The organism is Pantoea sp. y20, from assembly GCF_054903455.1.
In genome coordinates this window covers 4,024,455-4,081,046 of record NZ_CM142816.1, presented here as the reverse complement: position 1 = coordinate 4,081,046, position 56,592 = coordinate 4,024,455, and the positions used below count along the sequence as shown (strand labels likewise).

The following is a 56,592-nucleotide window of genomic DNA, read 5'->3' as shown; positions in this document are numbered from 1 at the left end:
AGACAATGTCGTAATGAATTGGACTACATGGAAAAGTTCCACTTCACTGACCGGATCTGTTGCAAATGCAAGGGCATTAAATCCTTTATGTCAGACGAAGTGGAATCTACGCAGATTGATAGTGATGAACAAGTGCAACTCTCGGACGCACGGACATCTGAGCTTTATTCTGAATGGCTAAGGTTAAATAAGTTGGCTGAGAAAAAATGGCACTCTGAAAATCAGCCTGATGTATTAATAATGACCCAGCCTAAACATGATAAAAAAGATGCAGAAAGTGTGCCCTCAGAGCGAATTTTTGAAATGATTGAGCAATATGATAACGGCGAATTTGTAGCTATTACCCAAGAAGAGTTAGTTTCGATTTTCTGGGAAATATTACAACGAAGAAAAATTATCGCTTAACCGCTCTACGCAGCACCGGTTAGCGAGCTGTGCGAGTCTGCCGGGCGAGGAAGCGGAAGGGTGCGGGTCATACACTGTGATGCGGATGGAACCAATCCATGCAGATAATTCTTAATTGATATGCTCAGACGCTGACATAAGTTGAACAGGCGCGCTTTCACCGATATACCGTAAGAGAGTTCAACCCGCCCCAAAGCGATAACCGCTATGAAAATCTACGATACGAATTACGGACCTGATACCTTCGGGCGCATACGTATGGGTCTAATTACCGAAATGTTCCTGACTTTCGAAGGCTATCGTAAACCTGAAGTCGGTGATCGTTTGCGTATAGGTTGCCTTTTAAAAGGCATTATTCGAGATAGTTACACGGTTCAGATTATCGACATAGCAGAGTGTGTCGATGAACATAATACTATTTTGATAAAAGTAACTGATCTAAGCTCGAATTTTTTTAATGGCTTTTCTGCGAACTCAATTTTTCATTAGCCCCCATTGGGGGCTGTTTTTTTAGAGAAGTGACAGGTTCTCAAGTGATTTAAAGAAATCTTCAAATGGTTTTTGTCTTCTACCAAAATAGTTATAAGTACTCCCATATAACTGGATGTTCTCTTGAGTTTTAGACTCTTCATCAGATAAGTAAAAGTAGTCAATGGCAAAGTTAAGTATGTCGAATGATTGATTTTCAATGGGGTATTTAGAAGTTATATTTAAAACAAGATAAAGTTCATCTTTGTTGATTTTTTTGCTTATGAATTTATTAAGTAGCTGAGGGTTTGTGACCTTTAAGAATATTATAAATGCAAGAGGTGTCTGATATGTGTCTACGAAGCTAGCAACTTTTTCAGAACCATCCAATACAGCCAGTAAAGAATAACATCTCTCTGCCTCACGTAAGGAGCCTTCATTAATATCAAGTAAAAAACTCAGAACCTTAATGAAATCACCATTTCCCGCTAACAATTTATGTTTATGGTTTAGATGTTTAAGATGTTTAGCAATAGTTGTGTCATTATAATTTTTAGTTGCTTCTTGTGTTCGAACCTTTGGAAGAGTGAACCAGTAATTTACGAATTTATTTAAATAAGTGTGTGAGTCAATTCTTCCATATCTTTGTTCAATACTTCGCTCAAATTGGTTTCGATTCATCACCAATAAAAAAATTACCCCTTCCACGGAAAACAAGTGCTTGATCTTTTCTAATAAATCTAAAGCATAATCGGGTCTCGCTCTATCTAATTCATCAATGATGAAAACTGTTTTTTTATTTGAATCAGTATGGATTTCTTCCAAGAGGTTTTTAAAATAAGTAATATTGGCTTTTTCTTCATCAGCTGATTTTATTTTTTTCTCAACGTAGGCTTCGGCATTGTCTGTTGCCTTGTCAATAACTGCCTTGCTAATTTGACCTGCTGTTCCGCTATCAATCAAACCTGCTGTAGCTGTGCTGATCGCTATCCTCATTCCGCCAGTTAGTATTGTGGCACCCACCTTCTTGGAAGCATTTATGAACTTTTTACCGAACTTTTCTAAAGTACCATCCTCCCTTTCAATCATGGAATATATTTGCGCTGTAAGGGAAATAAATGGATCTGTTAGATAGTCATTTTCAAAGGAGTCAAAGTAAATAACATTTAATGATTCTTTTTCATCAATTTTCAATTGTGAATGCATCATTTGCACAAAAGTCGTCTTACCATTACCCCAGTTGTCGTCAAGGGCTAAAACAGGGTTTGAATCTGGCGATTTTTTTATTATACGCAAAATTTGCGCATAAAAATCCTTACGCCTAAAGATATCATCATTATCCGTAAACCCTTGAGAAAATGGAACTATCTCTTCTTCTGTCATCATTTTTTTCTCCATAAAAATTGATTTTATAAAATGGTTTGTTAATTTTTTCTCTATTACTGTCATAACCATCAAGTTAAATTTAAACATCAAGCCAAATGGTGCAAGAAAAAGTTATTTTTTGCACAAGATTTTTGACAGTCCTATTTCAGCTTCAAGCCAGAACTGATGCGGCTTGCCGATGACCGCAAAAGTGCAAAAAAAAGCACTATTTTTGTGCGCGGGCGAGGCGGGGGAGCAGTCGCGCGCTAAAGGGGGTAGGTGGTCACCTTTATTTTCACGAAAATAGCCCCAAAAATGACGCGCGCTCACGCGCTCTGTGTTTTGGTCTGGTGCTGGCGAGTAAAAACAAAGAGCCCCGCAGCATGGCGCTGAGGGGCTCTGGTGATTAGTGTGATATGAGGGCAGGTTTGGCAGTGTTCAGTCGCCGGCTTTATCTTCTGCAAGAGCGTAAGGGCTGAACTGGAAAACCTCTACGCCCAGCCAGTCGTTTACAGCCTTAAGTGATTCCATAATCGGGTAGAGCTCGTTAATGGCAAACACCCTGGCTGCTTTCACTATGTCGCCGAGCCCGCTGGTATTATTTGGCATGACACCCATCAGTTGCGGAGGCACACGGTGAATGGCCAGCATGTCATCACGCGTTGCGTCTTTAATGCCGGTGAATTCATCTTTAGCCGCAATCTGGCTGAATGGCAGGATTTGCAGGCCGTCTTTCTTCCCGCCAGCGGCGTATACAAATAAATTTTTAAACGCGCCGTTGCCGCGCGCGTCCTTTAGTGACCGTTTAAGTTTTTCCACGTCAGCGGTGTTAGCAACGGGATCGGTAAGATAGACAATTACGCCGGCATGACTGCCGTTGATGTAATAATTGCGGCGGAACAACGTAGCCTCACCGTTAAGCATGATGGATTGCAACGCGGACATATATTCAGGGGCACCGTAAATTTCCTGATGGATACTGGCGTTGCGCAGGTGGAAGACCTTGCCGGGTTCAAATGCGTAATCCTCCTGGTAATAGGTTACGAACCAGTACTGATCGAGATCCACACCACGGCGGGTATATTTGGCGAGCGTATGTTTGAGCTTCAGGGGCTGGCCGAGTCGGTTGTCACGGCGCTCAAGATAGGCGTCACCGAACACCAGATAATCCATGACAAACGCACTCGCATCCTGCCGGGACAGCAGCGGATGAGGTTTGAAACACGACATAATCACATTACGTTTGAAGACCAGCGGTGATTCATGATGAACCGCGCCGGCCAGCAGCCTTGCCAGCCCGTAAGGGCTAATCGGCGGTTCATACCATCGACCGTTGCTGGCGCACTCCATGCAGTCCTGCAAATCGCGCTGATCCATAATCGACGTGGGTTCACCAAAGCTGAATGACTCAATTCCCTGAATGGGCTCAATGGTTTCACCCTCGTGCTGGCCGCTGGCAAGCATGGTTGCTCCGTTACTCATGATCAGAATTCCTCAACAAAGCTATCAGTGCCGCTGCCGGCGTCATTACCCAGCGGTTCATTTTGTAGTGCATGCATCGCAGCCCAGGCTAAATCGCCGTGGCTGCTGCCGCGCGTGCGGTCTGATGCGTAAGAGGTCTGGCCGCTCTGCGTGACGAATTTACGGATCGTCATAAAGCTGCTCACTATGTCCATCATGCCGGCGTCATATTCAAAGCGGCCGGCACGAATAACCATCTGAGCCTTCAATACCAGCTGGCGTTTAACTGCCGGGGTGTACACGTGCATCTGTGCTGCCGGGAAGAATTTCAGTACCAGCTGGTAAACCGCTGCGCCTATGCCCGTGCCATCAATATCGATGTGCTGAACGTTATAGGTGTGCGTAAGCCGCTCGATGTATTTCGCCTGCTCTTCAAACTCCATGCCGCGCAGCTGATGGCGCTCAATGATGCGAAATTTTCCGCCCGGAGCCAGCGGAGGAGCGAGCACGACGAGTCCCGCGCTGTCGCCTTTATCGCTGCTGCCATTGGGGTCGTAGCCTATCCACACGGGGCGATTGCCGAGCGGGCGGGGTGCGTAAGGGTTCCAGTCAGGCCAGATGCCGCTGTAACCATCAACGCCGCAGCCAATCAGGGCGTTGTAGTTAAACGCGCGCTCGCCGGCGACAACGAATTTGCACATGTAGAGGTTATCGAAATCCTCATCACTGTTTTCGCTGTGGATTTCTTCCAGGTCGATTAGCGGGAAGCCCTGATCGATAACGTCCTGCACGGTGACAACCTGACGCCAGATGTTGTCGCCGCACTGTGCCCCGTTCTTCAGCGCCTTATGCGACAGGTCCAGTTCAACCTGCTGACTTTTAGGTTTTCCCCGGTTGTACAGGTCGCCATTCCAGAATTTATAAGCTTCATGCTCTTCGCTGGACGGGGTTGAAAAATATGTGCGTCGCAGCCCTACCTGCGTCGCCATACCGGCAGCCACTTTTCTCAGGTTCAGGAAATTGGCAACCCAGAACGCCTCGTCAAAATAAAGGTCGCCGGTATAAGACTGTGCGGTTGCCGCTGATGTGCCGAGGAAGTAAAGCGTTGCGCCGTTAGACAAAATGATCGCATCGCCACCCTTCAGCTCAACGCCAATGCTGCGGGCCAGAAAGATGATGAATTTTTTAAACTGGAACGCCTGAGCACGGGATGCGGACAGGAAAATCTGGTTGGTTCCTGTTTCCAGCGCGCGCAGCAGAGCTTCGCGGGCAAAGTACCAGCTTGCACCAATCTGACGGCTTTTAAGGATAAAGCGGTTACGCAGATTGCGCTGTTTGTACCAGCGCTTCTGATGCTCGAACAGCGATTCCAGCACCTGTGATCGCAGCTCAGTGATCTGCTCTGCGGAGAAGTGGTTTTTCGGCGTCTTCTTCTGCTGCTCCTTGTCCTGCTCCTTTCTTTCATCACGCGCAAGCCGCGCCAGCTGGCGGCCAAGCAGGTCAATCGTCTTGAAGTCGTGCGCGCTCAAATCCTCTTTTTCGATCATGCGAAGGTAGCGAACGTCAGTTCGCTCGAGCGCACGCTGTATGGGCGTGGATTTATCCCATTCATCCCGGCGGCGCCAGGAATAAAGCGTGTTGGCCTTCACCCCTAATCGCTGCGCGATTTGCGGGATGCTGTATGCCTGCCAGTAAAGGGCTTTGGCTTCTGTGCGGGGATCGAGTGCTGTTTTCATGAATACAGGCTATCGCGCCCGCGCGAGGTCGAATATCGCCGGCGGTTGTCACAGACGTCTCACAATTCCCTTATGTAGCGCGGGTTTGCCCGGTTGCGGAAGATAGGGGCTCAGGGTTAAAGAGCCTAAGTCAACCGGAGCAAACAGAATGCCGAAGTCAAAAAAATTCCGCGTAGCCGTGGAGGGTGCCACCTGCGATGGCCGCGTGCTGGAGCGCCAGCATATTCAGGAAATCGCGGACACTTATAGCCCGCAGGTATACGGTGCACGCATCAACCTTGAACACCTTAAGAGCCTGAGCCCTGACAGCACGTTCCGCATGTATGGCGACGTTGAAGCCGTCACCGCTGAGGAAATTAAAGACGGCCCGCTTGCCGGTAAGCTGGGCCTGTATGCCCTGATTGACGCCACCGATGATCTGGTTGCGCTGAACAAATCCCGCCAGAAAGTCTACAGCAGCATTGAGTTTGACCCGAAATTTGCGGACACCGGCAAAGCCTACCTGATGGGGCTGGCCTTTACGGACAGTCCGGCAAGCCTTGGAACTGAAATGCTGCAGTTCTCTGCCAAAGCGGCGGCAAACCCACTCGCAGCCCGCAAGACCAGTGCTGGCTGCTTCTTTACCGAAGCACTTGAAACAGCCGTCGAATATGAGGAGGCCGCGCCACAGCAGGAAAACGGCAAAAAGTTCTTCTCAAAAATTAAAGACCTGATCACCGGCGGCGAGCGTCGCTTCAGTGCAGAAACGGGTGAAATCCGTCAGGCGGTTGAGCTGGTTGCTGAATCTCAGGGGCAGGTACTGGACAAGGTGGAAGCGCTGAGTCAGCAGCAGAGCGGTATGGCGAAGGCAGGCGATTTGGAAAAGCTAAGTAATGACCTGACCGAGCTGAAAAAACTGCTCGAGACGCAGGACGGTGGTTACAGCCAACGCCCGGCATCACATGGCAGCAACGGCGTGGATAAAACAATGCTGGCTGACTGCTGATCCTACGACCAGTTAAACGATAACCCGATTAAGGAAACGTGAAATGAAATTAGAAACCCGCAAGCTGTGGGATGGTTATAGCCAGCGTCAGGCCGAACTTAACGGCGTGCCGGCGCAGCATGTAACAGCGCACTTTGCAATCGCGCCAAGCGTGTCGCAGAAGCTGGAAGATAAAGTGCAGCAGTCCAGCGAATTTCTACAGAAGGTTAACGTAGTGCCTGTATCTGAACAGGAAGGCGAAAAGCTGGGTCTGGGTATCAGCGGCCCGGTGGCTAGCGCCAATGCCGGCAGCACTGCGCGCCGTGAGCCACGCTCCGTGCATACGCTCGAAAACGATAAGTATCGCTGCGAGCAAACCAACTTTGACACCTTCATCAACTATGCCCAGCTGGATATGTGGTCAAAATTCCCTGACTTCCAGCAGCGCATTAGCAATCAGATCATCAAGCGTCGTGCGCTTGATCGCATCATGATCGGTTTCAACGGCACCAGTCGTGCGGATAAGTCAGACCCGGCTGCTAATCCGCTGTTGCAGGACGTGAATATTGGCTGGCTTCAGAAGTATCGCGCCAATGCCAAGCAGCGCGTGATGTCAGGCGTCACCATTACCAGCCGTGATGAGAGCAACAAAATTATTGCCAGCGGTCAATACGGCAACCTCGATGCGCTGGTTTACGACGCAGTCAGCTCACTGCTTGATGAGTGGTTTAAAAACGACCCCGATCTGGTTGTCGTAACGGGCCGAAACATCATGACGGCGCGTGAGTATCCGCTTATCAACGGTATCAGTGATAACAATCCGAACAGCGAAGCGCTGGCTGGCCAGCTCATTGCATCGCGCAAAACTATCGGCAACCTGCCCGCCATCATCGCGCCGTTTTTCCCGGAAAAAGCGATGTTCATTACCTCGCTCAGCAACCTGTCGATTTACTGGCAGGAGGACAAGCAGCGCCGGATGCTGAAGGATGAGCCGGAATATAACCGCGTCGCAACCTATGAATCGTCCAATGATGCATTCGTTATTGAAGACTACGGCTACGGCTGCCTGATTGAAGATATCAGCTGGGCAACTAAAGCCTGATTGGGCACATAACTCACAGTGACCCGTCGGGCAAGCCCCGGCGGGCAGGGGGAAACATGCTTACACCTGCACGCCGCCATTTTGAATCGGTCATGGCGCAGAACCGCGGAACGGCGGTTAACACGCTGGCAGACCAGACCGCCTATGAGCAGATGCTGCATCGCCTGCGCGTGGATAAAAATCGCCTTCAGGGTATTCAGGCTAACAAAGGCAAGGCGGAGGCCAAGCGCGAACTGTTGCCGAACTATCAGGGCTGGATTGACGGCGTTTTAGCGTCGGACAGCGGCCAGACTGATGCGGTGCTGACAACGGTCATGCTGTGGAATATCGATGCCGGCAACGTGGCGGAAGCGCTGCGTATCGGTGAGTACGTCATCCGTCACAAGCTGGCAATGCATGACAACTTCAACCGCACGCCGGCAGTGGTGCTGGTTGATGAAATCAGCGATCCGGTACTGGCAAAGTTTAAAGCCAGTCAGGCAGAGGTGCCGCTTAGCGTGGATCTCCTAAAGGCGTTGGACGGACTGACGGCTAACGAAGACATGCCCGAACCAGTGCGTGCGAAGCTGTGGAAAGCCATCGGCTACACCCTGCGCATCAGTGCGGACACGCAGCCCGAAGCGCTGGAATACCTGCGTAAAGCCATCGCGGAATACAGCGATATCGGCGTGAAGCGTGACATTGAAATCCTTGAGCGCCTCATCAAAGCGGCGTCGGGCGCCAGCGGAGAGGGTGATATTCCGCGCTCATCGGTCACAGCCATGACAGTCACGGGCGCAGACGCTAGCGGGCCGGAAGCCGCGTTAATTACCGCTGAGTCAGACAGTGAAAAGCCTCTTTCTGAAGGTGGTGCGTCGGAAGCGCCAGCGCCAGCTGCCGAAGTTTCTGAAACAGCGCCAACGGCACCGGCTAAACGTGGCCGTCCTGCAGGAACAAAAACAGCTGCGGGTAAAACGAAAACCAGCGCAGCTGCGGCAAAGAAAACGTCCGGTGCTTCAAAAGCCAGGACAGGAGCGGCAAAAGCCGGCAAGCCGCAGTAAACGAATGTGCCCCCGCGCACCGGGCGGCACGGTTGAGGTGAGCTGCACAGCAGTATCAGTTCAGCCGTCCACCGCCCGAACTTTGAGAGAAGAGCCATGAGCTTCGTAGCCCGTAAAGACATCAACCCGATTGAGAGTGACGCACCGGATATCAATGACGGGGGCGTAACGGTGAAAGCCGGCGCTTTCTGGCCTGAAATCAGCCTGGCAAATCTGCGCCAGTCGATGCGCCTCAACGGTCTGGTGACAACGGACAGGCTTCAGCACAACACCCGTGAAGCGGTACGCAGCGTCACACATCAGCTGGCTGACTGGAAGGCCGGGCAGGAAGCGGGCGGCTTCACTGCACTGGCCCGCGTGCCGGCAGACGAGATAGACGGGCAGTCGGAGCTGGTCTACTGCTATCAGCGCGCCGTGTACTGCACGGCCAAAGCGCTGCTGACTGAAGGGTATCGCGACGTTGACACGACAGGGCAGGGAGAGAAGCACGCGGCGGCGCTGACCTCCCAGATTGATACGCTCTGGCGCGATGCGAACTGGGCAATTCGCGATATTCAGGGCAGCGGGCGCGGACTGGCGGAGCTTGTCTGATGCAGGTGCGGGCGCTACAGGGCGATACGCTGGATTTGGTCTGTCAGCGCTATTACGGCCGCACTCGCGATATCACAGAGGCGGTGCTGAATGCCAATCCGGGTCTGTGCGAATCAGGGCCTTTTCTCTCTGCGGGGCAGGAAATCTATCTGCCGGATATAGATCCGGCGCCACAGGCGGAGACAGTGCAGCTATGGGACTGACCATGGACCGGCTTGTGTCGTTTCTTTCCTACCTTCCTTCGGCGTTTCTGACGTCGCTGGGGCTGCTGTCTCTGACGCAGTGGGCAACGCTGATCGGTGTGGTGCTGGGCATCCTGACTTATCTGCTTAACCGCCGTCATAAACAGCGCATTGAGGCCGAGGAGCAGAAGCGGACAGCCATTTTCAAAGAGATGGCCGAGCGTGCGACACAGCACGATCTGCCCGAAGTGGCCTGCGCGATGCAGGAAATCGCAATGCAGGAAACGAGGCGCAAAGTCGTATGAGCATTAAACGTAAGGCTGTGACCTGCGCCGTGACGGTGATCATCGGTCTCATGGGCGTGAAGTATGCCGGTGAAATCCGTACCAGTGAAAAAGGGCTGGCGCTGATTGGCAATGCCGAGTCATGCCGGCGCGATCCCTACGTCTGCCCGGCAGGCAAGCTGACCGCAGGCATTGGCTCAACCACATCAATCAATCCGCATCACTTTTACAGCGACGATGAGATTGCGCTGATGTGGGCGGAAGACGTTAAGACGGCGGAACGCTGCGTAAACCGTAATTTTAACGGGCGCGAGATGAATCAGAACCAGTTTGATGCCATGACTTCAGCAGCATTCAACATGGGGTGCCTGAATCTCATCTGGTACACGGACAGGGTAAACGGGCAACGGCTGAAAACCACGCTATGGCGCAATGCGCAAACTCGTCAGTGGGGTGCCATGTGCGGACGCCTGCGAGACTTTGTAAACGCCGGCGGCGTAAAGCTGGCAGGTCTTGTGAAGCGCCGCGATGCCGAGGCAAAGCTTTGCCTGACGCCGGAGGGATTATGAATCAGCTGAAGTTAAGTCCGGTTTTGATCCTGCTGATTGTGACCGTGCTGGCCATCGCGGTTGCCGGATGGGGATTTCTGAGCAGCCGCAACGCCAGAACCGAACTTAGCCAGGCACAGAAAGAGATTGAGAGCGCGGCGGCCGTCATTGGAAACGTGCAGCGCACCATGACCATTTTTAATCAGATTTCAGCGGAGCGGGCCCATGAAAAAGAATCAGATCGTCAGCAGGGTGAGCATGACCGCGCCGCGCTGCGTGAGGCCATTGCGGGTGATCGCTGCGCTGCTGAGTCTGTGCCTGCTGATGCTGAGCGCCGGCTGCGTGAAAAAGCAGATCGTATACGTGCCCGCGCAGTGTCCCCGTCTGCCGGCGGAGCTAATGCAGGCAACGGCGGTACCTGAGCCACGCATGGCGGGCTCACGACTGTCATGGGGTGAATCGCTGGAGTGGAATGACGCGCTGCTTGATGCGCTGGATAGCGCCAACAAAGACAAAGCCTCGCTGCTGAAAGCCGACAGCATCAGGGCAGGAGACTGACATGCTGAAAGCGGATTTACTCAGGGCGCTCATCGTGGCGCATCAGCCGTGGTTCAGGGATAACCCTGACCGGCTTGAGGTGTATGCGACCAGCGGTAAGGTAAACGCAGGCGGCACAGCGTCAGCATCATACCGCTATGAATATGAATTGAACGTACTGGCAATGGATTATCCCTATGACCTCGACAGCCTGACGCTGCCGGTGCTGGCATGGGCGCGCCGGCATCAGCCTGCGCTGCTGCTGAATCCGGATCTGCGGCGTGAAGGGATACGGTTTGAAGCTGAAATTCTGGATAACGACACGGCGGACGTGCTTTACACCATCAAGGCCAGTGAAATGGTGATTGTCACCTTCGGCACTGACGGTAAACCGGTAGCTAAGCACCGCGACGAGCCGGTAAACGCCGATGTGTTCCCGCCGGGCGATCAGTGGTCACTGCTGGCGAACGATGAAACGGAGGGCAGTTTAAATGGCTGATGTGCTGCTGTTCCATGAGCTCGACGCCATTATCCGTGACGTGCTGGGGGTGACCAAACCTACCACGCGCCGCAGTATGGCCCGCCGCATTGCAGGTGATATCCGCCGCAGTCAGCAGAAGCGTATAGGCAGGCAAAAGAACCCTGACGGCTCTGCGTATAAAGCGCGTCGTAAAAAGAAAATCGGCACACAGGGCGGCATCCGTTTTATTTACAAAGGTGATACCCGCAGCCTACGGAACTGGCGGCACAGTAAAGGGCGCTATGGTGATCGCATGATCACCGGATTCGATGAGGAGCGGGGCGCAATACGTTCTTTTCTGCGTGATGACATTGAGCACTATCTCAGCATTGATCTGCGCCGCAGTGAAAAAACCAAGACCCGGCCTGACCCGATGTTCCGCCGGTTGCGTCAGGCGCGATTCCTCAAAGCGAATGCTTATCCGGATGCGGCTGTCGTGGGCTTTTCTGGCCGAGCTGCAGCAATTGCCCGCGTGCACCAGGACGGGCTAAGCGACAAAGTTTCACATAACGCTACCGCGCGCTATCCGCAGCGTCAGCTGCTGGGGCTGACTGAAACGGATCTGGATGCGGTGGCAAATGCCATCACTGATGCGCTTAAGGGGGCAAGGTGAATGATTTAACACTGGCTGAGCTTAACCGCCTGCTGATGAGCATGATCCGCGTCGGCATCGTAACGGAGGTGGATTTGCTCATGACCGTGGCGCGCGTGCAGACAGGCGGGCTTCAGACTGACTGGATCCGCTGGGGTGCTGACCGCGCCGGCGATGCCGTTACGTGGTGGGCGCCATCCGTTGGAGAGCAGGTCGTGATTCTGGCTCCCGGTGGCGCGCTGGAAAACGCCTTCATTGCGTTCAGCCTCTACAGCGATTACGCGCTGCCGCCGGATAACGGCAAAAAAACAAATGTGACGCGCTACCCGGACGGGGCGATGAAAAGCTATGACCCGGCAGCCGGGCTTCTGAGCCTGCTGGCGATGAAAGCCGGACTGATTGATATGAGTGGAACGCTGACGCTGAACGTTGGCCGTCTTGTAATCAATGCCGGCGAAACAATCATAAACGGCGAAGTGGTTCAGGGCGGCGGCCAGATGAGCTCAAACGGTGTGATTGCTGATGCGCACGTGCACGACAAGGTTAAGTCTGGCGGCGATATGTCAGGGGGGCCGCGGTGAGTACCGGCTGGAAGGGAATGAACAGCGCTGACGGTGCTGTACTGGATGACGAAGACCATCTGCACCAGTCAGTTAATAACATTCTGCTGACGCCGGCAGGCTCGCGGGTGATGCGTCGCGATTACGGCTCGGCCATCTTCTCGCTGATTGACCAGCCTGACAATGCAGTGACACGCCTGAAGCTGATGTCAGCAGCCTGCATTGCGCTCTGGCGCTGGGAACCACGGCTGACGCCGGTAGCTGTGACGGTGGAAACGACGGCACAGGGGGCGGTACAGATGATGGTCAAATCCCGCCGCAGCGATAGGTCCTCAACCATTACAACCGATATCACTCTGAAGGAGGGCCAATGAGCGGAGTCATCGACTTATCACAGCTGCCGGTGCCGCAGGTTGTCGAGGTGCCGGACTATGAGGCATTACTTGCTGAGCGAAAAGCCTACTACGTTTCGCTTTTCCCGGCATCGCAGCAAGCGGCCATTGCGCGCACGCTTGAGCTGGAGTCTGAGCCGGCGCTGATGCTGTTGCAGGAAGGATGCTATCGCGAAATCCTGCTCTGCCAGCGCATCAACGAGGCGGCGGTAGCCGGCATGGTGGCATTTTCTACCGGCACGGATCTGGACAATCTGGCGGCTAACAACAACGTCACCCGCCTGACCATTACGCCGGCAGAAACCTCTGCGGTGCCGCCGCTGGATGCTGTGATGGAAGATGACAGTGATCTGCGGCTGCGTGTGCCGGCAGCCTTTGAAGGGCTGTCAGTTGCCGGGCCAACCGCCGCCTATGAATCCCACGCGCGCAGCGTGGATGGCCGCGTGCTCGACGTTTCGGCGACGAGCCCAAGCCCGGCGGTAGTTGTGCTGACGGTGCTGGCGCGGGAAGGCGACGGCACACCGCCGGCGGATTTGCTGAATGCAGTGAATGTTGCGCTCAACGGTGAATCTGTTCGCCCCGTGGCTGATCGTTTGTCCGTGCAGCCGGCAGTTATCAGCAGTTATCAGGTTAAAGCAACGCTGCATCTGTATGACAACGTGGCGGGCGCGCCTTGTCTGGCGGCCGCGAGTAAAGCGATGGCGGCTTACATTGCTGAACAGCGAAAGCTGGGCCGTAGCGTGCGCCGCGATTCTTACAGCGCCGTGCTGCGCGTGGCCGGGGTGGACTGGGTAGAACTTCATGAGCCCGCAGCGGATATGATTTTTGACCGCACGCAGGCGGGATACTGCACGGCGGTATCGGTTGAGGTGGCGAGCGATGAGGTGCTTGCATGACGATAAAAAAAAGCCTTCTGCCGCCATCTGCCACAGATACAGAAATCCGTCTGGCTGAAGCGCGTAGCGGATTAAGCACGCTGAACGTGCCGCTGCGAGATATCTGGAATCCTCACACATGCCACGTCTCATTATTGCCCTATTTGGCGTGGTCAAGATCCGTTGATCGCTGGGATGAGAACTGGACGGAGGCGGTAAAACGGCAGGTGGTTATCGATGCGTTTTACATCCATCGTCGCAAGGGAACCATCAGCGCGATCCGCCGCGTGGTTGAGCCGTTCGGTTTTCTGATTCGCGTAATTGAGTGGTGGCAGACCAATGAAGCACCCGGCACCTTTCGCCTGGACATCGGCGTGCAGGAACAGGGCATCACGGAAGAAACCTATCAGGAGCTGGAGCGCCTCATCAGCGATGCGAAGCCGTGCAGTCGTCACCTGCTGGGGATGTCAATCAATCTACAGGTGACAGGCGCACTACCGGTATCAGTCGTGAGTTACAGCGGGGACAGCGTGACGGTTTATCCGTATACCCCGGAATTAATTTCAGTGGGCGGCACTACGTGGCAGGGCGGTGCGGTTCATTTAGTGGATGAGGTGAAGGTGAGCGCATGACAACAAAATATTATGCAATTTTAACGAGCGCGGGTGCCGCGAAACTGGCGAATGCTGCGGCGCTAGGTATGCAGGTGAAAATAACTAAAATGGCTGTTGGTGATGGAAATGGCGTGCTGCCTGTGCCTGACCCAGCCAGAACTGCGCTGGTGAGAGAGGTGCGGCGTGCGGTACTTAACTCGCTCAGCGTTGACCCTGACAACACAAATCAGATTATCGCTGAGCAGGTCATCCCTGAAAGTGAGGGCGGTTGGTTCATTCGTGAAATCGGCCTGTATGATGATACGGACACGCTGATTGCTGTGGCTAATTGCCCAGAAACTTACAAGCCGCTTCTTGCTGAAGGTTCCGGACGTACACAGACTGTGCGCATGATTATCATCGTCAGTAGTACCGAAAGCGTAACGCTGAAAATTGATCCATCTGTGGTGCTGGCGACGCGCATGTATGTGGATAACGCGGTGCTGATCGTGCGTCAGTATGCTGACAGCCTGATGAATAGCCATAATGCAGCCGCAGATCCCCATAAGCAGTACGCGCCTAAAGAAAGCCCGTTATTTAGCGGAATACCAAAAGCGCCAACAGCAGCGGCAGGTAATAACTCAACGCAGCTGGCAAATACTGCTTTTGTTCAGGCCGCACTGGCTGCTCTTGCTGGCACCGCGCCGGAAGCGCTGGATACGCTAAAAGAACTGGCTGATGCTCTGGGTAATGATCCTCATTTTTCAGCAACAGTGATTGATGCTCTGTCAAAGAAGATGGACATTGCTAAGAACGGCGCGGATATAGCTGATGTCGCAGCATTTCTGGCAAATATAGGGATGGGATCTGCGGCTAAACGTGACGCCGGTACAGGTGATAAACAGCTGCCTGATATGTCTGCTTTCGGTTTTTCGCGAAATGGTCAAAACGGCTGGTCAATTCTGCCTAATGGGATGATCCGCCAGTTTGGTACGGTCACCCTCTCTCCAGCTGGAAACTTCAATAAGCAGACGCTTGGTGGAGTTGATTATTATACGCACTACTACCGCATTGCTTTTCCTCGTCAGTATCCGGGGGCGCAGGTTGCCACGCTCGCCACACTCGCGAGCCCGGCTTACACAACGCAGGGATCGATGGCGGGTAGGTCTCTGGCCGTACACCGGGACACCGATACAGGCAGTGATGTTTCAAAGGCGCGCTTTACGCTTGCTTATACGACAACGATATTAGGTGAAGCGCCTACCATTCACTTCGACTCAACAGGATACTGACGTGGATAATAATTATTTTAGTGCTGAGACGCTGGGGTTTTATCCAGGCAGCGAAGAGAAGCCTTCTGATGCAGTTGAGGTTTCACCACAGGTTGAGAGCTTCTTAAGAGAAGTGATTGTGTGGGGAGCGAGCAAATTTAAAGTCTCAAAAGATAGTGTGCAGGTGGAGTATCCAGCAGAGCTCGCTAGTTACGTAATTGAGTATGGCGCACCAAAAGAATTTTCATCGCGATAACCAAGTAAAATAAAGCCCGCAGATAGCGGGCTTTATTATTTACAGATTTACCAGTGACAGCACATCACTCGTTGAAATGCTTCCTAACCCTTCACGAATATCCTCGCTCTGCTTTTTCAGCGTCAGCGTAAACTCAATTTTTTGCGCCTTGCCGTCCTGCATGAACTCTGTACGATTCTCCCGGATACTGGTAATGGCAAACATGCCGTAAATCGTGCCTGTGCCTTCAATCAGGGGCCATGCTTTGCCGCCGTAAGCCATGGTGCGAAGCGCGGCCAGTGACACATCACCACCGGTAATTTCCGGGTACAGCGTGCCGGTAAGCGTGATCGTATCTTCGCCCGCACCTATGTACTGCCACTTTGCCGATTTCCCTACCCGGTCATTTTTAACGTGACGAAATTCTGTCTGCTGCTCCAGCGACTGATATGGCGCTGTCTGGCGCATGAAAACGAACATGCCGTAAATCATCATCATAAAATCACCTATTCTCTGTCGCGCAGCTGTGAGCGGCGGCGGTTATCACGTTCACGCAGGAGCCCGTCAAGCTCGCGGCGCACCGCTGAAGCCAGGCTCTTTTCGTCCATTTTTGCGCTTTCGTAAAAATTGATTGTCAGGTTAATCATGTCGCCGCCCGCAGCCGCGCTGATGGCGGCTGTCGTCAGGCCGTCCGGATTTGACCGTCCTGCAGGTGTGACAGGGACTGGCATAGCGGCTGAGAGTGCCCGTGTTGGCCATGTCGCTATGCCGCGCACCATGTCGCCTACGCGCTGGGTAATTCCGGCCATGCTCGATGCGGGAGTGCTAATCGTTGGCTCCCGCCAGTCACCCACAACCGGCAGCACCTGGGGATGGTCCTTAAACACAATTTCGCCGAGCTTGTCAGGATCGCGTGCGGCGGCGCTGACATCAGTGGCGCTATCAGCGGCTGACTTTTTCTTTTTGCCGGGATTGGTGCCTTTAAGTGCGTCAAAGCCTGAAGCGCTGGCCGGTGATGCGGTAGGCGGTGAGGCCGGCGGCTTGGGTGGTGCATTCTGAACGGCTGCGGCAACGGTTTTTGCCGGCACAGGATTCCATGCCTGCGCGACCATCTTTTTCTGCTTGTCGTCCCATATGTACATGACCGGCGCTTTTGGCTTAGCCGGTGCGGCGGCGTCCATGACGTTTGCGACCTCTTTGGCAGCGTTCGCCGCTTCAGGGATGGCGCCAAGTTTTTTCAGCAGGTAGCCAATACCCTCAGCCACTTTAATGATGACGCTGAGCACGCTGGAAACCGCATTGCCCACAATCACCCCGAATGACTGACCGGCTTCCGTGCACTCCTTCAGGGAGTCAGCAGATGTTTTCACCGGTTCAAAGAGATTTTTAAACCAGTTCCACACGCCAGAAATCGCGTTGCCTATGCCTTCAAACACTGGAATCAGTCCTGAAAACGCGGAGCGAACAGGGGCAAGCCCTGTGATTAAGCCGTCAAAGAATCCACTGAAAAAGGCTTTGATCGGTGACCAGTATTTCCAGATAAGGAGTGCTGCTGCTGCAACGGCGGCAACGAGCAGACCGATAGGGCTCAGCAGAAACCCAACAATGGATGAAACGCCAATCAGCGCGTATCTGACTGCCGCAAGGGGGGATGTGGCGACCCACATCAGGGTTGTTCCTATCTTGCTGGCACCGGCTGTAAAAGTGGCAAAGGTGGTCGCGGCCATTGCTGACATCTGTGCCCGCAGCAATGTCAGCGCCTGAAGGGGATTGCGGAAAGCCGATACCAGCGCCTGTCCGGCATTTTCTGCCTGCTCTTTTATCGCATTTAACGCGCCGCCTCTGAATGAATTAAGGATGCCTCCCTCATCATCATTGTCTCCGCCTTTCAGGGCGCCAAGACCTCCCCTGATCCTCTCAAGCCAGCTAATACCTTCAGCGGCTTCGCTGCCTGAGAACAAACTGATGAAGGATTTAAATGCTTCACCTGCTGAGCCGGATGCCGGGGTGATGTTTTTGAACCGTGCCGCCATACCCGCCAGTGAAGTGAGTGCGCCGCCAAAGCCCCTCCCGCCGCCAAGCAGTGTCAGGCCGAGTCGCATGGCACCCAATGGCACAAGCACCGCACCGATAGCCAGCGCCAGCGATCCCATTATGGCAAGCGCTACGCCAATGACGGCGGCAACCTTCAGGAGGGAAGCGACTACCGCGGGATTGGCTTCTGCCCACGCCCGAAAACGCTGCGTTATCTGTGTAACGTATTTAATGACGCTCATGGCGGGGCCGCGCAGCGTTTCGCCCAGGCTGCTGAAGCTGTTATTCATAGCAGCTTTGGCAATCAGATACTGCGCGGACACAGAGTCTTTGTTGATATCTGACTCGCGGCGCATTGAGCCTTTTGAGGCTTCGCCATTGACCAGCTGTAACTGCCGGTAAAGTTCGGGAAGGTTGTTTGCCAGTTTGGCTGCGTCATCACCGAATTCTTTGCCAAAAATCTGCGTCAAAACGGATGTCTGTTTATCAGGGCTGAGTTTCTTCGCAGCCTCGAGCACGGTAATAATGGTGCCCATTGCATCTGTCGGCATCGCCTTCTGGATTTTTTCAGCGCTAAGGCCAAGCGAATTCAGGCCATCGGTAAAGTTCTGTCCCTGTGTGGTGGCAATAGCGAGCTCACGCACCATCGCATTGGTAGCGCTGGCGGCAATTTCTGGCGCAGCGCCTAACGTCAGGAAAGTCGAGCCCAGCGCGGCCGCTTTACGGTAATCGAGCTTGTCTGCAATACCACCTACACGCTGTAGCACGTCGATAATGTCTGCACCCTTGGACTTTGCATTGTCATCCAAATAGTTAAGTGCATCACCGAGCTGCTCAATATTCTGCGTAGGCACTTTGTACAGGCCGGCGATTTTACCCAGACTTTCAGACAGCTCGCCAGCGGGCAGGTCGAACGAGGTAGCGGCCATTGCTGCAGTATTGGCAAAGCTCATTAAATCGGCTTTTTGCTTTTCCCAGGGATCGTCACCGTTTGACACGCCCATGCGTGCGCCCCCGGCGACCAGCGCGGCATAATCCTGTGCGCCATTTTCCATAGGGAGAGTTTCGCTGGCCGCTTTGATAGACTTTTGCAGGTCGTAATACTGTGCTGTGCGGTTGCCACTGGCGTCGCGCAGGTCATTAACCTGCTTGGCGACGTCTTTCATGGCATCTTCCATGCTGGCGTAGCTGGTTAAAGATTTAACGACAGGCGCAACCGTAGCGGCACCTGCTACAACGGCTTTCATCCCGCCGCCGGTCAGGCTGTCGCGGCGCTCTTTCGCCCTGTCATAATTACCCTGCGCGCGACTGACCGCCGCCAGCCTTCGCTGCTGTTCTGACAGTTGCCGGTTGTATTCGCCTGTCCTACGGCTGATTTGTTCTGTAGCCGTTGAACCATTACGCAGCACAATGCCGTGGCGCAGCATGGAGGAACTCAGCGCGCCAAGTTTCGCGCGTTCCTCATTCTGTGCACGGGTCAGCTGACGGATACTTTCAGATTGTCGTCTTAGCGCGGCAGTCTGCTCTTCGGTGCGCTGACTGGCCGGGCCAAAGCTGTCACGCAGCTCTTTCGCTTTGTTCTTTGCTTCGTTCAGCTGCTGTGCGGTTTTCTGCGAGGCGCGCGTTAGCCGGTCAAAACTGGCGGCGTTGCGCTCCATGCTTTTAAGTGAGGACTGCGTGTCGCGGATTTGGGAGGCCAGCGCGGCGGCGCTTTTCTGCGCGGCGCTGGCAGGACTGGTGAGCTTATTAACCGCGTCGAAGGCGACGCGGATACTGAGATTGCGATCTGTCATTCTTCGCTTCCGCTACGGGCTACCGCGCGCGAATGCCAGTCAATCAGTTCATTCACGGGCATGTCATCAAACGCGGACGGCGGCCAGTGAAAGATAACGGCGATATCTGCGATCAGTTCATCGGTCAGAACCGCCGGGCACGGTATTACGCGTCTTCCGCTTCGGTCGTGCTGGTCACGGAGGATGGCGCCAAAAAATCAGCCACTTCTTTAGAAAGTTCTGCGAAGTCGCGCACGTCCAGCAGTGATACTTCAGCTTCAGTCAGCGCCGGACTGGTGACGCGTGGCAGCAGCTTAATCAGTGAATCGACGTCGCTGGTCATGACGTCATACAGCTTCAGTCCGCGCAGGGAGCCGGTTTGCTGCATGGCTTCGGTGACGGTAACTTCTTTGATCTCGCTGTTTTTACGGATGACCGGTTTTACCAGGGCGATAGGTTTACGCATTTTTTATTCCTTTTGAACCGGCGGATGCCCGCCGGTGAATTGATTATGTAGGGTTAATTACAGGCCAATATTGGCGCGGTGTTTCTCAAGGATGTCCGTACCGTCAACCTTCCAGATCATGTTGAGAAGGTCGATCTCAAACAACTCATCGCCATCTACAGTGATCTTGCAGTAGGTATTTTTCAGCGTGTACTTGTGCTGCGTGTTATCCCCTTGCTTAGCCGAGCCCCAATCCATTTCAGTCACGCGGCCGCGCGTCTGGATTTCACAGGCTATAGCTTCGCCGGAGGCATCGTCGGAATAGGAACCAGCAAAGCGCAGCTGCATACCGTCGATGTTAGCGCCATAGGTTTTAAGCATTTCCACTGACAGGCCGCCCATAGTGAGCTCCATATCCAGCGCACCTGCTTCAAACCCCATGTGAGCGGCTACCGCGCCCACCATGCCCGCGCCCTGATAATCCTCCGTTTTACGGGTGAGCTTTGGCGTGGTGAGTTCTTCCGCCTGACCGAGAAAGCTCGCGCCGTTGAGGAAGGTGTTAAACAGAAACAGCTTTTTAGGTAATGACATTGCTTCCCCCGTTACGCTGAAAGCTGATCGAATACGGCAAAGTATTCGTCGGTGAATTCCTGCGTCAGTCCCAGCTGTTCGAGTGGCGGAACCGGCGTGTATTTGTAGCGGATGCGCAGCTTTCCATCGCGCAAATCGCCCGTGACGTTATCGTTTTTGTCATACCAGCAACTGAAGCCCAGCAGGCGGTTTGATGTAACGAGCGAAGCGCCTTTGCGGTTAATTCCGTCCACGATGTCCTTAACCAGCGACGGCGTAAGCGGCTTGTCGATATACCCGAAGTGCGCCTCAGCAATCATGTCTGCCAGAATCTGAGCGGTGCGGGTATAGCTTTCGAAGGTATAGGTTTCCGCATCGCATGTGCGGGAGCCCCAGAAGCGGAAGCCATCACGCTTAATCAGCGTGGTAATTCCTTTGCTATTGAGCTCATCGGCGTCCGTATCGGTGCCCTGAAGCGACCAGTAAACATCAGCTGAAATGCCCAGCACGTTGCTGACCACAACGTTCGACAGCGTTTTATGCCAGCCCTGATCGGCATCAATTTTCGCACGCAGACCCACGGCGTAAGCGGTGGCAGGGATGGTTTCGTTTTGACCTGATGCCGAGTTGTAGGCGATAAACTCAGGCCAGATGACCATCAGCTCGCGCTGCGCAAAGGTATCGCGATAGGCTTTGGCTTCTGCGATGGTTTTGCAGCCGTATGCGCCGATATAAGCAAACGCGCGCAGCTTTTCCGCAATGACGCCAAGCTGTGCAGCGACAGCAGCAGAGTCAAGGCCCGGAACGGCCAGAACGCGAGGCGTTTCACCGGTGCTGGCCGATGCAGACAGCAGTGCAAACAGACCGGTATAGCGTCCGTCTGCACCAGTGCCGCCGATGACAAGCTGATCCTGCGTGGGTGCGACTTCCCCCTCAGCTTTTTTGTAGGTAGATGCATCCTGCACGCGGATAACAATCACCTTCGGGCTGGCCTGATCGGAAATGGCTTTTAACGTGGTGTAGAGCGTGCCTTTTTTGCCGGCTTTGCCGAGCACGCTGCTTACGCGGGTGATCAGCACCGGCGTATTAAGCGGAAACGCTGCTGCGTCCGCGTCATCCGCGATACAGACAACACCAATCGTTGATGTGTCAATATCACGGATAAGCGTGCTGAGCTGAGTTGTCTCAGTTGTCTTCACGCCGTGATGAAATGTGTCGGTCATGGTCGTATTGCCTCTCGTTGATGAGTGGTTCCATCATCACCAGTTGCCTCATTCAGTTCACGCGCCGGTGGTTGTCAGAAGCGGCTTACAACCGCCTGTGGCTGGCGTAATCCTCGCGCGCGCGTGAGGATGCGACAGGGGGGAAACTATGCTGAACATTCTTGATAACGACTTAACACCGCGCCCGGCTTTCAGGCTGACGATTGACGGCACCGTATCGGCAAATCTGGATGCGCGCCTCATGTCACTGACTCATACCGATAACCGCGGCTTTGAAGCTGACCGCCTTGAGCTGACTATTGATGATTCAGACGGGCAGGTATCAATGCCTGCGCGCGGGGCAAAGGTCAGTGTCGCCATCGGTTGGCAGGGAGAAGCGCTGGTAAGCAAAGGGATATTTGTCGTTGATGAGGTATCTCATCAGGGGCCGCCGGACCGGCTCATCGTGACGGCAAGCAGCGCGGATTTCAGGGATGATTTCAACGTCAAGCGCGAATACAGCTGGCACAACGTGACAGTGGGGGATGTGGTGTCCGCAATAGCCGGGCGCTATAAGCTGAAACCGGCGGTGAGTGTCTCGCTAAAGGATATCGGTATCGATCACGCTGACCAAACCAGCGAGTCAGACATCAGTTTTCTCACGCGCATGGCGCAGATGCTGGGTGCTGTTGCCACTGTGAAAAACGGTTCGCTGCTCTTTATCGTGCCGGGTAAGGGTGTATCCGCAAGCGGTCGGGTGCTGCCGGCTGTGACCATCACCCGCGAAAGTGGTGACAGCCATTCCTTCAGGGTGGCTGATCGTGATGCATACACTGGCGTTCAGGCTTACTGGCTGGATCTTAATTTTGGTAAGAAAAAGCCCACCACGGTAAAACGCCGGCGGAAAAAGAAAAAGGTAAACGTTGAGCCGGCATCAAGCAAAAAGGAGGGCGATTACGTAGAAGGCGCTGAAGGGAATGTATTCGTAATGCGCCAGACGTTTAAGACCGAACGCGCTGCCCGTCGCGCCGCTGCGGCTAAATGGAATCAGCTTCAGCGTGGTGCGGCAGAGTTTAATATCACCCTGGCACGCGGTAGGGCAGATTTGTTTCCCGAACTGCACGCCAACGTGTCAGGCTTCAAGCCCACAATTGACGCGGCGGATTGGGTCATCAAGCAGGTGAATAACACGATTGATGAAAATGGTTTTATAACCGGGCTGGAGCTGGAAGTCAGGATTACGGATTGGGATGCGGAAGAAATAGGTGATGATTCGGAATAGATTATAAATCAGACATCTCTTAAACTAGGCGGCGAGTTTAATCAGAAGTGGTGAGGTCTTATGTTCACCTGCCCAAAGTGTAACGCCGCCGCAAGAACCCGTACCAGCCTGATGCTCAGCAAGGAAACACGTCGCAGCTATCACCAGTGCACGAACATGCTGTGCGGGCAGTCATTCACTACTCTGGAGACCGTAGAGAACTACCTGAACAATGTGACGCCTTCCGCCAAGGTACATGTTATTCCGGTAGGTGTTTTTCCCAAGTCTAATTACGGTGAGGAACAGCTAGAGTTAATAATTTAATAGATTTATTATCTTCATAAGGGATGGTATATGAGTAAATTATTTTATCGCTTTAGAAGCATGGAAAGTTTGTTAGGTGAATATAAAGAATTAGAAAGTCAAACCATTTTCTTTGCTGAGCCTAAAACTTTAAATGACCCAATGGAAGGGCTTCGAGACGTGTTTTGGCTTGGCGATGAAGTAGTTTGGATAAACCTTTTCAAAAATTATATCTTGTGTTTAGAACGAATGTGTTCTTTAGTTAAAATTGGAGGGGAAGAGAGGGATGTGACAGATCTTGATCTCCCAGTTTTTTCTGGAGAAATGGACTTTCCAACCAAAATGTATAAAGAATTATTTTTATTAATAGTTGATGGTTTTTTGAATAATGATTTAATAGGTTCTCTTGCCAAAAAATTATCAAAGAGAACATTCCCAGTTCGTAGGGATGAGCTTTTTTTGTATCTTGAAAAGATGCATATGTTAGCACTTTTTTATATTGATAGTATTTATTCAAAAAATGGATTGGGTAAAATATTTAATGTTCTCCATGATGATTTCAAAAGGACTGCAGAGTTATCCCTTAGCGCCGTTATTGATGATGATTTAATTTCTAAAGTTGAGGACGTAGCCTTAAATGAAGAGGATGGCGTTCGTAAAGTCGAATTATTATTAAAAACCTTAAAATCGAATCAGAGTGACATGGTTCTTAGTAGACAAGCAGAGGGGGCTATTCCTCCAGAAAGTCGAAATATGAGCTTTATGGTTTTTAATTTCCCTGAAAAGTATTTGTCACAGTTAGAGCGGCTCTTATTCCCAGAATGGTATACCGCATGCTTTATGACACAATGTCATAATTCATCTATATGGGGACATTATGGAAAAAACCATACGGGAGCATGCCTAATATTCGAATCTGAAGAGATTGATAGTGCGTTTTATTTGAATCTTAAGGGAATAAATGGTTTTAACGGTTCAGGTTACACATATTCTTTTGTAAAAAATAAGTTTTATGAAATTGATTATATTGAAGGTGTGGGGGAGGTTGACTTCTTTCGCATGCTGGGAAGGTTGCCAATACCTAAGTTGAATTCAGTTTGGTATATGCATGAAGGGAAAAGGAGTTCATGCGCAGATGAAATGAGAGAATCAATAGAATCTTGGCGAAAAAAATATTGGGACTACTTTTATAGAGATATAACTAGAAAAACTGATGATTGGGTGTATGAAAATGAGTATAGGTTAATTCTTTCTGGAATGATGCTTGATTTTAGCGATCCTAAACACAGGGCTTTAAATTATAAATTCTCATCACTAAAAGGGATAATTTTTGGTATTAAAACATCATTAGAAGATAAGCTTAAATTGATTGAAGTAATTAAAATGAAAATCAATGAGAACGAATATGCTGACTTTAAATTTTATCAAGCTTACTATGATTCAGATAAAAAAAGCATTGGTCACATTGAGTTATGGCAGCTAAACCGCAGTCTTAAAAAAACTACGGCTTAGCAGTGGTACATTTTATGCATTAATTATCAAGATAAAGCTTGTGTAAACTCCCCATCCAATTAATGAATTGAATGGGGGTTCCAGATGTGGTCAATTGGTGGACGCTTGTTGAATTAAATCCTTTTAAAACAATTTCTTATCTATAATAAATGGACACCATCCCTGTCTTCCCCCGCATGATGCGGGGGTTTTTTTTGCCTGTCATTTCTCTCTAACATCATTGCCTTAAAATTCAATCACGCAGCACACTTATGCCGATGATAAACTTTAGCCATCTTGAGACCTAAAGGCCGCACCTATGAAGCGTGCGACCCGGCGAGGCATAGCATGGATTCTTCCTATGCAAAGTTAGTGAATCGGGCGGCGCTGGCGGCGACTACGTTGGCGACGTTGCTGTTAATCGTGAAAATTTTCGCCTGGTGGCATACCGGTTCAGTCAGTATGTTGGCGGCGTTAGTGGATTCATTGGTGGATATCGCCGCTTCACTCACCAATTTGCTGGTGGTGCGCTATTCACTGCAGCCGGCCGATGACGATCACACCTTCGGCCACGGTAAAGCCGAATCTCTGGCCGCGCTGGCGCAAAGCATGTTTATCTCCGGCTCGGCGCTGTTTCTGTTTCTCACCGGCATTCAGCATCTGGCCTCGCCCGAAACCTTACATGCGCCGCTGGTGGGCATTGTGGTGACGGTGATTGCGCTGTTTTCAACCCTGACGTTGGTTGCCTTCCAGCGCTGGGTGGTGCGACGCACGCGCAGCCAGGCGATTCGCGCAGACATGCTGCACTATCAATCTGACGTGGTGATGAACGGCGCAATATTGGTCGCCCTCGGTTTGAGCAGCTATGGTTTTGTACGGGCGGATGCGTTGTTCGCGCTCGGCATCGGCGTTTACATTCTCTATAACGCGTTGCGGATGGGTTATGACGCGGTACAGGCGCTGTTGGATCGTGTTTTGCCCGAGCATGAAACGCAGGAGATTATCAACGTGGTGACCAACTGGCCGGGCGTACGCGGCGCGCATGCATTACGCACGCGACAATCGGGCCCCACGCGTTTTATCCAGCTGCATCTGGAGATGGAAGATCAGCTGCCGCTGGTGCAGGCCCATCAGGTGGCCGATCAAATTGAGCAGGCGTTACTCAAGAGGTTTCCCGGCTCAGACGTCATCATTCATCAAGATCCCTGTTCTGTTGTGCCGAGCAATCAACATGGATTTTTTCAAGGTTAGCGACTTAAAATCATGCAATTACACAAAAAAAGTGACGTAACGCTAACAACTCTGTAAAAAATTAGCGAAAACTTGTCTGACCTGAATCAATTCAGCATCAAGCGTTTGATATACTATTTTGCAACTATTAAGCCATGCGATCGCGAGCTGGTCCACGCCGGACACATGGCAGGAATAATCCTTAGTTTTTGAACAATCCAGAGGTTGTCATGATCAAAAAAATCGGAGTACTGACCAGCGGCGGCGACGCCCCAGGCATGAACGCAGCCATTCGCGGAGTTGTACGTTCCGCGCTGAGTGAAGGACTGGAAGTTTTTGGTATTTACGACGGCTATCTGGGATTGTACGAAGATCGCATGATCAACCTTGACCGCTACAGCGTGTCAGACATGATCAACCGCGGCGGCACCTTCCTCGGTTCCGCCCGCTTCCCAGAATTCCGCAACGATGAAGTGCGCCAGACCGCGATTGATAACATGAAAAAGCGTGGTATTGATGCGCTGGTGGTTATCGGCGGTGATGGTTCCTACATGGGTGCTAAGCGCCTGACCGAAATGGGCTTCCCGTGCATCGGCCTGCCTGGCACCATTGATAACGACGTAGCAGGTACTGATTACACCATCGGTTATTTCACTGCGCTGGAAACCGTGGTTGAAGCGATTGACCGCCTGCGTGACACCTCATCTTCCCACCAGCGTATCTCCATCGTGGAAGTGATGGGCCGTTACTGCGGCGATTTAACCCTGGCGGCAGCGATTGCCGGTGGTTGCGAGTTCATCGTGCTGCCTGAAATCCCGTATACCCGTGAAGAGCTGGTTGCTGAAATCAAAGCCGGCATTGCCAAAGGTAAAAAGCACGCCATCGTGGCGATCACCGAGCACATCTGCGATATCGACGATCTGGCGCACTTCATCGAAGCTGAAACTAAACGCGAAACCCGCGCTACCGTTCTCGGTCACATTCAGCGTGGCGGCGCACCTTGTGCCTATGACCGCATTCTGGCCTCGCGCATGGGTTCCTACTCCATCGAGCTGCTACTACAAGGCTACGGCGGCCGCTGCGTCGGTATTCAGAACGAGAAGATGGTGCATCACGACATCATCGATGCGATTGAAAATATGAAGCGTCCATTCAAACGCGACTGGCTGGATACCGCGAAAAAACTCTACTGATTATTCAGCACCAAGGCGCGACGCGATTCGCGCCTTTTTTATGCCTGCTCATATTCCGTGCGGTTATAACAGCTTATTTTTAATTCTTTAATCCGTGGATAAGTTTGTGTCAGTCTTGTTCTATAACGACCTCGGGAGAGCAAGCAATGAATAAGTGGAGTATTGGTGTCACCCTGTTACTGGCTTCAACCAGTGTTCTGGCAAAGGATATTCAGCTGTTAAACGTCTCTTACGATCCAACCCGTGAGCTGTACGAGCAGTACAACAAAGCGTTTAGCGCGCATTACAAGCAGGAAACCGGCGACAACGTGGTGATTCGCCAGTCGCACGGCGGTTCAGGTAAACAAGCAACCTCAGTGATCAATGGCATCCGAGCTGATGTGGTTACGCTGGCGCTGCAATCTGATGTCGATGCTATTGCTGACCGTGGTCGTATCAATAAAGACTGGATTAAACGCCTGCCGGACAACTCCGCACCCTACACCTCAACCATCGTGTTCCTGGTGCGCAAAGGCAACCCGAAAGGCATTCATGATTGGCCAGATCTGATCAAACCGGGCGTTTCCGTCATCACGCCAAACCCGAAAACGTCAGGCGGCGCGCGCTGGAATTATCTGGCTGCATGGGGCTGGGCGCTGGATCAAAACAACGGCGATCAAGCCAAAGCGCTGGCTTACGTGAAATCGCTGTTTAAGAACGTAGAAGTGCAGGATTCCGGCGCACGTGGTGCCACTAACACCTTCGTGGAACGCGGCATTGGCGATGTGCTGATAGCGTGGGAAAACGAAGCCTATCTGGCGGTAAATAAGCTGGGTAAAGACAAGTTTGAGATCGTCACCCCAAGCGAATCGATTCTGGCGGAGCCAACGGTTTCGGTAGTGGATAAAGTGGTCGACGAGCAGGGCACCCGCAAAGTAGCCGAAGATTACCTCAAGTATCTCTACTCGCCGGAAGGTCAGACTATCGCGGCGGAGAATTTCTATCGTCCACGTGATAAAGCCGTTGCGGAGAAATTTGCCAATAAATTCGCCCCGGTAAAACTGTTCACTATCGACAACAAGTTTGGTGGCTGGACGCAAGCCCAGAAAACCCACTTCGCCGATGGCGGCAGCTACGACCAGGTGATGAAGCCATAACGTACATTGTCAGGTCGCCATTTATGGCGACCTTTTTACATACGATTACGCCTCTTGCGTCGCTAACCGCCGACCGGCACGCTGCGCCACCAGCGGCAACAATGCCTGACGTACCAGATAGCCATCTGGATCCAGCCCCCAACCTAAAGCCGCAGCGGCATCGACAATCGCTTTATCCCATTCCAGTTTTTTCCGTCCGTCACCCGCAGTGGTAATCACCACTTCACACGCATGATCGGGTGCCTGATAGCGACGCCAGCTGCCTGCCGGCACGGAAATCACCGAACGCTCCGGCGCTGTCATCGTCACTTCTTCACCATCACGATTGAAGGTCACAGTAAGCGTGCCTTTAAACACCATGATTACTTGCACCTGTGCGCAGCGATGCGTACCCATTTCACCCGCTTTTGGCAAAGCCAGCCACTCTACCGAGAAGCCGTGTGGCGTGTTGATGGGCGGAGCGACCTGACGATCCTGATTGATGCCATAGCCGATGACGGGCGCCATACGCGCACCGTGACCTGGCAACATGGCATCCAGCAGCGCGTGTTCGCTCCAGGCGCGCTGCTCACCGGTGACGGCAAACTGCGCCATCTGCTCGGGCGTAAAATGCTGTAACTGCGCCATCTCCGCCTCGGGCAGCGGCGGCATACGCTCTGCAACCGGCGGGATCGCCGCGCCGGTTGAGGTATCGATCAGCATGTTATTGGGGCTGAGATAGAGTCCATACTCCGCCGCCGCCGACATCACATCGGGATGCCAGATAATGCCGCCGGTGTTATCGCCGCCCAGCACGGTAAATACCCAGCCATCGGTATCGGTAGCCGACACATTGGTGAAGCCACGGAAAATCCATGTTGGCAGGCTGACAATCGCCGGAGCGTCGAGCTCCAGCGACTCTTCGCCTTTATTTCCCCAGCGGAAACGCCAGCGGCCTTCATGGATCAGGAAGACTTCGGCAGTGAAATGCAGATGCAGATTATTGGTCACGCCTTTTGGCATCGCCGCCGCGCCAATATTAAAACCGTGCGCTTCAGGAATATTGATCACCTGCTCAGACGACTGCGTCACGCCCGGCCCGATAAACGAGTAATTCTGCTTGAGATGCGAACCCGGCAGTTTGCAGTCGATAAACGCCAGATTGCACGACACCATATCTTGCGGCGCGATCAGGCGCGCACGTGCTGCTGTAGCGGACAACGTTTGCTGTTTCATCTTCTTCTCCTCAATAACCCGAACCAGAACGAACAGGCAACGCCTCACCGCGCGCGGTGGCGACAGCGTGGCGTGCGGTATGCGTTAGCTGCATCACATCATTGGCGGGGGTCACCAACTGAAAGCCCTGTGCGATGCGCTGTGCGGCGGCTTCTCCGCTGGTACAAAAAATCCCGGCCAGTTTGTGGCGGGCGCGGGTGCGGCTCAGCACCCGTTCAATGGCATTTAACATCTCAGGATGCTGCGATTCGGCGCTGGCCTGGCCGGTGAGCGTAAGGGACAGATCGTTGGGGCCGATAAAGACGCCGTCCAATCCCTCGACCTCGAGAATGGCATCAAGATTGGCCAACCCTGCGCGTGTTTCAATCATCGCCAGCGTCAGAATTTGCTGGTTAGCATGCTGCGGATAATCTTTGCCGCCATACAGCAGCGCACGCGCTGGACCAAACGAGCGCGAACCTTGCGGCGCATAGCGGCAGGCATCGACAAACTGCTGCGCTTCGGCGGCATCGTTGATCATCGGGCAGATAATGCCGTAGGCGCCGGCATCCAGCATGCGCATAATCTGCGCCGGCTCGTTGTGCGAGACGCGCACCAGCGGCGTCGCGGGTGTGGAGGATAGCGCCTGCAACATGCTGAGTGCGGCGGCGAAATCGATCAGGCCATGTTGCAGGTCAACGGTGACGGCATCAAAGCCCTGATGTCCGGCAATCTCGGCGCTGTAGCTGCTGGGGATCGCCAGCCAGCCGTTAATAATCGGTCCGCGGCGTTGTTTTAAAGGGTTGATACGCATAATTCACTCCTCTTAATCCAGGTTTGCAGCGCGCGGGCACAGGCTTGCGGCTGCTCCAGCAGCAGAAAGTGTCCGCACTGTTCAAGCGTGATGTGGCGTGCGGCGGGAGCCGCTTTGACAAGCAGGTGATGGTGTTCGGGGGTGCAGATGGCGTCGCTGTCGCCGTTGAGGATCAACAGCGGTGCCTGCAGCGCCGGTAAGGTATGCCGTAAATCGCGACGTTGTATGGCGATGGCGGTCTGTTGACGAAAGCGCTCAACGCTGCTGCGTTCTGCCATCGTCACCAGCGCGCCAAGCAGCTCGCGATCCGCCAGCCGCGATGCATGCACATAGCGCGGCCAGAGTTGCTCAATCACCGATCGCATACCGTTTTTCGCAGCTCGATCAAGCAAGGCAATACGTCCCGCAGCGTTGACCGGCGCATCCGCCAACGGATTCACCGCCAGCAGCGCGAGGCCCGCGATGCGTTGCGCGGCTTGCGCCTGCATCTCCAGTGCCACCAGCGCACCCAGCGAGAATCCCACCAGTAAAAAGCGCGCCGGCAAGTCAGTCAGCAGTTGCGCCGCGAGCTGTTCGGCGCTGTCAGCACCGCTCATCTCGGGAATGATCATCGGCTGCTGCGGTAGATGGCGGCAAAGCGGTTGCCACAACGCGCCGTCGCACAAGGTACCGCCCAGTAACACCAAAGGCAGTGACATGATTAGCCCTCCGCCACAGGACGGGCATTCACCATCCGCATCACATGGCGCACCAGCAGCAGCGACAGCAATGAAATAATGCCAATCACCATAAAGCCCTGCTGCATCGCGAAGTAGTATTTGATGTAGCCGACCAGCACCGGGCCAAAGAAAATCCCAGCGGAGTAGATGCTTTGATATAGCCCAACGCGAGTGGATTGCTGCCAGGCAGGCGTGCGGGTGACGATCAGCGAATTCAGCACGGTGGAGATCATGCCGAAGGCACAGCCCGCCAGCGCCTGCAAGCCATACAGCAGCCAGATATTGGGCGCGTAAGGCATGGCTATCGCTACGGCCCCTTGCAGCACGCCGCCGATAATTGCCGTGTTGCGTAAGCCCAGCAGGCGATAGAAGAAGGGCGCGCACAGCGCGGTGGCCAGCGCATAGAAGAACAGATGGATGCCGCTTAGCGTCGCCAGCGAAGCGGCCGCCATGCCAAAGCCTTCTGCCAGTAGCGGCGTCAGCGTGTCGCGCGTGGCAAATGGCACCATCATCACCAGTGCACAGAGTCCGCCGAGATACCACACCGAAGGATCACGCAGCTGAGTGCGAACCGCAGAGAGACGTTGCGCCGTGGGCATCGCTTCCGGGCGTTTTTCACGGATAAAGAACGTTAGCAAAAAAGCCAGCAGCGCGGCAGCGGACGCCACCAAAAAGCTCGATTCGGCACCGAAATGACGGGCAATAAATCCCGCCACCGAAATCCCGATAAAAGTGCCTACCGGCGAGGTGACGCTCAGCATGGCGATCGCGGCGGCGGCTTCCAGCGGCGGGAAGTAAGCCACGAACATCACGTTATACACCACCCACGTCGCGCTGGTGACGCCATCGGCGAGCTTGGCGATAAACAGTGTTTCCGGTGTCGGCCAAAGGTAAACCACCGGCCAGGCGATAAGCGTAAACAACAAGCCAATCTGGATAATGCGTTTGCGGCGGCGAAAGCGGTCCGACAGAATGCCGGTCGGAAAACGCAACAGCATCGAGGCCAATCCGGTCGCGCCGATGATGATTCCCATCACGCGCGCCTCGACATTCAGCGACATGATGTAGGGGGCGAGAAACGGATCAAAGGCGTGAATGCTGATAAAAAACAGCAAGCTAATAATGAAAAACAGCAGCACATCACGACGCAATAACGCTTTCATAATGAGTTCCTCAATAAGCCGTCCAGCCGCCATCCACCTTCAGCGCGCTGCCGGTGATCAACGCTGCGGCCGGTGATGCCAGAAACACCACCGGCCCCATCACATCTTCCAGCGTGCCAAGACGACCAATCTGAATGCGGCGCAGCGTCTGCTGGCGAAACGCTTCATCCGCCAGCGAGGCCTGCGACAGTTCGGTTTCGATAAAGGTGGGGCACAAGGTGTTGATGCGAATGCCGTCGCGTCCCAGCTCCAGCGCCATGGCACGCGTCAGCCCTTCCAGCGCCGCTTTTGATGCGCAGTAGACGCTGCGCTGCGGGCCGCCGACGTGCGCCATCTGCGAAGAGAGATGGATAATGCTGCCGCCGTGTCTGGCGGCCTGCATACCGGCTGCGACCTGCTGCGACAGGAAAAACGTGGCGCGCAGGTTGACGTCCATCACCGCATCAAAGTTGGCTTCGCTGACCTCGCTAAACGGCTGATGGCGCGCCAGCCCGGCGCTGTTGACCAGCACATGAAAGCTCGGCAAATCGTGCAGTGTCTGGCGCACCGCGTGCGTGTTGCAGACGTCGAGCGGCAGCGGATGCAATGTCAGGCCGGCGCTCGCCGCCTGCTGCAAGGCGTGCGCCAGGCGATCGGCGTCGCGCGCGGCAATCCACACCTGCGCTCCGGCGTCGGCCAGCGCGATAGCGGCGGCAAAACCGATACCGCGCGAGCCGCCGGTCACCAGCGCGCGCTGTCCATCCAGGCGAAATAAAGGGGTAGTCGGAACCATGCGCGCCTCCTTATTTCACCGTAACCGGCGCGGGTGCGGCGTAGGCCACTTCCTGCTGGCCGTAGCGGCGCACGCGGATGTTGGCCTGTTCGGCATGACCGGCAAAGCCCTCCAGCAGCGCCAGGCGCGAGCAGTAAGCGCCGATTTCTGCCGAAGCCGCATCGCTGGTGACGCGCTGCCAGGTGCAGGTTTTCATAAATTTGCCCACCCACAAGCCGCCGGTATAACGCGATGCACCCAGCGTGGGCAGCGTATGGTTGGTGCCGATCACCTTGTCGCCATAAGCCACATTGGTACGCGGCCCGAGAAACAGCGCGCCGTAATTGCGCATGTTCTGGTGATACCAGTCATCGCGATCGGTCATCACCTGCACGTGTTCAGAAGCGATGCGGTTGGCTTCTGCCAGCATCTCGTCGTGATCGGCACAGAGAATGATTTCGCCATAGTCGTGCCAGGCTTGTTGCGCCACATCGGCGGTAGGCAGTTGCAGCAACAGCTGGTGAATATAGCGCTCGGTCTCCTGCGCCAGCTGGCGCGAGCAGGTCAGCAGAATCGCGGGTGAGGTGGGGCCATGTTCCGCCTGGCCGAGCAGATCGGTTGCGCAGAGTTCACCGTCAACGCTGTCATCGGCGATCACTAGCGTTTCGGTCGGGCCAGCGAACAGGTCGATGCCAACGCGGCCAAATAGCTGGCGTTTGGCTTCGGCCACCCACGCGTTGCCCGGCCCGACTAACATATCGACCGGCGCAATCCGCTCAGTACCAATCGCCATGGCGCCCACCGCCTGAATGCCGCCGAGCGCATAGATCTCGTCGGCGCCGGCCATCGACTGCGCCGCAACAATGGCTGCAGCCGGTTTACCGTGAAACGGCGGGGCGCAGCTCACGATGCGATCGCAGCCTGCGACTTTGGCGGTAATGATCGACATATGCGCCGAAGCCAGCAGCGGGTATTTACCGCCCGGCACGTAACAGCCGACATTGCTGATGGGAATGTTGCGATGGCCAAGTATCACGCCCGGACGCGTTTCAATCGCCAAATCGGTCAGGCAATTTTTTTGCGCCTGAGCGAAGTTATGCACCTGCTCCTGAGCGAATTCGATGTCGCGAATATCTTGTTTGGTCAGCTGTTGCAGGCAGGCATTAATCTCCTGCGGCGTTAAGCGGAAATCATCGCGGGCAAAGCCATCGAACTTAATCGAGAGTTCGCGCACCGCGTCATCGCCGCGCGCTCCAATTTGCGCCAGCACTGCTTCCACATCGCTGCGTACGCGCTGTTGCTGCTGTTGGCGTTCTGCTTTCGCTGCCGCCTGTTTTAACCAGATTGCCATGCTCTTTTCCTCATCATTGATTGCTGTTAATCAGGTTTGCATACGTATGCAAAGAGCGTAAAGAGGCTGAAAGGGGAAAAGATGAAAAGTGAGAATGTGCGCAGTTTTTTCAAATTGCAGGCAGCAGAAAGCCCCGCAGAACGGGGATTAACATGATGAATTTTCTGGTTTTACAGTCGCTCTATCGCCAAAGCGAGCGCCAGCAATGCTTCTTCATCAGGCGCTGGATAGAGCAGTTCAAGCCCCAGCGGCAAACCGTTAGCCAGTTGACCAAACGGCAACGTTACGGCGGGTAAGCCGCTGATGGCCGCCAGCTCCGGCGCCCAGCCCGGCGGCATCTTCTCCAGTGAAATCGGAGTGCGCTGGCTGGTGGGATAAATCAGCGCATCCAGCCGCTGATCCTGCATCTGCTGTTGCAGTTGCTGACGCAAATGGCGTTGAAAACGGCGTTGCTCGCGCCATGCGGCACACACCAGCGCGCTGCGCGTGAGGTGTAATTGCAGCAGTTCATCGAACTCGGCGAGATGTTCGCCTCGTGCCAGCAGATCCGAAAGCGAAGCAGGCGCATGGTCCATTTTGCTTAGCCAGCGGGACATCGCCGGATGGAATTCGCGCAGGCTGAGACAAGGTTCCTGCGCCACGCGCGATGATAGCGGTAACCGCAGCGGAATTAGTGTGGCGCCCGCCCGCCGCAGACGAGAGAAAGCCTGTGCTAATGCCTGACGTTGCGCGTCATCATCGCCTGGCAGATCGCTAACCATGCCCAGCCGCACACCCCGCAAGGTTCGCTGCGCTAGCGGGCGCACCGGCAGCCCATGCGTTACCTGATGCAGCAGCGCCGCATCAGCCACGCACCATGTCATCGGCCCAACGGTGTCTTTGCTGAGCGAAAGCGGCGCGACGCCGCGCAGCTGGCGGCGGCGAAATGCCGGACGCAGTCCCACCAGACCGGTCCATGCCGCGGGAATGCGGATCGATCCGCCAGTATCGCTGCCGAGTGCCGCATCCGCCATACCGGCCACCACCGCCGCTGCGCTGCCGCCGCTTGAGCCACCGGCGGTCAGCTGTGGATTCAGGGGATTGCGCACATCGCCGCCGAGCGAACTGCGCGAACGTACGTCAAAGGCGAACTCAGACAGATTCGCTTTGGCGAGAATCAGCGCACCCGCAGTTCTCAGGCGTGCAATTACGCGCGCATCTTCACGTGGCTGTGCTTCGGCCAGCGCCCGGCAGCCGAGCGTGGTAGCCATGCCGATGCAATCAATATTATCTTTTATCACCAGCGGAATGCCGTGCAGCACGCCAACCGGCGCGCCGCTACGCCATAAGCGATCGCAGCGCTGTGCCTCTTTCATCACCTGGGGATTAATACTGATAATCGCGTTGAGCGCGCGGCCTGCGTTGATAGCGGCTAAGCGGCGTTCAACCTCTTCCGCACTGTTGCGCTGCGGTTGCAGGCGCGCGGCACTCATTTCACCGCATCCTGCGACAGCATGCCGCTCGCTTCACGTGCCGCTGGCGGCAACTGACGCTGCTGCACCCGTTTTGCCGCTAGCGGTGTTAACACGCCAGCGATCAGACACAAGCCACCAATCACCCAATAACCCGCGTAGACATTGACGTGTTGCAACAACACGCCCATCAACACCGGGCCGAAAAACATGCCGCACGAATAGATGGTTTGAAACAGACCCATCCGGGTGGTTTGTTCATGTTCCGAAGTGTTAACCACGCTCAAGGACATAAACACGGCAAACGCCATGCCAAAGGAAAAACCGGCCAGACCTTGCCACAGGTAAATCAGCCACATGTTGCTGGTCAAGGGGACGAAAATTGACGAGATGATTTGTAATCCGATGCCCACCAGCGCGGTGTTAACCAAGCCCAGCCGCTGATAAAACACGGAACTGCACAATGCCACGGCCACACCATAAAACAACAAGTGGATATTACTCAGCACTGCCAGCGTGCCCGCCTTGGCACCTAACTGCTGAGCGTATATGGGCGTGAGCGTGTCGCGAGTGGCAAACGGGACCAAAATCACCACCGTCGCCAGCAGCCCAATAAACCAAATTGAGCGGTCCGCTAACTGGCGTTTAGCGCTGTCGATACAGGCTTTGAGGTGCGGCGCTTTGTGGCTATCTTCCTCTTCACGAACGCGCAGGCTGAGAAGCAGCGCCAGGCAACCGGCAATCGCTGGCACAAAAAACGCCTGCGTACTGCCCAGCCATAGGGCAACGGCACCGCAAATGGCATTGCTAATAAATACGCCAATCGGCCCGGCCAATGCCAACAGCGCCACCGCAGCCGGCGCGTCGTCACGACGAAAATAGCGAATGAAAATGATGTTGTAGAGCACCCAACTCGCGGCAGCGATTCCGCAGGCCAGCTTGGCCAGCCAGAATGTCAGCGCAGCGGGGAACATCCACGCCAGCGGCCAGGCAATCACCGGCAGCAGCAGGGCGAACTGCATAAACACTTTGCGATTTTTCATCACGTCAGAGATGACGCTGAGCGGAAAACGGATACACAGCGACGCCAAACCAGAGGCGCCCATGATCATGCCGATGGTTTGCGGTTCAATGCCTAATCTCACCATGTAAGGCGCCATGAAGGCATCGAAGCCGTGAATGCAGATAAAAAACAGCACGCTCATGGTGAAAAACGTCAACAGCTCGGGACGGCTAAACAGTGCTCGAAACATGTTAAACCTCTTATCAACACAGATAAGTGACTAAAAACGCGGGTTTCATCCTGAGTCCGGGTCGGTTATGTTGCATGCATTGAATACGTATTCAACGGCCGAAGTTACGAAATGATTTCATGTTTGTAAAGTGCGTGCTTGGCAATGTGAAAAAAAAGTTATTGAGTGTTGCATACGCATGCAAAAAAGGTGTAAGAGTAAAAAACACACACCGAAGCAGGTGAGTCCGGTTGATGAAATTGGCTACAATGCCCGGCAGTCACCCGTGCATCAGTGTGCTAAACAGGAAGATAACACCATGAAACGTAAGACCTTCGGTCCAGTGACCTCACAACACGTTGCGCAGCACGCCGGCGTTTCACAGTCTGCGGTATCGCGTACCTTCACGCCGGGCGCCAGTATTTCACCGGCCACGCGTGAAAAGGTGCTGCAGTCCGCCCGTGAGTTGGGTTATCGACCCAACGCGTTGGCGCGATCGCTGAACACCGCACGTTCGCGCATCGTTGGTGTGGTGATCTCCTGTTTCGATAATCCGTTTTATCCCCATGTGCTGGAAGCGCTGGGGCGTGAACTGGATGCGCTTAACTACCATCTGCTGCTGTTCGTCAGCGATCGGGATAGCAATGTTGACCGCATTTTCGATCAGATCATGCAGTACCGCGTGGATGGCATTGTGCTGGCATCCGGCGCGTTATCCGATGCCTTATCCGAAGAGTGCCACGGCGCGGGCATTCCGGTGGTGCTGTTCAACCGCACCGCCGAAAGCGAAATGGCGTCAAGCGTGAATACCGATAACCGTGCCGCCGCACGTCAGATCGCCGAATTTCTGTTGGCAGGCGAACATCAACGCTTTGCCTGCATTACCGGCGCGGACAACGCTTCGGTAAATCAGCTACGGCTGGACGGTTTTCGCGAAGCATTGCGCGCGCGCAACATCGACGTCACGGTGTTAGCGGGTCAAAACGACAGCGAGCAAACCGCACAGGCGGCGCGTCAATTGTTCAGCAGCGGCACGCCGCCCGATGCGGTGTTTGCCGTCAACGATCATATGGCGCTGACGGTTATGGATGTGGCGCGTTACGAGTTTGGTCTGCGCATTCCGCAGGATGTGTCGGTGGTGGGTTATGACGATGTTGGTCCAGCGGGCTGGCCTTCGTATGCGCTGACGTCTATCTGTCAGCCGGTTGAAGTGATGGTGCAACGCACCATTGGCCTGCTAATGCAGCAAATCGACAGCGCGGTGATGGCACCCGAGCAAATTGTTATTCCCGGCACGTTGGTAGTACGCCACTCCGCGCGGCGTCCGCGTCACGGCGTGGTAGAAGAGAACGGCCAGCTGCTATTTCGTTCAGAGGAGGTTGAGTAATGCGATTGCCGGGTTTCAGTCCCCAGTTTGATTCTATTCAGCAGTTTATTCTGACGTTAACCCACGTGGTATGGGAGCAGAAGGATATCGGGCAGCTGGCTGATTTCTACGCCACGCCGGTGGTATTTCACACGCCGGAAAAGCGCCTGACCGAACTCAGCGATTTCATGCGTTTGACGCTGGAAGCGTTACATTGCTTCCCGCAGCGTCAGGTGCTGACCGAAGATATTCTCACCGCGCGTGAAGGCGATACCTGTTGGTACGCCTCGCAGCGCACGCAGGCACGTATTCAGCATCTGGGCGAAGGCTTCTTTGGCGCGCCGAGTGGCAAAACGGTTTGGGTACGTACTTTCGCCGATCGTATTTGTCGTGATGGGCTGGTGGAGCAAGAGTGGCTGCTGCAGGATCGCGCGGGCATTCTTGCGCAGATTGGTACCAACGTGGCGGAGTTTGCCCAGCATCTAACGCAGATGCGCCAGCAACAAGGGCTGGAGATGCCCGCGCCCGAAGAGCTGGAAGCGCGTTGGGCTGGCGGCCCGGATGGCGATGATGCCGAAGGAACCATCGCGGGTTTGATTGAGCGCTATCTCAGCATGTGGGCCGGCGGCAACAGCGGTGTGGTGCCAGGTGTTTATCATCCCGCCGCCACCTTGCACGGACCGGGCCACAGCAGCTTTACCGGCGAGCAGGAGATTGGCAGCTTCCTTTCCGGCTATCGCGCCTCATTCGCTGACAGCGAAACGCAGCTGCATCATTTGGTGGTGCGCCGCGATGCCAACGAACCGGTGCGCATCAGCCTGCGCTGGTCACTGTTGAGCTGGCATGACGGCTACGGAAAGTTTGGTCCGCCGTCGCGCAAGCCAGTGTGTATTTCCGGTATTTCTCATTTGGAATTACGTGATGGCGTCATCATGCGGGAATATTTAGGTATTGATGAACTCTCAATCTGGTTACAGCTACTCAGCTGATTAATCAGCACTTTTAAATAACGCATCACGTCACGGTAATTAATCCCTTAATTACCGACGGCGTTCTGCACCCTGAATTCAGCCGGGTGAATCGGCAGCGCTTGATTGCGAGGACCGCGCTCACCCTTAATTCGTCAAAAGCAGGAGTGTTTATGTCTACAACGGATACGGCTAATAAAGCCACCGCCAGTGAAAAGAGCGCAGAAAAAACCTCAGCACGCACCCAGGCCGAACCGGTTTTGCAGGTTGAGCGACGAGATTTTGTCGATCTGGTTCCAGAAAACCGTGCGCGGGTGCAGCCAATGCGCGGTTTCGATCCCTGCTATACCGATATCGTTGATTACATTGTGCGTTGTACCCACAAGATCTGGGATGAGCGCGATGTCGGGCTGATCTACAGCCATTACACCCATAACTGCGTGTTATACAACGCATTGGGCACCATTTATACCCGTGAACAAGTGGTGCTCGATACCTTGCAACGTTTGGTCGCCTTCCCGGAACGCCGCGGCATGGCAACGCAGGTGATTTGGAACGGCAACGACGTGGACGGCTTCTACACCTCGCATCTGGTCACCGGTAGCGGCCGCCATACACAATCAAGCCAATACGGTAAACCCACCAACCGCACCTTCACCACGCGCACCGTGGCGGACTGCATGATTCTGGAAAACAAGATTTACCGCGAATGGGTGGTGAGCGACAACATGTCGCTGATGCGTCAATTGGGGCTGGATACCGACCAGATCGCGTACAACATGGCGAAAGAGCAGTTTGATAAGGGTTTCCGACTGACGGAGATTGGCGAAAACCGTCGTCTGCTCGGCCAGTATCCGCCGGAAAGCGATCCGGATTACACGCTGGCGCACAGTGATACCGAAGCTCAGGTGCTGGGCTGGCTGCACGAGATTTACAACAAACGCATGCTGGGCAAAGTGAAAGAGGTTTACGCCAGCAATGTGCAGTGGCACGGCCCACTGATGAAAGAGTTATATGGTCAGGCATCGGTGATCCATCAGACGCTGGCGCTGATCGGCATGATCCCAGACGGCGCATGGATGCCGCAGCATATCTGCTCCAATCCATGTGAAGAGGGCGGCACCAAAGTGGCGGTGCGCTGGGTAATGGAAGGGCATCATCTTGGCTACGGCGAGTTGGGTAAACCAACGGGACAGCGTCTGCTGGTGATGGGTATGAGCCACTATCACGTGGTGAACGGCAAAATTGTTGATGAATGGGTGGTTTACGATCACCTGGCGATGCTGGCGCAGATCAAATTGGGACAACTGGCGGAGACGGAAGCATGAGCAAACAACGCGTGCAGTTTATCAAGCAAGCCGCGGGCGAAGATGCGCAGGCGGATGCCAGCCTGATCGCCACCGTGAGCGACATTATTAGCAACGTGCGTCAGCGCGGAGACGCGGCACTGCGTGATTATTCGCAGAAATTTGATGGTGTCGCGCCGGAGCAACTGGAAGTTTCGGCAGCAGAGATCGAGCAGGCGCTGGCGCAACTCGCCGATCAAACCCGCCAGGACAGTGAGTTTGCTATTGCCCAGGTGCGCCGCTTCGCCGAAGCGCAGCGCGCCACCTTGCAGCCACTGGAGATTGAGACGTTGCCGGGCGTTCATCTGGGGCATCGCATCATCCCGATTGAAACCGTGGGCTGCTATGTGCCGGGCGGACGCTATCCGATCCTCTCCGCGCCGGTGATGTCTATCGTGCCAGCGGTGGTGGCGGGCTGCGATAACATCATCGCCTGTCTGCCGCCGGGCGCTCATCCGGCAATGATTGCAATTTGCCACTTGGCCGGAGCGCACCGCATTTTCAAAGTTGGTGGTGCGCAGGCCATTGCCGCGATGGCATACGGCACCGCATCGCTGCCGGCGGTGGACAAGATCGTCGGGCCGGGCAACGCTTTCGTCAATGAGGCGAAGCGTCAGGTATTTGGCAAAGTGGGTATTGATGCGTTGGCGGGGCCGAGCGAAATCTTTATCGTCGCCGATGACAGTGCTGATCCGCGCGTGCTGGCAGCGGATCTACTGGCGCAGGCGGAGCATGACGTGCGCACGCGTGTTGGGCTGGCCACCACCAGCGAGCGCGTGGCGCATGCAACATTGCGGGAAATTGAGGCGCAGCTGGCATCCTTGCCGACGGCGAAAACGGCTGGTGAGGCGTGGCAGCGTCAGGGCGAAATTGTTCTCTGTGCCGACGAGGATGCGATGGTGGCGTACACCGATGAGATCGCCACTGAGCATCTGCAAATCCATGCGCGCGATCCCCATGCGCTGGCGGCGCGCATCCGCAATTACGGATCGCTGTTTATCGGGCAAAACGCCAGCGTGGTGTTTTCTGATAAATGCTGCGGCACCAACCACACGCTGCCCACCATGGCGGCGGCACGTTACACCGGCGGATTGTGGGTCGGTGCGTATCTGAAAACCTGCACGCATCAATGGATTGACGATCAGGGCATCGCCGCCATCGCTGCTCCTGCGGTGCGCCAGAGCCGTACCGAAGGGATGCAGGCGCATCGTCGTGCAGCGCAGATTCGTTTGCAGCCAGAAAAACTCGACGCCATCCTGCGTGGCGCGGAGGATTAGTCCGTGACTTTCATCACCTGCCAGGCGAGGATGCTGGCAGGTGATGAACAGAGGAATCGGGCTATGCAGGGCAGTCGTCGTACCCTGAAGTTACTTACCGCTTTATTGGTGCTGTTGATTGTCGGACTGATCGCCGGCGCCATCCATTTCCATAAAAACGCCAACGCCTTATGGCAGATCATCAGCGAAAAGTGCGTGCCGAATATGGCGGCGACGGGCAACCCAGCGCCATGCCAGCAGGTGAATAGCGCGCAGGGTTACGTCACGCTGAAAGATCTCAACGGGCCGTTGCAGTATCTGCTGATGCCGATCGAAAAAATCACCGGCATGGAAAGTCCCATCATTCTTGAACCTGCTACACCAAATCTGTTTGCCGAAGCCTGGCAACAGCGCGGATTACTGGCGCAAAGGCACGGCGCGCCGATTCCCGATAGCGCGCTGTCGCTGGCCATCAATGCGCAATACGGGCGTACGCAGAATCAGCTGCATATTCATATTTCCTGTCTGCGTCCGGATGTGCGCCAGCAGCTGGATGCGCTGGCACCGAGACTGAATGCGCAGTGGCAGAGTGAAACGCTGCGCAAGCATGGTTATCTGGTGCGGGCGCTTTCTAAGCAAGAGCTGGCGCAGCAGAGTGCGTTTATCCGTCTGGCGGATGAAGTGCCGCATGCGCGCAGCGAGATGGGGAAATATGGCCTGGCGCTGGCACAGCTGCCGGATGGCCGTTTAGCGCTGCTGGCGCTGGAACGTAACTGGCTGAAGCTGAACAGCGGTTCGGCGGAAGAGCTGCAGGATCATAACTGCAGCATATTGCCGCAATAACCCTTTTTTCGTAGGGACGCAATTAATAGCGGCCAATAAAAAAGGCGGCTAATCAGCCGCCTTAATCTGCATCTAAACGCTAAGTTACGCGTTTTTCGCTGCTGCTGCCGCTTTCACGATTACCGCAAAAGCATCCGCTTTCAGTGAAGCACCGCCAACCAGCGCGCCATCGATATCTGGCTGGGTGAACAGCTCAGCGGCGTTTTTGTCGTTGACCGAACCGCCGTACTGAATGATCACTTGCTGAGCGATAGCCGCATCTTTCTTCGCGATATGGTCACGAATGAATTTATGCACCGCCTGAGCCTGCGCTGGCGTAGCAGATTTGCCGGTACCGATAGCCCAAACCGGCTCATAAGCGATGACTGCGCCTTCGAACGCCGCGGCGCCCTGCGTTTCCAGCACGGCGTCGATCTGACGTGCGCACACTTCTTCCGTTTTGCCCGCTTCGTTTTCTGCGTCAGTTTCACCGATGCACAGAACCGGCACCAGACCCGCTTCTTTCACTACGGCAAATTTCTTCGCGATGAACTCGTCGCTCTCTTTGTGGTAGGTGCGGCGCTCAGAGTGGCCGATGATGATGTATTTCGCGCCAACGTCTTTCAACATGTCTGCGGAAGTTTCGCCAGTGAATGCGCCAGACAGATTAACGTCAACGTTCTGAGCACCCAGAGCAATGTGGCTACCGGAAATGGCGTGTTTTGCCAGGTCCAGATAGATGGCTGGCGGTGCAATCGCGACGCCACAACCATCAACACCAGACAGCTCTTTGCGCAGGCCTTCAATCAGCTCTTTGGTGATCTGCTTGCTACCGTTCAGTTTCCAGTTACCCATAACCAGTGGATGTCGCATTCTTTCCTCCGCATAACGCGATTCATGAAATAGCGCTGCCATCGGGCAGCGATGTCTGCGAGACAGTATAGAGATCAAATGTGTTGCTGGCTTTGCTTTTCGTCATTTTTGCCGGTGCGATCAGGGCGTCGCGAGCGCCAGTTTTATCGGTTCAACGGCGAAGGTCAAACCCTTGTCGCCGTTGTCTGCCACCACGAAACGCAATGCACCTTCGGTGCGGGCAAAATAGCGCGCACCTTTACCGGCGCTCAGCAGGGAATCGAGTTTTTTACGCCCCTCTTCAGGCGACAAGCCGGGAATGAAGAAGCGCAGCAGGGCGGTCATGTAATCCATGGCGCGAGCCTGCGCGGCTTTCATATCGGGGCCGGGAACCGGCAGCCAGGTGATTTGCAGGGTTTTGATTTTGCCGGTGCCTTGCTCCAGTGCGGTTGAGGCATACAGCGTTTCGCTGATTTTGCTGGCGGCACGCGTCAGATTGCTTTTATCGCCGCGACTATCAATCGCGCGATACTCCTGCAGCAATGCATTGGGATTAGCAGCGTTGTACTTCTCACGGAACTGAGCAACGGTCATATCGAACGTCGGCGCACCCGCGAGCAGATAGGGCGCTGCAGGCAGATGATCGCTACGATCCAACGCGGCTGCATCGTCCGCCCAGGCGGGAAATGTCAGTGCGAGGCCAAGCAGCAGCGCGACTGGCAGGTTGTTCATTGCTTCGGCCCTAAATCATTCACTTAGCCCACGATTAGAACGGTTTTTACCGGGCAAAGTCAAAACCCACACTGGGAAAAATCTCAGATTATTCGCTCCGCGCCGATTACCAGTAATGCTCGCTGGTCATGTGGCCGGGTTTGCGTTTGAAATGTTTGCGCATCTCACGCGTATCTTTCAGCAGCTGCTGGGTATCGCGCACCATCTGTGGATTGCCGCACAGCATCACATGGCTGGTTTCTGCCGTCAGCGGCAAGCCAACCGCACGCTCCAGTTCTCCGCTTTCAATCAACTGCGGTACGCGGCCGTGCAGCGAACCGGCGATCTCTTCGCGGCTCACCACCGTTTGGATGTGTAACTTGCCCTGATAGCGCTGCTGCAACGCCTGCATCAAGGGCAGGAAGCTCAGATCGTCGGCGAAGCGCGCGGCGTGTACCAGCACAATATTGTCGAAACGATCCAGATCTTCGCCCTGTTGCAGAATCGATAAATAGGGGCCGATCGCCGTGCCGGTCGCCAGCATCCACAGCGTTTGGCAATCTGGAATTTCGTCGAGCACAAAGAAACCCGCCGCCTCTTTAGTGATCATCACCTGCTCGCCGGGCTGCAGCGCCTGCAAACGCGGGCTCAGTTTGCCTTCCGGCACCGTGACCAGATAAAACTCCAGCAGCGGATCCTGCGGCGCGTTGACGTACGAATAGGCACGCTGCACGCGCTCACCGTCAATCTCCAGAGCCAGCTTGGCAAATTGTCCCGCGGTAAAGGTATCAATCGGCGCTGCAACGCGCAGGCTGAACAGTGCGTCGGTCCAGTTTTTTACCTCTTTCACTTCAGCATTGATCCACTCAGCCATGCTCACTCCTTAGTGTTGAATATTCAGGCACATGATTATCATCGTTATCCATCCGATAAATTTCCAGCCCGGTACCCTGTAAAGGGCTCTCAGCGACAAACGCAGCGCACAGATCAGCAACTGTAGCGGGCGGTTTACAATCTGGACAAACAGCTTGACGGCTTGAGACATACAGCTTTGCCCGCGCCTCTCGATTTGTCACTGAATCCTGATATTTTTGCCGCCATAAATCCGAGGCGGCCTTTTTTGTGCTGCTTATTCTTTGTTTCTCAGGCAGACATTTTGTTCCATGTTGATAAGTAAAACGCAAAATCGCTTTCTGTTATTCATGCTGATCGTGCTGGTGGCGGTTGGGCAGATGGCGCAAACCATCTATGTGCCAGCCATGGCCCACATGGCCGAAACGCTCAATGTGCGCAGCGGGGCGATCCAGCAGGTGATGGCCGCCTACCTGATGACCTACGGCGGATCGCAGTTGATCTATGGCCCGCTGTCGGACAGTTTTGGCCGACGTCCGGTGATCCTGATTGGCATGACGATCTTTGCCGTCGGCGCGTTGATCGCCATGTTCGCGCCCTCGTTGGAGATTCTGGTGCTGGGCAGCGCGGTACAAGGTTTAGGTACCGGCGTGGCGGGCGTGATGGCGCGCACCATGCCGCGCGATCTCTACGCCGGCATCGCACTGCGCCAGGCGAACAGCTTGCTGAATATGGGCATTCTGGTCAGCCCGCTGCTGGCTCCGGTGATTGGGGCGCTGCTGACGCATCTGTTTGGCTGGCACGCCTGTTTCGCCTTCCTGCTGCTGCTGTGCGTCGGCGTCACCGCGTCAATGGCGCGCTGGCTGCCTGAAACGCGTCCAGCGGATACGCCCGCCACGCCATTCCTGCGCCGTTATGCCACTTTGCTGAGCGACGGCAACTTTGTGCGGTACCTGCTGCTACTGATTGGCGCGCTGGCGGGCATCGCAGTGTTTGAAGCCAGCTGTGGCGTGCTGATGGGCGGCGTGTTGGGGCTGGATGGATTAACCGTCAGCATCCTGTTTATCCTGCCGATTCCGGCGGCGTTCTTTGGTGCCTGGTTTGCCGGACGTGAGCAGAAATCCTGGCACACGCTGATGTGGTACGGCGTGAACAGCTGCCTGTTAGCGGGCTTGCTGATGTGGATTCCGGCCTGGTTTGGCGTGATGAACATCTGGACGTTGCTGGTGCCGGCTGCGCTGTTCTTCTTTGGCGCGGGCATGCTGTTTCCGCTGGCAACCTCGGGCGCGATGGAGCCGTATGCGTGGCTGGCGGGCAGCGCGGGTGCGTTAATCGGAGGCTTGCAGAACCTCGGTTCCGGCGTGGTGGCGTGGCTTTCTGCGCTGTTACCGCAGCACGATCAATCCAGCCTTGGCATGCTGATGTTTGTGACGTCGCTGGTGATGCTGCTGTGCTGGTGGCCGCTCTCACGTCATCCGGAGAGCGGTAAGCAGGCGATTACAGGATAAATTGATGCAGCGCCGCGTCTTTGCGATCCAGATAGTGGATTGACTGGATGCGGCGAATGGTGCGCGATTTACCGCGCACCAGCAGGGTTTCGCTGGTGGCGATGTTGCCGTTACGCGTGATGCCTTTCAATAAATCGCCGGTGGTGATGCCGGTGGCCGCGAAGATAACGTTATCGTTGCGCGCCATCTGATCCAGCTTCAGTACCTGACCCGCTTCAATGCCCATCTCGGCGCAGCGTTGCAGTTCATTCTCGCCCAGACGACGATTCTCTTCGCTATCCCCTTTCACATGGTGACGCGCCAGCAGGCGTGCCTGCATGTCGCCGTCCATCGCACGGATCACGGCCGCCGACACCACACCTTCCGGCGCGCCGCCGATGCCGTACATCACATCCACTTCGCTATCCGGCATACAGGTCAGAATCGAGGCTGCAACATCGCCATCCGGGAAGGAGAACACGCGCACGCCGAGCTGCTGCAGCTGGGCAATCACCGCATCGTGGCGGGGCTTGGCCAGAATCGATACCGTTAACTGGCTGAGCGGTTTGCCCAATGCCAGCGCGATGTTTTTCAGGTTGATATCAAGCGGCAGATTGAGGTCGATGGCGCCACGTGCGCCCGGTCCAACAATCAGCTTTTCCATGTACATATCAGGTGCGTGCAGGAAGCTGCCCTTATCACCAACCGCCAGCACCGCCAGCGCATTGGCCTGGCCCATGGCCGTCATGCGTGTGCCTTCAATCGGATCGACCGCGATATCCACCGCGTCGCCACGGCCGGTACCGACTTTCTCACCGATATACAGCATCGGCGCTTCGTCGATTTCGCCTTCGCCAATCACAATCTGGCCGTCGATATCAATAGTGTTGAGCATAATGCGCATGGCGTGAACGGCTGCGCCGTCGGCCGCATTTTTATCGCCGCGTCCTAACCAGTGATAGCCCGCCAGAGCGGCGGCTTCAGTCACGCGGGAAAATTCAATCGCGAGTTCTCGTTTCATGGTGGCACCTGACAAAAAACAGGCAGGCAGTTTAACACAGCGGAGAAGCGTGGCAGGGGAAAAACCCGCGGCAGGGCACCGCGGGTCAGCAGGATGTTACTCTTCGTCTTCCCACGCTTTGGCGCGAGCGACGGCTTTCTTCCAGCCGGCGTAACGGACGTTACGTTCGGTGGTTTCGATGCTTGGGCGGAACTCACGCTCAATCACCGCTTTAGCGCGGACTTCTTCCAGGTCGCCCCAGAAGCCAACGGCCAGGCCAGCCAGATATGCCGCACCCAGCGCTGTAACTTCACGCACTTCCGGACGCTCAACGCGCGTGCCGAGAATGTCAGACTGGAACTGCATCAGGAAGTTGTTGGCGACTGCACCACCATCCACGCGCAGTGACTGCAGGCGGGTGCCAGCATCGTTCTGCATCGCTTCCAGTACATCGCGCGTCTGGTACGCAATCGACTCCAGCGTGGCACGGATGATGTGGTTAGCGTTCGCACCGCGCGTCAGACCGAAAATCGCGCCGCGTGCATACGGGTCCCAATATGGCGCGCCCAAACCGGTGAAGGCCGGCACCATATATACGCCGTTAGTGTCTTTCACTTTCAACGCGAAGTATTCAGAGTCGGTTGAATCACTGATCAGCTTCATCTCATCGCGCAGCCACTGAATCGACGCACCACCGATAAACACCGCACCTTCCAGCGCATAGTTCACTTCGCCGCGTGGGCCGCAAGCGATGGTGGTCAGCAGGCCGTGCGTAGACGTCACGGCTTCGGTGCCGGTGTTCATCAACATAAAGCAGCCGGTGCCGTAAGTGTTTTTCGCCATACCCGGTTGTACGCACAGCTGGCCATACAGCGCCGCTTGCTGGTCACCGGCGATTCCGGCGATAGGAATACGCGTACCGCCTTTACCACCAATGTTGGTCTGGCCGTACACTTCGGAAGAACCTTTCACTTCTGGCAGCATTTCACGCGGGATATCGAGGATCTCCAGCATGCGCTCATCCCACTCCAGCTTGTGGATGTTGTACATCATGGTACGTGAGGCGTTGGTGTGATCGGTGACGTGCACACGTCCCTGCGTCATTTTCCAAATCAGCCAGGTATCAACGGTACCGAACAGCAGTTCGCCGCGTTTTGCACGCTCACGTGCGCCTTCAACGTGGTCAAGAATCCACTTCACTTTGGTGCCGGAGAAGTACGGGTTAATCACCAAACCGGTGGTGTGCTGGATGTACTCTTCCAGACCCTCTTTCTTCAGTTTGTTACAGTAATCTGCGGTGCGCGGATCCTGCCAGACGATGGCGTTGTAAACCGGTTTGCCGGTCTCTTTATCCCACACGATGGCGGTTTCACGCTGGTTGGTGATACCAATCGCCGCGATTTGATCGGAGTTAATATCGGCGTGCGCCAGCACTTCCACCAGCGTCGAGCTTTGTGACGCCCAGATATCCATTGGGTCATGTTCAACCCAACCCGCTTTCGGATAGATCTGGGTAAATTCGCGCTGAGAAACCGCAACGATGTTGGCATCATGATCAAGCACCACGGCGCGTGAGCTGGTTGTGCCCTGATCGAGTGCAACGATATATTTTTTATCAGTAGTCATTGTGCTGTCCTGATGTGGTATCGATGAAACTTACGCTTTACGCTGCTGAGCGCGCGCAACCGGTTTTTCTGCTGTGCTGGCTTCCGCGACGTTAACTGGCAGATGGCGGCCAATCAGTGAACGGTAACCAAAGGCTCCGAGGCAAGCACCGACCAGCGGGCCAAAAATCGGAACCAGGAAGTAAGGAATATCTTTGCCACCGGTGAAGGCGACGTTGCCCCAACCAGCGAAGAACGCGAACAGTTTTGGACCGAAGTCACGCGCCGGGTTGAGTGCGAAGCCGGTCAGTGGACCCATTGAGCCACCGATGACCGCCACCAGCAGACCAATCAACAGCGGAGCCAGCGGACCACGCGGCACACCGTTGCCGTCATCGGTCAGCGCCATGATCACTGCCATCAACACCGCTGTAATCACCATCTCAACCAGGAACGCCTGAGCTACGCTGATGTGCGGGTTCGGGTAAGTCGAGAAGATACCGGCCAGATCGAGGCTTTCAACACTGCCGCGCACCATTTGATGGCCCGCTTCGTAATCGAAGAACAGATTGTAGTAGAGACCGTAAACCAACGCGGCAGCGCAGAACGCGCCGGCAACCTGCGCCAGAATATAGGGAACAACTTTACGACCTTCAAAATTAGCAAACAGGCACAGCGCGACGGTAACGGCTGGGTTAAGATGCGCGCCGGAAACGCCTGCGCTCAGATAGACTGCCATGGAGACGGCTAAACCCCAGATAATACAAATTTCCCACTGACCGAATGACGCACCGGCCAGTTTCAGTGCAGCAACGCAGCCTGCACCAAAGAAGATAATCAAACCTGTACCGAGAAATTCAGCGATGCACTGACCTTTTAGTGTGTTAGTTGTCTGACTCATAATGGCATTCCTGAAGCGAGGTTAAATTTTATCAGTTTTTGTTCTCATCCATGAGTCGCCCAGCTATCAATGTAGGGTTGATGTGAATTTATCGTTAACGAGCATAAACGAGAAATAGCGAAATTGAAAACTGTGTACTGTGTCATAAAAATGCGCGTTTTCGCGTCTTTTGCGTTTCTTTAAGGCCCATTCACCGCGCTTTACTGGTCGATGCTGACGTGATCGCGCACACAGATGCGCGAAGATGCGCATTTTTTTAGGCATAGACTGAAAAGTGTTACAGACTGCCCTCGCAGGCCTTGTGCCGCTGGACTTGCTGGGTTTGGCTACATACAATCGAGTCATCGTGGCTGAGCGCACTGTAATAAGGCATGCACTAGCCCCATCAACGCCTTGCAAGATTTAGGAGAGGTCAGAAAGATGTCATTTGAAGTGTTCGAGAAACTGGAAGCGAAAGTACAGCAGGCGATTGATACCATCACTCTGCTGCAGATGGAAATTGAAGAGCTGAAAGAGCAAAACAACACGCTGAAAAACGAAGTCAGCCAGGCTTCAGGCAACCAGGATGCACTGGTGCGTGAAAATCAGCATCTGAAAGAAGAGCAGCATGTCTGGCAGGATCGTCTGCGGGCACTGCTGGGAAAAATGGAAGAAGTTTAAGCGTCAATGCTTAAACCAACGGGTGCCGCGGCACCCGTTTTTGTTGCGGCTTACTCGATGTCGAGCGCGTCTTCAGACAGGATGATGCCGGTATTGTCGGCATACAGATGGTCGCCAGAGAAGAAAGTCACGCCGCCGAAGTTAACGCGCACGTCACTTTCGCCAATGCCTTCACCCGCTGCACCCACCGGAATCGCCGCAATCGCCTGAATGCCGATTTCCAGCTCTTCGAGATCGTCAACCTGACGCACCGAGCCGTACACCACAATGCCTTCCCACTCATTTTGCGCCGCCAGACTCGCCAGCTGAGCATCGACCAGTGCGCGACGGACCGAACCGCCGCCATCCACCAGCAATACGCGACCCCGACCGTTCTCTTCCAGCAAATCGTAGAGTAAGCCGTTATCTTCGAAACATTTCACTGTGGTGATTTGACCACCGAATGAGCTGCGCCCACCAAAGTTCGAAAAAAGCGGTTCAACAACATTCACAGCTTCGTGGTAGATGTCACAGAGTTCAGATGTATCGTATTTCATGAGGGTTTTCGTCTGTTTGCCACAGGAGCGCTAAGTATATCGCTATCTGGCGATTGTTGGCAAAATCATCAACCGCCAAAAAAAGCGTTGCATCAATATCCTGCGTAAAAAAAAGCCCGGCACAGTGGCCGGGCAGAGATTTCGTGGGTGAAGCTTACAGAATGAAGCGGCTGAGATCTTCGTCGGCCACCAGCTCATCCAGATGCTTACCAACGTACTCGGCATCGATAGTGATCGACTCACCGTTACGATCGCTGGCGTCATAGGAGATATCTTCCATCAGACGCTCCAGCACGGTATGCAGACGACGCGCACCGATGTTCTCGGTGGTCTCGTTCACCTGCCATGCGGCTTCGGCGATACGCCGCACTGCGTCATCGGTGAAGTCGATATTGACCCCTTCGGTGCCCATCAGCGCTTTGTACTGCACAGTAACCGAGGCGTTTGGCTCGGTCAGGATGCGCTCGAAGTCATTGACGGTCAGCGCCTGCAGTTCAACGCGAATCGGCAGACGGCCTTGCAGTTCTGGGATCAGATCTGACGGGCTGGCGACCTGGAACGCGCCGGAAGCGATAAACAGAATGTGGTCGGTTTTCACCATGCCGTGCTTGGTGGAAACGGTGCAACCTTCAACCAGCGGCAGCAGGTCGCGCTGTACGCCTTCGCGTGACACGTCTGGACCGCCCGCATTCTGGCCGCCGCGCTTACAGATTTTGTCGATTTCGTCGATGAACACGATACCGTGCTGCTCAACCGCATCGATGGCATCCTGCTTCAGCTCTTCCGGGTTCACCAGCTTGGCCGCTTCTTCTTCAATCAGCAGCTTCATGGCTTCTTTGATTTTCAGCTTACGCGGTTTCTGCTTCTGCCCACCGAGGTTCTGGAACATCGATTGCAGCTGGCTGGTCATCTCTTCCATGCCCGGAGGCGCCATGATCTCAACGCCAGCCGATGAAGCGGCCAGATCGATCTCAATCTCTTTGTCATCCAGCTGGCCTTCGCGCAGTTTCTTGCGGAAGGATTGACGCGCTGCCGATGGCTCCGCCGCTTGTTCAGCCTGGCCCCAGTTATTTTTCGCGGGTGGGATCAGCACATCCAGGATGCGCTCTTCCGCCATCTCTTCCGCGCGGTACTTGTTCTTCTCGATCGCCTGGCTGCGCACCATCTTGATGGCAGAATCGGTCAGATCGCGAATGATGGAATCAACCTCTTTACCGACGTAACCGACTTCGGTGAATTTGGTGGCTTCCACTTTGATGAACGGTGCGTTCGCCAGTTTGGCTAAGCGACGGGCGATTTCGGTTTTACCGACACCGGTTGGACCAATCATCAGAATGTTTTTTGGCGTCACTTCATGGCGCAGCTCTTCGTCGAGCTGCATGCGGCGCCAGCGATTACGCAGGGCGATCGCGACCGCCTTCTTTGCGCCGTCCTGGCCGATGATAAAGCGATTAAGCTCGCTGACAATCTCGCGTGGAGTCATCTCAGACATGATGTTTAGTCCTTAGCCTTAGACGGTAATGCTTCGAAGTTAATATTGTGGTTGGTGTAGATACAGATATCGCCAGCGATGTTCAGCGCTTTCTCCACGATATCGTGTGCACCAATGTCGGTGTTTTCCAGCAACGCGCGTGCCGCTGCCTGGGCGTAAGGCCCACCAGAACCAATTGCGATCAGGTCATTTTCCGGCTGGATAACGTCGCCGTTGCCGCTGATGATTAATGAGGCGTTTTCGTCGGCCACCGCCAGCAGCGCTTCAAGGCGGCGCAGCATGCGATCGGTACGCCAATCTTTAGCCAGTTCGACCGCCGCTTTCACCAGATGGCCCTGGTGCATTTCCAGCTTGCGCTCAAACAGTTCAAACAGGGTGAAGGCATCTGCGGTACCGCCAGCAAAGCCGGCGATCACTTTATCGTTGTAAAGACGACGGACTTTTTTAACGTTGCCTTTCATTACGGTATTGCCGAGCGTAGCCTGGCCATCACCGCCAATCACTACCTGGCCGTTGCGTCGTACACTTACTATTGTTGTCACGGGCAGACCCCTTGTTGCAGTAGAAAAGGAACTCCGCGCACTCGGCGCGGAGTATCATGCAACCAGATATGGGGTAGGAAAAAGGGGTTTCAACCCCCGAGAGCGAGGGGAATACAACTTCCGTGGCCGGAACTGTGTAAGCGTTTGACTGTGCTGTCGGCGCTGCTGCGATCTTTGAACGGCCCGATCACCACGCGATTCCAGCCACCGCCGGTGGTAATGCGGCTCTCAAATCCTTCAAATGCCAGACCGGCGCGCACGGATTCCGCCTGATCGGTACCTTTGAACGAACCACACTGCACCATCCAGCGTTGTGAAGCGGCTTTCTCTTCCGCTCTCGCCTTGGCCGTTTCCTGCGGCTTGGTTTGCTGCGTTGGCTCACGCGTGATCGGCGCAGCTTGTTGTTGCTGCTGACGCGCGGCCTGTTGTTGCTGCAACTGTTGCTGGCGCTGCTGTTGTTGTAACTGTTGCTGCTGACGTTGCAACTGCTGCTGTTGTTGTTGCTGTACCTGCTGCTGCTGTTGTTGCACTTGCTGACGCTGCAGCGTTTGCTGGCGCTGCGCCGGGGTTTGTTCGTTCCACGGCACTTCGTTCAGCTGCGTCGGCTGCTGGCGCATATCGGCCTGCATCTGCTCCAGCAGCTGGCGCTGTTCATCGGTCAGCTGAGTTTGTGATTGCACGCCACCAGCCGAAGGCTCAGTCGGCGACGGAACGGTAATTTGGCGATTTTCCAGCTCTTTGATGTACTTCCAGCGCTCTTCCGGCTTCGGCGGCAGGCCGTTACCGTTGGCTTTGTGGTTTGGAATGACCTCAATCTCTTCTTTCTTATGATGCGAGATAAACCATAAACCACCGGCAAAGGTGACCAGCACGGCCGCGGCCAGTACCATCATGAGCTTTGAAGTGCCTGATCCGCCTTTGCTTTTCTTGCTGCGGCTGGCGGGTTTTTTGCGACGCGTCCCTGTTGAACGCCCGCGGCCTACATAATCTTTCTGTGCCACTTTCGTTCTGCTACCCTTCAAAAAAATGCCAATGGGCATGTAAATGTGCTGTTAATTGCCCGGCAATGAATGCGCCATGTTACGCAAGGGCTGGAACTTTGACCAGCACAGTCTGCCTTCAGAATCCGCTGAAAATGCAGGCGTCTACGCACTATTTTTCCCGTTTTGCCGCCGGTGCCGTACTGCCGCGCACGCGCAGCTCCGCATCCAGCAGGCGCGAACCGTTATTCACGCGTTTACCCTGCAGCTCATCAAGTAACAGCAGCATCGCTTCTCGGCCGATGGCAAAACGCGGCTGGGCCACGGTGGTCAGCGGCGGATCGTAGTATTGCGCCAGTTCGATATCATCAAAGCCCACCACCGACAGATCCTGCGGAATGCGCATGCCAAGTTTACGCGCCTGGTTCATCGCGCCCAGCGCCATCAAATCGCTATGGCAGAAAATCGCTTTCGGCGGCTGCGGCAAACTCATCAACTGCTTAAGCGCATTCGCGCCGGCTTCAAAGGTGAAATCGCCGTGCACAATCATCGTTGGGTCGATGGCGATGCTGCTGCGACGCAGCGCCTGAATGTAGCCCTGCAAACGATACTGGCTCAGCGGAATGTGTTCTGGCCCGGTGATACAGGCAATTTGGCGATGACCAAGCTGCAGCAGGTGATTCACCGCTTCAAAGGCGGCGGTGAGGTTATCGATATGGACCGTGGGTAATGCCATCTCCGGCGCAAATTCGTTACCCATCACCATCGGCGGCAGGTTGCGCTGATCTTCAATGCCCGCCTCAAACGGCAGCTGTGAACCCAACAGCACCATGCCGTCGATCTGTCGCGTCAGCATTAAATTCAGAAAGGTTTTTTCCTGTTTATTCTGATGCGCGCAATCGCCAATCAGTACCAGATAACCTTCATGCGCAGCGGTGACTTCCACGCCGCGAATGATCTCACTGAAGAAGGGATCGCAGATGTCCGGCACAATCACCAGAATGGTTTGCGTTTCACCGCGTTTGGCATTGCGCGCCAAACCGTGCGGCGCATAACCCACGGCAATCACCGCTTTTTCGACCTTGAGCCGGGTAGCAGCAGAGACTTTTTCTGGATTCATCAACGCACGTGAAACCGTAGCGGTTGAAACGCCTGCTTTCTCGGCCACATCTTTCATGGTGGCGGCGGTGGAGGGTTGCTTCTGGTCCAACGTATAACTCCTGACGCGGTACAGCGCATTGATTTTCAGACATTACCGGGCTTCAACCGGGTCGGCACTATTGTTAACCCAAGGTCGCGTCGGGTTGTTACTTAATTTGCATAAAAATTGTGACTTGTGCGACTTTTTTCGATCTGGCTCGCAGTTGTGGCGTGGCTTAGCTCTCGGTGGGATCGATATCCAGCGTCCATTTCACTTTGCGTGACGCCGGCAAGGTGGCGATCAGCGGCAGCGATCCGCTCAACAGCTGTTGCAGACGTTTGCGCGACGGATGCTGCAACAGCAGCTGCCAGCGCCAGCGTCCACTGCGCTTCGGTGCCAACGCCGGAACCGGCCCCATCAGCCACATCGCCTCATCTTTAAGCGGGCTGGCTTCCAGCAAATTACGCAGCTGTGTGAGGAATTCCGCCGCCTGCTGGTTATCCATATCCTCAGCGCGGAACAGCGCATGGCTGGTCCACGGCGGCAGCTGAACGGACTGACGCTCCAGCAGCGTTTGATCGGCAAAGGCGAAATAGCCGCGATGCAGTAATGTTTGCAGCAATGGATGTTCCGGATGATGGGTCTGCAGCAACACTTCGCCCTGTTTACCCGCACGACCGGCGCGACCCGCGACCTGCGTGTAGAGCTGAGCGAAACGCTCGGCGGCGCGGAAATCGGCTGAGAACAGCGCGCCATCAACATCCAGCAGCGACACCAGCGTGACATCCGGGAAATGATGGCCTTTCGCCAGCATCTGCGTGCCCACCAGAATGCGCGCGCCGCCGCGATGCACATCGGCCAGATGCTGCTCCAGCGCGCCTTTACGGCTGGTGGTGTCGCGATCAATGCGCGATACCGGCACGTCGGGGAACAGCGTGCCCAGCTGCTGTTCCAGCTGTTCGGTGCCGACGCCGACCGGCATCAAATGCGTTGAACCACAGCTTGGGCACTGATTTGGCAGCGGGCGCTGGCTGTCACAATGG

General features: G+C 54.8%; 60 protein-coding genes (2 of these 60 running past the window's edge). 31 read left to right on the top strand and 29 right to left on the bottom strand.

The features are described 5' to 3' along the window. Positions 1-405: the 3' portion of a hypothetical protein gene (locus tag ACYAC5_RS19020; RefSeq protein WP_462062124.1), read on the top strand. 66 nt of this gene lie to the left of the window's left edge; the window shows 405 of its 471 coding nt (coding positions 67-471); the start codon falls outside the window, past its left edge; the stop codon is at positions 403-405. A 510-nt stretch (positions 406-915) separates the two neighbouring features. On the opposite strand, the gene ACYAC5_RS19015 is transcribed toward ACYAC5_RS19020, so the two are convergent. From ACYAC5_RS19015 to ACYAC5_RS19005, 3 genes are all read right to left on the bottom strand, one after another. Further along, positions 916-2,259, bottom strand: coding sequence for a KAP family P-loop NTPase fold protein (locus tag ACYAC5_RS19015; RefSeq protein ID WP_462062123.1), 1,344 nt, complete (start codon positions 2,257-2,259; stop codon positions 916-918). A gap of 417 nt (positions 2,260-2,676) precedes the next feature. Further along, on the bottom strand, positions 2,677-3,720 hold the full coding sequence (locus ACYAC5_RS19010) for a phage portal protein (protein ID WP_462062122.1): 1,044 nt from the start codon (positions 3,718-3,720) through the stop codon (positions 2,677-2,679). Between the two features lie 2 nt (positions 3,721-3,722). After that, a complete protein-coding gene (locus tag ACYAC5_RS19005) occupies positions 3,723-5,435 on the bottom strand; it encodes a terminase large subunit domain-containing protein (RefSeq protein WP_462062121.1) in 1,713 nt (570 codons plus the stop codon). Positions 5,436-5,583: 148 nt separating this feature from the next. Between ACYAC5_RS19005 and ACYAC5_RS19000 the strand changes: the two genes are divergently transcribed. The 17 genes from ACYAC5_RS19000 (at position 5,584) to ACYAC5_RS18920 (ending at position 15,742) form a co-directional block, all read left to right on the top strand. Next, the gene (locus tag ACYAC5_RS19000; RefSeq protein ID WP_462062120.1) at positions 5,584-6,420 is read left to right on the top strand and encodes a GPO family capsid scaffolding protein; all 837 of its coding nucleotides are present in this window, start codon (positions 5,584-5,586) and stop codon (positions 6,418-6,420) included. 43 nt (positions 6,421-6,463) lie between these two features. Beyond that, positions 6,464-7,501 (top strand): phage major capsid protein, P2 family, encoded by a 1,038-nt coding sequence (locus tag ACYAC5_RS18995; protein ID WP_462062119.1) that lies wholly within the window; start codon positions 6,464-6,466, stop codon positions 7,499-7,501. Positions 7,502-7,557: 56 nt separating this feature from the next. After that, positions 7,558-8,541: a phage terminase small subunit gene (gpM, locus tag ACYAC5_RS18990; protein WP_462062117.1), complete on the top strand. Its 984-nt coding sequence runs from the start codon at positions 7,558-7,560 to the stop codon at positions 8,539-8,541. A 96-nt stretch (positions 8,542-8,637) separates the two neighbouring features. Next, positions 8,638-9,132: a head completion/stabilization protein gene (locus tag ACYAC5_RS18985; RefSeq protein WP_462062116.1), complete on the top strand. Its 495-nt coding sequence runs from the start codon at positions 8,638-8,640 to the stop codon at positions 9,130-9,132. Then, on the top strand, positions 9,132-9,335 hold the full coding sequence (locus ACYAC5_RS18980) for a tail protein X (RefSeq protein WP_462062114.1): 204 nt from the start codon (positions 9,132-9,134) through the stop codon (positions 9,333-9,335). The genes ACYAC5_RS18985 and ACYAC5_RS18980 overlap by 1 nt, the downstream gene beginning before the upstream one ends. After that, on the top strand, positions 9,326-9,619 hold the full coding sequence (locus ACYAC5_RS18975; RefSeq protein WP_462062113.1) for an HP1 family phage holin: 294 nt from the start codon (positions 9,326-9,328) through the stop codon (positions 9,617-9,619). Before ACYAC5_RS18980 ends, ACYAC5_RS18975 begins: the two co-directional genes overlap by 10 nt. After that, positions 9,616-10,167 carry a lysozyme gene (locus ACYAC5_RS18970; RefSeq protein WP_462062111.1) on the top strand — a complete coding sequence of 184 codons (552 nt, stop codon included), beginning with the start codon at positions 9,616-9,618 and terminating at the stop codon, positions 10,165-10,167. The genes ACYAC5_RS18975 and ACYAC5_RS18970 overlap by 4 nt, the downstream gene beginning before the upstream one ends. Further along, positions 10,164-10,568, top strand: coding sequence for a hypothetical protein (locus tag ACYAC5_RS18965; protein ID WP_462063009.1), 405 nt, complete (start codon positions 10,164-10,166; stop codon positions 10,566-10,568). Before ACYAC5_RS18970 ends, ACYAC5_RS18965 begins: the two co-directional genes overlap by 4 nt. After that, positions 10,471-10,704, top strand: a complete 234-nt coding sequence (gene lysC / locus ACYAC5_RS18960) for an Rz1-like lysis system protein LysC (RefSeq protein WP_462062993.1) — start codon at positions 10,471-10,473, stop codon at positions 10,702-10,704. Before ACYAC5_RS18965 ends, lysC begins: the two co-directional genes overlap by 98 nt. A gap of 1 nt (position 10,705) precedes the next feature. Beyond that, entirely contained in the window at positions 10,706-11,182 is a 477-nt protein-coding gene (locus ACYAC5_RS18955) for a phage tail protein (protein WP_462062109.1), read from the top strand. After that, positions 11,175-11,816, top strand: a complete 642-nt coding sequence (locus ACYAC5_RS18950; RefSeq protein ID WP_462062108.1) for a phage virion morphogenesis protein — start codon at positions 11,175-11,177, stop codon at positions 11,814-11,816. The genes ACYAC5_RS18955 and ACYAC5_RS18950 overlap by 8 nt, the downstream gene beginning before the upstream one ends. Continuing rightward, on the top strand, positions 11,813-12,376 hold the full coding sequence (locus ACYAC5_RS18945) for a phage baseplate assembly protein V (protein WP_462062106.1): 564 nt from the start codon (positions 11,813-11,815) through the stop codon (positions 12,374-12,376). Before ACYAC5_RS18950 ends, ACYAC5_RS18945 begins: the two co-directional genes overlap by 4 nt. Then, the gene (locus ACYAC5_RS18940) at positions 12,373-12,729 is read left to right on the top strand and encodes a GPW/gp25 family protein (RefSeq protein WP_462062105.1); all 357 of its coding nucleotides are present in this window, start codon (positions 12,373-12,375) and stop codon (positions 12,727-12,729) included. Before ACYAC5_RS18945 ends, ACYAC5_RS18940 begins: the two co-directional genes overlap by 4 nt. Continuing rightward, positions 12,726-13,643 (top strand): baseplate J/gp47 family protein, encoded by a 918-nt coding sequence (locus ACYAC5_RS18935; protein WP_462062104.1) that lies wholly within the window; start codon positions 12,726-12,728, stop codon positions 13,641-13,643. The genes ACYAC5_RS18940 and ACYAC5_RS18935 overlap by 4 nt, the downstream gene beginning before the upstream one ends. Then, positions 13,640-14,254 (top strand): phage tail protein I, encoded by a 615-nt coding sequence (locus ACYAC5_RS18930; protein WP_462062103.1) that lies wholly within the window; start codon positions 13,640-13,642, stop codon positions 14,252-14,254. Before ACYAC5_RS18935 ends, ACYAC5_RS18930 begins: the two co-directional genes overlap by 4 nt. Next, a complete protein-coding gene (locus ACYAC5_RS18925) occupies positions 14,251-15,507 on the top strand; it encodes a phage tail protein (protein ID WP_462062102.1) in 1,257 nt (418 codons plus the stop codon). Before ACYAC5_RS18930 ends, ACYAC5_RS18925 begins: the two co-directional genes overlap by 4 nt. Before the next feature lies 1 nt (position 15,508). After that, complete coding sequence (locus tag ACYAC5_RS18920; RefSeq protein ID WP_462062101.1) at positions 15,509-15,742, top strand: hypothetical protein; 234 nt, start codon at positions 15,509-15,511, stop codon at positions 15,740-15,742. A 39-nt stretch (positions 15,743-15,781) separates the two neighbouring features. Here the strand turns inward: ACYAC5_RS18920 and ACYAC5_RS18915 are convergent, their stop codons facing one another. The 6 genes from ACYAC5_RS18915 to ACYAC5_RS18890 are packed head-to-tail and all read right to left on the bottom strand — an operon-like array spanning position 15,782 to position 21,765. Then, a complete protein-coding gene (locus ACYAC5_RS18915; RefSeq protein ID WP_462062100.1) occupies positions 15,782-16,219 on the bottom strand; it encodes a phage tail protein in 438 nt (145 codons plus the stop codon). An 8-nt stretch (positions 16,220-16,227) separates the two neighbouring features. Beyond that, positions 16,228-19,548 carry a phage tail tape measure protein gene (locus tag ACYAC5_RS18910; RefSeq protein WP_462062099.1) on the bottom strand — a complete coding sequence of 1,107 codons (3,321 nt, stop codon included), beginning with the start codon at positions 19,546-19,548 and terminating at the stop codon, positions 16,228-16,230. After that, positions 19,545-19,661 carry a GpE family phage tail protein gene (locus tag ACYAC5_RS18905; RefSeq protein WP_222213558.1) on the bottom strand — a complete coding sequence of 39 codons (117 nt, stop codon included), beginning with the start codon at positions 19,659-19,661 and terminating at the stop codon, positions 19,545-19,547. Before ACYAC5_RS18905 ends, ACYAC5_RS18910 begins: the two co-directional genes overlap by 4 nt. A gap of 32 nt (positions 19,662-19,693) precedes the next feature. Continuing rightward, positions 19,694-19,993: a phage tail assembly protein gene (locus ACYAC5_RS18900; protein ID WP_222213456.1), complete on the bottom strand. Its 300-nt coding sequence runs from the start codon at positions 19,991-19,993 to the stop codon at positions 19,694-19,696. Positions 19,994-20,050: 57 nt separating this feature from the next. Continuing rightward, on the bottom strand, positions 20,051-20,563 hold the full coding sequence (locus ACYAC5_RS18895) for a phage major tail tube protein (protein ID WP_462062097.1): 513 nt from the start codon (positions 20,561-20,563) through the stop codon (positions 20,051-20,053). Positions 20,564-20,574: 11 nt separating this feature from the next. Beyond that, positions 20,575-21,765 (bottom strand): phage tail sheath subtilisin-like domain-containing protein, encoded by a 1,191-nt coding sequence (locus ACYAC5_RS18890; RefSeq protein WP_462062096.1) that lies wholly within the window; start codon positions 21,763-21,765, stop codon positions 20,575-20,577. Positions 21,766-21,913: 148 nt separating this feature from the next. On the opposite strand from ACYAC5_RS18890, the gene ACYAC5_RS18885 reads away from it, so the two are divergent. The 6 genes from ACYAC5_RS18885 to ACYAC5_RS18860 all read left to right on the top strand — a co-directional run bounded on the left by ACYAC5_RS18885 (position 21,914) and on the right by ACYAC5_RS18860 (position 28,358). Further along, entirely contained in the window at positions 21,914-23,026 is a 1,113-nt protein-coding gene (locus ACYAC5_RS18885; RefSeq protein WP_462062095.1) for a phage late control D family protein, read from the top strand. Positions 23,027-23,086: 60 nt separating this feature from the next. Then, positions 23,087-23,329, top strand: coding sequence for an ogr/Delta-like zinc finger family protein (locus ACYAC5_RS18880; RefSeq protein WP_462062094.1), 243 nt, complete (start codon positions 23,087-23,089; stop codon positions 23,327-23,329). 30 nt (positions 23,330-23,359) lie between these two features. Beyond that, complete coding sequence (locus ACYAC5_RS18875) at positions 23,360-24,820, top strand: DUF2971 domain-containing protein (RefSeq protein WP_462062092.1); 1,461 nt, start codon at positions 23,360-23,362, stop codon at positions 24,818-24,820. Positions 24,821-25,147: 327 nt separating this feature from the next. Then, the gene (gene fieF / locus ACYAC5_RS18870; protein WP_110868197.1) at positions 25,148-26,050 is read left to right on the top strand and encodes a CDF family cation-efflux transporter FieF; all 903 of its coding nucleotides are present in this window, start codon (positions 25,148-25,150) and stop codon (positions 26,048-26,050) included. Positions 26,051-26,259: 209 nt separating this feature from the next. After that, positions 26,260-27,222 carry a 6-phosphofructokinase gene (pfkA, locus tag ACYAC5_RS18865; RefSeq protein WP_101760662.1) on the top strand — a complete coding sequence of 321 codons (963 nt, stop codon included), beginning with the start codon at positions 26,260-26,262 and terminating at the stop codon, positions 27,220-27,222. Between the two features lie 146 nt (positions 27,223-27,368). Beyond that, complete coding sequence (locus ACYAC5_RS18860) at positions 27,369-28,358, top strand: sulfate ABC transporter substrate-binding protein (RefSeq protein ID WP_101760661.1); 990 nt, start codon at positions 27,369-27,371, stop codon at positions 28,356-28,358. A 45-nt stretch (positions 28,359-28,403) separates the two neighbouring features. Here the strand turns inward: ACYAC5_RS18860 and ACYAC5_RS18855 are convergent, their stop codons facing one another. The 8 genes from ACYAC5_RS18855 to ACYAC5_RS18820 form a co-directional block, all read right to left on the bottom strand. Next, a complete protein-coding gene (locus ACYAC5_RS18855) occupies positions 28,404-29,573 on the bottom strand; it encodes a cupin domain-containing protein (protein WP_309832613.1) in 1,170 nt (389 codons plus the stop codon). Positions 29,574-29,583: 10 nt separating this feature from the next. Continuing rightward, entirely contained in the window at positions 29,584-30,366 is a 783-nt protein-coding gene (locus ACYAC5_RS18850; protein ID WP_309832615.1) for an HpcH/HpaI aldolase family protein, read from the bottom strand. Continuing rightward, positions 30,348-31,064 (bottom strand): alpha/beta fold hydrolase, encoded by a 717-nt coding sequence (locus ACYAC5_RS18845; RefSeq protein WP_192415324.1) that lies wholly within the window; start codon positions 31,062-31,064, stop codon positions 30,348-30,350. The genes ACYAC5_RS18850 and ACYAC5_RS18845 overlap by 19 nt, the downstream gene beginning before the upstream one ends. Before the next feature lie 2 nt (positions 31,065-31,066). Then, positions 31,067-32,248, bottom strand: a complete 1,182-nt coding sequence (locus tag ACYAC5_RS18840; protein WP_158238591.1) for an MFS transporter — start codon at positions 32,246-32,248, stop codon at positions 31,067-31,069. Between the two features lie 10 nt (positions 32,249-32,258). Then, positions 32,259-33,020, bottom strand: a complete 762-nt coding sequence (locus ACYAC5_RS18835; protein ID WP_280172213.1) for an SDR family NAD(P)-dependent oxidoreductase — start codon at positions 33,018-33,020, stop codon at positions 32,259-32,261. A 10-nt stretch (positions 33,021-33,030) separates the two neighbouring features. Continuing rightward, complete coding sequence (gene hisD, locus ACYAC5_RS18830) at positions 33,031-34,350, bottom strand: histidinol dehydrogenase (protein WP_137386759.1); 1,320 nt, start codon at positions 34,348-34,350, stop codon at positions 33,031-33,033. A gap of 170 nt (positions 34,351-34,520) precedes the next feature. Then, on the bottom strand, positions 34,521-35,822 hold the full coding sequence (locus ACYAC5_RS18825) for an amidase (RefSeq protein ID WP_309832622.1): 1,302 nt from the start codon (positions 35,820-35,822) through the stop codon (positions 34,521-34,523). After that, positions 35,819-37,054 (bottom strand): MFS transporter, encoded by a 1,236-nt coding sequence (locus tag ACYAC5_RS18820; protein ID WP_462062089.1) that lies wholly within the window; start codon positions 37,052-37,054, stop codon positions 35,819-35,821. The genes ACYAC5_RS18825 and ACYAC5_RS18820 overlap by 4 nt, the downstream gene beginning before the upstream one ends. 298 nt (positions 37,055-37,352) lie before the next feature. Between ACYAC5_RS18820 and ACYAC5_RS18815 the strand changes: the two genes are divergently transcribed. The 5 genes from ACYAC5_RS18815 to ACYAC5_RS18795 all read left to right on the top strand — a co-directional run bounded on the left by ACYAC5_RS18815 (position 37,353) and on the right by ACYAC5_RS18795 (position 42,812). Next, a complete protein-coding gene (locus ACYAC5_RS18815; RefSeq protein ID WP_192415331.1) occupies positions 37,353-38,420 on the top strand; it encodes a LacI family DNA-binding transcriptional regulator in 1,068 nt (355 codons plus the stop codon). Then, positions 38,420-39,388 carry a nuclear transport factor 2 family protein gene (locus ACYAC5_RS18810; protein WP_110868187.1) on the top strand — a complete coding sequence of 323 codons (969 nt, stop codon included), beginning with the start codon at positions 38,420-38,422 and terminating at the stop codon, positions 39,386-39,388. Before ACYAC5_RS18815 ends, ACYAC5_RS18810 begins: the two co-directional genes overlap by 1 nt. A 152-nt stretch (positions 39,389-39,540) precedes the next feature. Beyond that, complete coding sequence (locus ACYAC5_RS18805) at positions 39,541-40,695, top strand: nuclear transport factor 2 family protein (protein WP_110868186.1); 1,155 nt, start codon at positions 39,541-39,543, stop codon at positions 40,693-40,695. Next, positions 40,692-41,990 carry a histidinol dehydrogenase gene (gene hisD, locus ACYAC5_RS18800; RefSeq protein WP_101760649.1) on the top strand — a complete coding sequence of 433 codons (1,299 nt, stop codon included), beginning with the start codon at positions 40,692-40,694 and terminating at the stop codon, positions 41,988-41,990. The genes ACYAC5_RS18805 and hisD (ACYAC5_RS18800) overlap by 4 nt, the downstream gene beginning before the upstream one ends. 63 nt (positions 41,991-42,053) lie before the next feature. Continuing rightward, positions 42,054-42,812, top strand: coding sequence for a CDP-diacylglycerol diphosphatase (locus ACYAC5_RS18795; RefSeq protein WP_271461490.1), 759 nt, complete (start codon positions 42,054-42,056; stop codon positions 42,810-42,812). 84 nt (positions 42,813-42,896) lie between these two features. On the opposite strand, the gene tpiA is transcribed toward ACYAC5_RS18795, so the two are convergent. The 3 genes from tpiA to fpr all read right to left on the bottom strand — a co-directional run bounded on the left by tpiA (position 42,897) and on the right by fpr (position 45,228). After that, positions 42,897-43,664 (bottom strand): triose-phosphate isomerase, encoded by a 768-nt coding sequence (tpiA, locus tag ACYAC5_RS18790; protein WP_008109693.1) that lies wholly within the window; start codon positions 43,662-43,664, stop codon positions 42,897-42,899. A 120-nt stretch (positions 43,665-43,784) separates the two neighbouring features. Further along, positions 43,785-44,375 (bottom strand): YiiQ family protein, encoded by a 591-nt coding sequence (locus ACYAC5_RS18785; protein WP_192237041.1) that lies wholly within the window; start codon positions 44,373-44,375, stop codon positions 43,785-43,787. 106 nt (positions 44,376-44,481) lie between these two features. Next, entirely contained in the window at positions 44,482-45,228 is a 747-nt protein-coding gene (gene fpr, locus ACYAC5_RS18780) for a ferredoxin--NADP(+) reductase (protein ID WP_110868182.1), read from the bottom strand. A 289-nt stretch (positions 45,229-45,517) separates the two neighbouring features. Between fpr and emrD the strand changes: the two genes are divergently transcribed. Further along, positions 45,518-46,714 (top strand): multidrug efflux MFS transporter EmrD, encoded by a 1,197-nt coding sequence (gene emrD / locus ACYAC5_RS18775; RefSeq protein WP_462062088.1) that lies wholly within the window; start codon positions 45,518-45,520, stop codon positions 46,712-46,714. Here the strand turns inward: emrD and glpX are convergent. The 3 genes from glpX to ACYAC5_RS18760 form a co-directional block, all read right to left on the bottom strand. Continuing rightward, positions 46,704-47,714, bottom strand: coding sequence for a class II fructose-bisphosphatase (gene glpX / locus ACYAC5_RS18770; protein ID WP_462062087.1), 1,011 nt, complete (start codon positions 47,712-47,714; stop codon positions 46,704-46,706). The genes emrD and glpX overlap by 11 nt on opposite strands. A gap of 96 nt (positions 47,715-47,810) precedes the next feature. Then, complete coding sequence (gene glpK / locus ACYAC5_RS18765; protein WP_110868179.1) at positions 47,811-49,319, bottom strand: glycerol kinase GlpK; 1,509 nt, start codon at positions 49,317-49,319, stop codon at positions 47,811-47,813. Positions 49,320-49,349: 30 nt separating this feature from the next. Next, positions 49,350-50,198 (bottom strand): MIP/aquaporin family protein, encoded by an 849-nt coding sequence (locus ACYAC5_RS18760; RefSeq protein ID WP_061720295.1) that lies wholly within the window; start codon positions 50,196-50,198, stop codon positions 49,350-49,352. A 420-nt stretch (positions 50,199-50,618) separates the two neighbouring features. Here ACYAC5_RS18760 and zapB point away from each other — a divergent pair, with 420 nt between their 5' ends. Further along, positions 50,619-50,858 carry a cell division protein ZapB gene (zapB, locus tag ACYAC5_RS18755; protein WP_007885384.1) on the top strand — a complete coding sequence of 80 codons (240 nt, stop codon included), beginning with the start codon at positions 50,619-50,621 and terminating at the stop codon, positions 50,856-50,858. Between the two features lie 50 nt (positions 50,859-50,908). On the opposite strand, the gene rraA is transcribed toward zapB, so the two are convergent. The 6 genes from rraA to priA form a co-directional block, all read right to left on the bottom strand. Next, a complete protein-coding gene (gene rraA / locus ACYAC5_RS18750) occupies positions 50,909-51,394 on the bottom strand; it encodes a ribonuclease E activity regulator RraA (protein ID WP_061720294.1) in 486 nt (161 codons plus the stop codon). A 154-nt stretch (positions 51,395-51,548) separates the two neighbouring features. Further along, positions 51,549-52,886: an HslU--HslV peptidase ATPase subunit gene (gene hslU / locus ACYAC5_RS18745; protein ID WP_007885388.1), complete on the bottom strand. Its 1,338-nt coding sequence runs from the start codon at positions 52,884-52,886 to the stop codon at positions 51,549-51,551. A gap of 5 nt (positions 52,887-52,891) precedes the next feature. Then, on the bottom strand, positions 52,892-53,428 hold the full coding sequence (gene hslV, locus ACYAC5_RS18740) for an ATP-dependent protease subunit HslV (RefSeq protein WP_101760642.1): 537 nt from the start codon (positions 53,426-53,428) through the stop codon (positions 52,892-52,894). Between the two features lie 89 nt (positions 53,429-53,517). After that, entirely contained in the window at positions 53,518-54,429 is a 912-nt protein-coding gene (gene ftsN / locus ACYAC5_RS18735) for a cell division protein FtsN (protein WP_462062086.1), read from the bottom strand. A 151-nt stretch (positions 54,430-54,580) separates the two neighbouring features. Then, positions 54,581-55,618 (bottom strand): DNA-binding transcriptional regulator CytR, encoded by a 1,038-nt coding sequence (gene cytR, locus ACYAC5_RS18730; protein WP_061720292.1) that lies wholly within the window; start codon positions 55,616-55,618, stop codon positions 54,581-54,583. Between the two features lie 166 nt (positions 55,619-55,784). Next, positions 55,785-56,592, bottom strand: partial view of a primosomal protein N' gene (gene priA / locus ACYAC5_RS18725; protein ID WP_101760641.1) — the 3' end only. 1,391 nt of this gene lie beyond the right edge of the window; only the last 808 of its 2,199 coding nucleotides appear in the window; its start codon lies beyond the right edge, outside the window; it ends in the stop codon at positions 55,785-55,787.

Coding starts and splice junctions, on each gene's coding strand:
- ACYAC5_RS19015 (WP_462062123.1), bottom strand. CDS start 2,259: ATGATGACAGAAGAAGAGATAGTTCCATTTTCTCAAGGGTTTACGGAT.
- ACYAC5_RS19010 (WP_462062122.1), bottom strand. CDS start 3,720: ATGAGTAACGGAGCAACCATGCTTGCCAGCGGCCAGCACGAGGGTGAA.
- ACYAC5_RS19005 (WP_462062121.1), bottom strand. CDS start 5,435: ATGAAAACAGCACTCGATCCCCGCACAGAAGCCAAAGCCCTTTACTGG.
- ACYAC5_RS19000 (WP_462062120.1), top strand. CDS start 5,584: ATGCCGAAGTCAAAAAAATTCCGCGTAGCCGTGGAGGGTGCCACCTGC.
- ACYAC5_RS18995 (WP_462062119.1), top strand. CDS start 6,464: ATGAAATTAGAAACCCGCAAGCTGTGGGATGGTTATAGCCAGCGTCAG.
- gpM (WP_462062117.1), top strand. CDS start 7,558: ATGCTTACACCTGCACGCCGCCATTTTGAATCGGTCATGGCGCAGAAC.
- ACYAC5_RS18985 (WP_462062116.1), top strand. CDS start 8,638: ATGAGCTTCGTAGCCCGTAAAGACATCAACCCGATTGAGAGTGACGCA.
- ACYAC5_RS18980 (WP_462062114.1), top strand. CDS start 9,132: ATGCAGGTGCGGGCGCTACAGGGCGATACGCTGGATTTGGTCTGTCAG.
- ACYAC5_RS18975 (WP_462062113.1), top strand. CDS start 9,326: ATGGGACTGACCATGGACCGGCTTGTGTCGTTTCTTTCCTACCTTCCT.
- ACYAC5_RS18970 (WP_462062111.1), top strand. CDS start 9,616: ATGAGCATTAAACGTAAGGCTGTGACCTGCGCCGTGACGGTGATCATC.
- ACYAC5_RS18965 (WP_462063009.1), top strand. CDS start 10,164: ATGAATCAGCTGAAGTTAAGTCCGGTTTTGATCCTGCTGATTGTGACC.
- lysC (WP_462062993.1), top strand. CDS start 10,471: ATGCTGAGCGCCGGCTGCGTGAAAAAGCAGATCGTATACGTGCCCGCG.
- ACYAC5_RS18955 (WP_462062109.1), top strand. CDS start 10,706: ATGCTGAAAGCGGATTTACTCAGGGCGCTCATCGTGGCGCATCAGCCG.
- ACYAC5_RS18950 (WP_462062108.1), top strand. CDS start 11,175: ATGGCTGATGTGCTGCTGTTCCATGAGCTCGACGCCATTATCCGTGAC.
- ACYAC5_RS18935 (WP_462062104.1), top strand. CDS start 12,726: ATGAGCGGAGTCATCGACTTATCACAGCTGCCGGTGCCGCAGGTTGTC.
- ACYAC5_RS18930 (WP_462062103.1), top strand. CDS start 13,640: ATGACGATAAAAAAAAGCCTTCTGCCGCCATCTGCCACAGATACAGAA.
- ACYAC5_RS18925 (WP_462062102.1), top strand. CDS start 14,251: ATGACAACAAAATATTATGCAATTTTAACGAGCGCGGGTGCCGCGAAA.
- ACYAC5_RS18915 (WP_462062100.1), bottom strand. CDS start 16,219: ATGATGATGATTTACGGCATGTTCGTTTTCATGCGCCAGACAGCGCCA.
- ACYAC5_RS18910 (WP_462062099.1), bottom strand. CDS start 19,548: ATGACAGATCGCAATCTCAGTATCCGCGTCGCCTTCGACGCGGTTAAT.
- ACYAC5_RS18900 (WP_222213456.1), bottom strand. CDS start 19,993: ATGCGTAAACCTATCGCCCTGGTAAAACCGGTCATCCGTAAAAACAGC.
- ACYAC5_RS18895 (WP_462062097.1), bottom strand. CDS start 20,563: ATGTCATTACCTAAAAAGCTGTTTCTGTTTAACACCTTCCTCAACGGC.
- ACYAC5_RS18890 (WP_462062096.1), bottom strand. CDS start 21,765: ATGACCGACACATTTCATCACGGCGTGAAGACAACTGAGACAACTCAG.
- ACYAC5_RS18885 (WP_462062095.1), top strand. CDS start 21,914: ATGCTGAACATTCTTGATAACGACTTAACACCGCGCCCGGCTTTCAGG.
- ACYAC5_RS18880 (WP_462062094.1), top strand. CDS start 23,087: ATGTTCACCTGCCCAAAGTGTAACGCCGCCGCAAGAACCCGTACCAGC.
- ACYAC5_RS18875 (WP_462062092.1), top strand. CDS start 23,360: ATGAGTAAATTATTTTATCGCTTTAGAAGCATGGAAAGTTTGTTAGGT.
- fieF (WP_110868197.1), top strand. CDS start 25,148: ATGGATTCTTCCTATGCAAAGTTAGTGAATCGGGCGGCGCTGGCGGCG.
- pfkA (WP_101760662.1), top strand. CDS start 26,260: ATGATCAAAAAAATCGGAGTACTGACCAGCGGCGGCGACGCCCCAGGC.
- ACYAC5_RS18860 (WP_101760661.1), top strand. CDS start 27,369: ATGAATAAGTGGAGTATTGGTGTCACCCTGTTACTGGCTTCAACCAGT.
- ACYAC5_RS18855 (WP_309832613.1), bottom strand. CDS start 29,573: ATGAAACAGCAAACGTTGTCCGCTACAGCAGCACGTGCGCGCCTGATC.
- ACYAC5_RS18850 (WP_309832615.1), bottom strand. CDS start 30,366: ATGCGTATCAACCCTTTAAAACAACGCCGCGGACCGATTATTAACGGC.
- ACYAC5_RS18845 (WP_192415324.1), bottom strand. CDS start 31,064: ATGTCACTGCCTTTGGTGTTACTGGGCGGTACCTTGTGCGACGGCGCG.
- ACYAC5_RS18840 (WP_158238591.1), bottom strand. CDS start 32,248: ATGAAAGCGTTATTGCGTCGTGATGTGCTGCTGTTTTTCATTATTAGC.
- ACYAC5_RS18835 (WP_280172213.1), bottom strand. CDS start 33,020: ATGGTTCCGACTACCCCTTTATTTCGCCTGGATGGACAGCGCGCGCTG.
- hisD (WP_137386759.1), bottom strand. CDS start 34,350: ATGGCAATCTGGTTAAAACAGGCGGCAGCGAAAGCAGAACGCCAACAG.
- ACYAC5_RS18825 (WP_309832622.1), bottom strand. CDS start 35,822: ATGAGTGCCGCGCGCCTGCAACCGCAGCGCAACAGTGCGGAAGAGGTT.
- ACYAC5_RS18820 (WP_462062089.1), bottom strand. CDS start 37,054: ATGTTTCGAGCACTGTTTAGCCGTCCCGAGCTGTTGACGTTTTTCACC.
- ACYAC5_RS18815 (WP_192415331.1), top strand. CDS start 37,353: ATGAAACGTAAGACCTTCGGTCCAGTGACCTCACAACACGTTGCGCAG.
- ACYAC5_RS18810 (WP_110868187.1), top strand. CDS start 38,420: ATGCGATTGCCGGGTTTCAGTCCCCAGTTTGATTCTATTCAGCAGTTT.
- ACYAC5_RS18805 (WP_110868186.1), top strand. CDS start 39,541: ATGTCTACAACGGATACGGCTAATAAAGCCACCGCCAGTGAAAAGAGC.
- hisD (WP_101760649.1), top strand. CDS start 40,692: ATGAGCAAACAACGCGTGCAGTTTATCAAGCAAGCCGCGGGCGAAGAT.
- ACYAC5_RS18795 (WP_271461490.1), top strand. CDS start 42,054: ATGCAGGGCAGTCGTCGTACCCTGAAGTTACTTACCGCTTTATTGGTG.
- tpiA (WP_008109693.1), bottom strand. CDS start 43,664: ATGCGACATCCACTGGTTATGGGTAACTGGAAACTGAACGGTAGCAAG.
- ACYAC5_RS18785 (WP_192237041.1), bottom strand. CDS start 44,375: ATGAACAACCTGCCAGTCGCGCTGCTGCTTGGCCTCGCACTGACATTT.
- fpr (WP_110868182.1), bottom strand. CDS start 45,228: ATGGCTGAGTGGATCAATGCTGAAGTGAAAGAGGTAAAAAACTGGACC.
- emrD (WP_462062088.1), top strand. CDS start 45,518: ATGTTGATAAGTAAAACGCAAAATCGCTTTCTGTTATTCATGCTGATC.
- glpX (WP_462062087.1), bottom strand. CDS start 47,714: ATGAAACGAGAACTCGCGATTGAATTTTCCCGCGTGACTGAAGCCGCC.
- glpK (WP_110868179.1), bottom strand. CDS start 49,319: ATGACTACTGATAAAAAATATATCGTTGCACTCGATCAGGGCACAACC.
- ACYAC5_RS18760 (WP_061720295.1), bottom strand. CDS start 50,198: ATGAGTCAGACAACTAACACACTAAAAGGTCAGTGCATCGCTGAATTT.
- zapB (WP_007885384.1), top strand. CDS start 50,619: ATGTCATTTGAAGTGTTCGAGAAACTGGAAGCGAAAGTACAGCAGGCG.
- rraA (WP_061720294.1), bottom strand. CDS start 51,394: ATGAAATACGATACATCTGAACTCTGTGACATCTACCACGAAGCTGTG.
- hslU (WP_007885388.1), bottom strand. CDS start 52,886: ATGTCTGAGATGACTCCACGCGAGATTGTCAGCGAGCTTAATCGCTTT.